Here is a 57,671-nt window from a genome sequence, read left to right as displayed (position 1 = left end):
TGCGCGGAAGCGGCGGCAGTCGGCACGGCGAGCAGGCCGAGCGCGAGACGGAGGCCCGTGCGCGTGACGCGGGAGTGCGACGACATGGAGACGGAATGGAGTGATGCGGGGTTCAAGCGTGCCGGATTCCGGTGCAGCGGCGCTGCACCACCCGGCGCCTCGTCCTCCCGTATCGGCCCGCCCGGAACGTTCCTGAACGCGCGAATGCGCGTTTCACGAAAGTGTCAGAAAGACGTATCCCATCTCGCGAGATCGACGATTCCGGATGACGGGAATCGCGGCCGACGCCATGAAGCCGCCGTCAGATCCGCGCGCGAGCGCCGCGACGCACGAGCGCCCGCCCCGCGACGTCGCGGAGCGGGCGCTCGAAGCTGCGGAAGGTGCGCTTACTTCAGGCTCAGGACCTTCACGCCGTCCGTGCCCGCCGCCGCGCTGACGTAGCCGATCGCGCCCGGCGTCGCCTTCACGAAGTCCAGCACGTCCTTGTCGGAGGCCTTCGTCGCCGGCGGCACGTCGCCGCCCGAGAAGATCTTCTGCTGCCAGTACTGCTGGACCGCGCCCACCGGACGGCCGACGACCTTCTTCGAGAAGGCCTCGCGGACCGCGGCGGCCGGAGCCTGGTCGACGGGCGTCACCGACGCGCCGCCGACCTTCGTGACCTGCTTCAGGAACACCTTCTGCGCCGTCGGGGCGTCGATCGCGTCGACGGCCAGCGAGGCGTTGGCGACGAGCTTGAACTCCTGCGCCGCGAGCGGGCGGGCCGCCGTGCCGAGCAGACAGACGGTGAGGACGGCGACGAGCCGCGCGAGAAACTTGGGGGTCATCTTCGGGTCCTCAGAAGGAAGCGGCGACGCTGGCCAGGATGTAGCGCGTCTTCGAAGCCGGCGCCATCACGACCGACGTGGGAGTCTGCGAGCGGATCACCGGCACCGACGTGTCGAACGCGTAGCCTTCGCGCCAGTGGTGCTCGAGCTTGAGCACCGTGCTGCCGGTGAGCGAGAACACGCCCGCGACGCCCGCGGTGCGCGTGTCCATGTACATGCGGTTCGCCGCCGGGTTGGTCGCGTACAGCTTGCGGATCGTGTAGGCGTGCTGCCCCGCGATCGCGAAGCGGTCGTGCAGGCGCGTCGTCAGCCACGTGTAGCCGCTACGGTTGTCGTTCACCGGGCCGTAGCCCGTGATGCGGCCGTGCTCCGTCTGCAGCTTGAAGATGCTCACGGTCGCCTCGGCGCTGCCCATCACGTTCGAGCGATAGCCGCGGCCGGTGGTCTGGATGAAGCCGTAGCGCGCGCCGTACAGGCCGAGCTTCGCGTTCGCGACCGGCAGCGTCAGGTAGCTCTGGCCGCCGAACATGTTCTCCGTGCGGGCGATGCGGAGCTGCTGGCCCTGCGCGGTGCTGGCCACCGTGCGGTTCTCGCTGCCGCCCGCGAAGGCGTGCTGCTCGAAGCCGATGCCGAAGGGCAGCTCGTGGCGGTAGCTGACGACCGCGCCGTCGATCGCGTCGAACGCCTCGAGCTGCAGCTCGGTGGGCGGACGGAAGAACGGGATCACCGTACCGATGTAGCGCACCTCGTTCAGCAGGCCGCGCGGCAGCGGGTTGCGGCCCACCTTCACGGTGAAGTCGCCTTCCTTGTGCTGCCAGTAGGCCCACTGCATCGTCACGTCCGCGATCGCGCCCGCCAGCGGGCTCGCGCCGAGGCGGCGGTTGAACACCTGCGCGACGATGTGGTCCTTTGGCGTCAGCGCGAAGCGCCCCTGCAGCGTGAAGACGCGGTAGTCGGACGTGCCCTTCTGCGGGATGCCGAAGACGCCGATGCTGTCCGCGCGGCCGTAGCCCGCGTTCAGGGCGCCGTGCAGCTCGAGGCGCTCGAGCACTTCCTGCGCGGAGACGCCGGACACCGGCGCCGCCATCAGTCCGAGCGCGAGCCCGAGGCCGGCGCGCGAGACGAGGCGATGATGCGACATGGGGGGAGGGAGAGGAGTGGAACGAGGCGTGTTGCAGGGGAGTGTCACAGTGCGAGATGTCGTGCATGCACTCGCGACTGCCGCTTCATATCGGCGGTGTCATCTCGATTCTTCAGCGAGGAACGCATGATTCACGAAAACGTCAGAAAGCCTTGTGGCACTTGGTGAAAATCGTGAATTCCTCGGTAAAGAAGGGAGCAGATCGGTCGACACTCTGACCCGTCCGGCCGCGGCGTCGTCGCCGGTGCGGCCGCGTGACCCAGCCTCACGTCACTCCTTCTACTGATGCTCCGTCTCCCCACGCTCACGGTTCGCGCGAAGATCGTCCTCCTGCCCACGCTCGCGGGTGTCAGCGCGGTGCTCGTCCTTGCCGCCACCTTCTTCTTCGGCCGCCGCACGCAGGCGGACTTCGTCACGCTGGAGCGCGGCCACTACGCGGCGCTCGACCAGAGCCGCGCCGCGGAGGCCGACCTCACGGTGCTGCAGCGCGTGATGCAGGACGCCGTCGCCGCCAGCGACGCCGGCGCGCTCACCGCCGCCGACTCGGTCGCGGGCGTGCTGAAGGGCCATCTGGAGTCGTCGAAGGCCAACCCCACCGTGCGCGCCGCGGAGCTGGACGCGCTGCAGGCGATGGCCGCCACCTACTACACGACCGCGCGCCCCGCCACCGAGCGCATGATCGCCGCCGCCGCGGGCGACACGACGGTCTCGCAGGACTCCGTGATGGCCGGCGTGCAGACGATGCGCGCCTCGTACAACGCGCTGAAGGACAGCCTCGCCGCGCGCACCAGGCGCCAGGAGGCCGCGGTGTCGGCCGCGTTCGCGACCGCGCGCGCCAACCAGGCGCAGACGGTGCCCGTCGTCTCGGCCGTGCTGGTGATCGGCATCCTCGTGCTGGCGCTGCTCTCGGCGTGGATCATCCGCAACGTGCTGGCCGCGCTGCGCGGCATGGCGCGCGCCGCGCAGGGCATCGCCCGCGGCGACGTGGACCAGGTGGTCGAGCACCGCTCGGCCGACGAGCTGGGGACGCTCGCGCAGTCGTTCCGCGAGACCATCGGCTACCTGAAGGACGTCGCCGGCGCCGCCGACTCGCTGGCCCGCGGCGACCTGTCGGTGAAGGTCGCGCCGCGCTCCGAGCAGGACGCGCTGGCGCGCAGCATGGCCCGCGCGACGGACACGCTGCGCCGCGTCTCCACCGAGACGCAGGCGCTCATCGACGCGGCGCGCGACGGCGACCTGCGGCGCCGCGGCGACGCCGCCGCGTTCGAGGGCGCGTACGCGGAGCTCGTGGGCGGCACCAACCGCATGCTCGACGCGATGACGGCCCCGCTCACCGAGGCCGCCGCGGTGCTGGTGCGCGTGGCCGAGCGCGACCTGAGCGCGCGCATGGACGGCGCGTATCGCGGCGACCACGCCGCGCTGGCGGCGTCGCTGAACCGCGCGCTCGACAACGTCCGCGACACGCTGGCGGACGTCGGCCACGCGGCCGCGCGCGTCGGCGACGCGGCGGCGCGCATCAGCACCGGCAGCGAGTCGCTGGCCGCGGGCACCAGCGAGCAGGCCAGCTCGCTGGAGGAGGTGTCGGCGTCGCTCGCGGAGCTGGGCGCCGAGGCGCGCCTGGCGGCGCAGAACAGCGAGGAGGTCAACCGCCTGACCGGCACGGCGCTGGAGCGCGCGGAGTCGGGGCGCGAGGGGATGCGCCGCCTCGCGGACGCGGTGCACCGCATCAAGTCGTCGGCCGACCAGACGGCGAAGATCGTGCGGACGATCGACGAGATCGCGTTCCAGACCAACCTGCTCGCGCTCAACGCCGCCGTGGAAGCCGCGCGCGCCGGCGATGCGGGCCGCGGCTTCGCGGTCGTCGCCGAGGAGGTGCGGGCGCTCGCGCTGCGGAGCGCGGGTGCGGCGCGCGACACGGCCGACCTCATCGAGGGCAGCGTGCGCACCGCCGACGAGGGCGTCACGCTCGGCGCCGACGCGCTGGCGCGCTTCGACGAGATCGCGGGCGAGATCGCGCGCGCGAGCGCGGTGATGGGCGAGATCGCGGCCGCGAGCGCGCGTCAGGCCGACGGCGTCGCGCAGATCACCGCCGCCACCGAGCAGATGAACCGCGTGACGCAGCACGCCGCGTCCAACGCCGAGGAGAGCGCGGCGACGGCGGTGGAGCTGTCGGACGAGGCCAGCGGGCTGCAGGCGGCGCTCGACGCCTTCACGCTGGGCGCGGGCGATGCGCGCCCGCAGCACGAGACGTTCGACGACGAGGCGGACGACGACGTCGTGATGCCGCCCGCCGTCGCGCAGCGGATGCGCGTGGGCGTGTGACGCGCGTGTGGTGACCGGGACCGGCCCGCGCGGTCAGTCCTGCCCGGCGAGGATCCTCGGCGCGCCCACGGCGCCCGGCGGGTTCTCGCCGTTCGCCTGGTAGGGGATGCACCACGCGCGTCCGTCGAGCGCGATCCCGCACGCCGTGTACGACTCGACGCGGAAGGTGCGGAAGCGCAGCCCCTGCGTGATCGGGATGGGCGCGCGGTTGTACGGCCAGCACCACCCCTCGCCGTCGGCCGTGAGCCCGCAGGCCGAGACCTCGCCGGCGGAGATGGTGACGAAGGTGCGACCCGGTGCGGCGGGCGCGGGGCGCGTGCCATACCACCAGCACCACGCCTCGCCCGCGCGCGTGAGGCCGCAGCCGCCGTTGGCCATGGAGATCGCCGCGAAGCGCATCCCGTTCGCGCCGCGAACCGGCTCGCGCACCGCCTCGGGCCCACGCACGCCGGCGGTGTCGTTGCCGAAGTAGTAGCGGTAGCCCCAGCACCACACCGCGTCGTCCGCGTCCAGGCCGCACGTCACGGCCGGTCCCATGGCGAGGTCGCGCAGCGGCGGCGCCGCGCGCACCGGCGTCGGCGCGGGGACGGTCGCGGGCGAGGGTGACGACTCGCCGGCGCCACCCGCGTTCCCCGCCCAGTCGTGGCCCCAGCACCAGGGAGCGCCGCCCGCCGCGAGGGCGCACGTGGTGCCGTTGACCAGCCACGCCCCGACGGCCAGCCGCGCCCACGGCAGCGGGGTCGGCTCCTCGCGCGGCGCGTAGTCGCACCGGCCGCGCGGCAGCGTGTCGGCGCACGGGACGATGCCGTTCGTCGTCGCGGCGAGCGCCCCCCAGCAGAACACGCGGCCGTCGGCGGTGAGGCCGCAGCGCCGCCCCCAGCCGACGGCCAGCGTCGTGAAGCGCGCGCGGGTGCGCACGAAGGTGGGCGCGTCGCTGGGCCATGACCCGCACCGGTAGCCCTGGCTCGGGCTGATCCAGGCGCACGACCGCAGCGTCTCGGCGCCGATCATCCCGTTGGAGTTCCCGCCCCAGCAGAGCGCCTCGCCGTCAGTCGTGAGGGCGCAGCCGTCGTCCCCGGCCGAGGGCCAGACGTCGCGGTAGCGCACCGTACGCACGACGACCGCGAGGCGGACGGTGCGGCCGGCGGCCGACCCCACGACCACCGTGCGGCCGGGGCGGCGTCCGGTGACCTGGCCCTTCTCGTCGACGGTGGCGACGGTCGTGTCGAGGACGGTGAAGCGGACCAGCGTGTCGGAGGGGGTGCCGAGCGAGTCGCGCGCGTCGCCGTGGAGCCAGAGGCGGCCGCCGGGGACGACCGGGAAGGCGAGCGAGTCGGGGACGACGGCGGGCGGCGGGGGCGGGGGCGGGGGCGGCGTCCCGTCCCCGTCCGGCCGCGCGGGATCGGAGCAGGCGGCGACCAGGGCGAGGAGCCCGAGCGCGGCGAGACGCGGGAGGCGGGGAGGGCGGGACGGCGACATCGAGGGCGGAGGCGGGCGACGTCGGAGCATACCGCCGGCGGCCGCCGCCGTCATCGTTTCGTTGCTGCTGTGCAATACCATTGACAATATCAATTCCCGCGGCGTACTATCGCGGCGCTGTCGGACCGCCCCCATCGCCCCCCGATGGAGACGCGTCCCGGCACCGGCGCACGCCCCTCCCGCGCCGGCGTCCCCTCCGCAGAGGCGCGTCGTGAGCAGCAGCATCGACCCCGGCTCGGCCACCCCGCTCTACCAGCAGGTCGCCGCCGACCTGCGGCAGCGCATCGTCGCCGGGGTGCTGCCCGTCGGGGCCCGCGTGCCGCCCCACCGCGAGCTCGCCCGCCACTACGACGTCTCGCTCATCACCATCAACAAGGCGCTGGCCGGCCTGGTGAGCGAGGGGGTGCTGCACAGCCGCGTGGGGCGCGGGACGTTCGTGGCGGTGCGCCCGGCGCCGCCCGCCCTGCCCGCCCCGGCGGGCGGCGGCGCCGACGCCCGCCCCCACACGGGCAGCGGCGCGCCCATGCTCGGCTTCGTGCTCCGCGACCTGAGCAGCCCGTTCTTCTCGCTCGTCGCCCACGCCGCGCTCCAGCGCGCCGACGCCGCGGGCTACGGGCTGCTCTTCTCGTCCAGCCTCAACCGGCTCGACCGCGAGGAGGAGCAGATCCGCCGCTTCCTCGACCTCGGCGTCCAGGGGCTGGTGATCGCGTCGATGAGCCGCACCTACCGGCTGAGCGAGCCGATGCAGGCGCTCCAGGACGCCGGCATCCCGTTCGTCATGGTCTCCTTCATCGAGGGGGAGGACGTCCCCTTCGTCGGCGGCGACCTGCACGACGCCGGCTACCTGGCCGGCCGTCACCTGATCGAGGTCGGGCGCCGGCGGCTGGGCTACGTCGGCGACCGGTTCGGCAGCACGATGTTCGAGCTCCGCTCGAGCGGCTACCGGAAGGCGGCGCGCGAGGCCGGCCTCTCGATCGACGACCGCTTCGTCTTCGAGTACCCGTACGAGGGCGAGTGGAACGACTACCGCTCGGGGCGGACGATCGGCGAGCACGTGGCGGCGATGGCGGAGCGGCCGGACGCCATCTACGTCCACAACGACCTGGGCGCGCTGGGGCTCATGGACGGGCTGCTGGCGCACGGCATCCGCGTCCCCGAGGACATCGCGGTCGTGGGGCTGGACGACATCGAGCTGGCGGCGCGCGCGAGCATCCCGCTCACCACCGTGCGCCAGCCGACGGACCGGATCGGCGCGCTGGCGGTGGAGACGGTCCTGGCCCGCCTGCGCGGCGAGCACCCGCCGACGCGGCAGCTGCTGGCGCCCGAGCTGATCGTGCGCCGGTCGTGCGGCGCGCCGGCCGCCGCCCGCACGGTCGACGCCCGCCCCGCGCCCCACTACCGCCGCCCCCGCTCGCTGGCCGAGCGCGCGGCGCTGGCGACTGCCGCGGAGGCGCCGTCATGACCCTGACGCTCAGATCCCAGCACCCGCCCTGACCCGCGCGTTGTATCCGCCGTACCCCGCGCGCCACCGGAATCGGGTTCGAAGTCCGGAGTGCCGCGGAGAATGTTCGTTCCGCGTACAAACCCCAGCCGGCGGCGACCGACCGCCGCCCGTCCTCCCTCCCGTTCGGAGAACCATCTCATGAAGTGGGCGAAAGGTCTCTGCTCGCTCGCCGCGCTCGCCGCTCCCGTCGCCGTGCATGCCCAGGTGCAGACGGGACGGATCACGGGCACGGTGACCATCGCGCCCGGCGGGCAGCCGCTCGCCGGCGCCAACGTGCTGGTCGTCGGCACCGAGGTCCGCGGCTCCACCGGCCCGGACGGCCGGTTCACGCTCGGCAACGTGCCGGCCGGGTCGCACCAGCTGCGCGTGCAGCGCATCGGCTACGCGCCGGTGACGCAGACGGTCGTCGTCACGCCCGGCCAGGCGGCCGTCGCCAACGCGACGCTGCAGCCGCAGGCCGTGCAGCTGGCCGAGATCGTCAGCATCGGCTACGGCACGCAGAGCCGCCGCGACGTCACCGGCTCGGTGGCGACCGTGACGACCGAGGCGCTCGACAAGGCGCCCGTGGCCACCATCGACCAGGTGCTGCAGGGCACCGCGCCGGGCGTGCAGGTCACGACGGCGTCGAGCGAGCCCGGTGGCGCGCTGTCGATCCGCATCCGCGGCACGTCCTCCATCACCGGCAGCGCCGAGCCGCTGTACGTGGTCGACGGCTTCCCGATCGAGAACGACATCGAGGGCTCGTCGGCCGGCAACGGCGGGCGCACGCGCACCACGCCGCCCAACCCGCTCTCGACGCTCAACCCGAGCGACATCGAGTCGATCAGCATCCTCAAGGACGCGGCATCGACGGCGATCTACGGCGCGCGCGGCGCCAACGGCGTCGTGATCATCACGACGCGCCAGGGCCGCGGCACGAAGCCGCAGTTCGGGCTGGAGACGTACGTCGGCGCGGCCAAGGTCGCCAAGACGTACGACCTGCTGAACGCGCAGCAGTACATGGACTACGCGAACACCTTCGCGGCCAACGCCAGCACGCCGTACACGCCGTTCCCGGACAGCGTGAAGGCGCGCATCCTGGCCGCGGGCACGGACACCGACTGGCAGGACGAGATCTTCCGCACCGCGGGCGTGCGCAACCTGCAGCTCTCGGTGCGCGGCGCCACCACGGCCGCGTCGCCGACGCGCTACAACCTCTCGGGCGGCGTGTTCGACCAGCAGGGCGTGGTCGTCGGCTCGGGGCTGCGGCGCCTGTCGTCGCGCCTCAACCTGAACCAGGCGTTCGGCTCGCGCGTGGAGCTGGGCGGCTCGTTCACCGCCAGCCAGGCGCGCAGCAAGGCGATCCCGTCGTCGGGCCAGCAGAACGCCGGCGCCGGCGCGATCTCGGGCGCGCTGCAGTACGTGCCGATCCTGCCGGTGCGCCGCGCCGACGGGACGTACTCGTACATCAACACGGACCTCAACGCCTTCGCGACGCAGCTCGACGCGCCGCAGACGCCCAACCCGGTGTCGCTGGCGCGCGAGGTCAAGGACTCCCTGAGCGACACGCGCCTCCTGGGCAACGTGTTCGGCCAGGTGGACATCCTCGAGGGCCTGCGCTTCCGCACCACGTTCGGCGCAGACAACGCGAACCGCTGGCGCTACACGTACTACCCGCGCACGACGCTCCGCGGCGAGCAGTCGCGCGGCGAGGCGATCCGCGCCAGCAGCAACACGACCTCGTGGCTGAACGAGAACACGCTGACCTACCAGCGCGAGTTCGGCGGGATCCACGACATCAACGTCCTCGGCGGCTACTCGCGCCAGCACACGGACGTCGATGGCGAGAACATGAACAACACGAACTTCGTCAGCGACATCACCGGCTACTACGACATCGGCGCCGGCACGCAGGAGGGCGGCCCCGGCATCTCGTCGCGCCGCACGGCGCAGGCGCTGGAGTCGTGGCTGAGCCGCGTGAACTACTCGCTGCTCGACCGCTACCTGTTCACGCTGACCTACCGCGCCGACGGCAACTCGCGCTTCGCCGAGGGCAAGAAGTGGGGCGCGTTCCCGTCCGCCGCGGTGGCGTGGCGCGCGTCGTCGGAGCCGTGGCTGCGCGGCATCGACCAGCTGGACGAGCTGAAGTTCCGCGCCTCGTACGGCCTCGCGGGCAACCCGTCCATCCGCCCGTACCAGTCGCTGTCGCGCCTCAACGACCAGGGCTACAGCTTCGGCGGCACGCCGTACGCCGGCTACTACCCGGTCGCCGTCGGCAACCCGGACCTGACCTGGGAGACGACGCGCCAGCTGGACCTCGGCGTCGACGTCGGCTTCCTCGACCGCTTCACGGTCACGGCCGACTACTACCGCAAGCGCACGAGCGACCTGCTGCTGCAGATCAGCCTCCCGCTGGAGACGGGCTTCGAGAGCGCGCTCGCCAACCGCGGCTCGGTCGAGAACCGCGGCTTCGAGTTCGGGATCGACGCGCAGATCTTCAACGCGAAGGACCGCGGCGCCTTCTCGTGGCGCGCGAACCTGAACTACGCGACGAACCGCAACGAGGTCCTCGACCTCGGCGGGCCGGACCGCATCTTCGCCGACCTGATCACGACCGACTACAACCTCCCCGGCTCGATGATCCAGAAGGGGAAGCCGATCGGCGTGTTCTACGGCTTCCGCAGCCTGGGCATCATCCGCGACTCGGCGCAGGCGGCGACGGTCACGTACAAGAACTTCAACAACTCCGCCTTCCGCGCCGGCGACATGCTGGTGCAGGACCTGGACGGCGACGGCGTCATCACGCTGAACGACCGCACGGACATCGGCGATCCGACGCCGAAGTTCACGCTCGGCCTCACCAACACCTTCGGGTGGAAGGGCCTCGAGCTGACCGGGCTGCTCCAGGGCTCGTACGGCGGCAAGGTGCTGAACGTCAACCGCATCCGCACCGAGAGCTCGCCGCGCGTGAACGTGTCGCGCGAGCGCTTCCTCGACGCGTGGACGCCGACGAACCAGGACGCGAAGTACCCGCGCATCGGCGAGAACCCGAACCAGGTCGGGACGAACAACTTCACGTCCAACCTGCTCGAGGACGGCTCGTACCTGCGCCTCCGCACGCTGACGCTGTCGTACGGGATTCCGCGCTCGCTGCTGCGCGGCGCCAACGTCACGGGCGCTCGCGTCTACGTGACCGGCACGAACCTGTTCACGATCTCCGACTACACGGGCTTCGATCCCGACGTGAGCGGCCAGTCGGTCGGCAACACGAACCGCGGCATCGACATCGGCGCCTATCCGCTGGCGCGGACGGTGACCGCCGGCCTGAACTTCTCCTACTGACCGGCCGAGGACCGACATGAAGCATACCAAGCGAGTCGCCGCCCTCCTCGCCGCCCTGACGGCGGTCTCGGGGTGCTCGGACGACTTCCTGACCGAGGTGCCGTCCGACTTCGTCGCGCCGGTGACCTTCTACAACAACGCCGGCGACGCGCTCGCCGCCGTCAACGCCGCCTACGCGACGTTCGTCAACCTCCAGTCGCCGCTCGGCAGCAGCGACTACGTCGGGCGCAACCTGTACATGCTGGTCGAGTACCCAACGGAGACCGTGACCAGCCGCCTCAGCGCCGCCAACGAGCGGTCGCTGATCGGCAACTTCAACGCCCAGTTCACGTCGTCGCACCCGTACCTGGAGTCGGTGTGGCAGGCGGCCTACGCGGGGATCAACCGCGCCAACTCGGTGATCGGCCGCGTGCCCGACGTCCCGATGGACGAGACGCGCAAGGCGCAGATCATCGGCGAGGCGAAGTTCCTGCGCGCGGTGCACTACTACTGGCTCGCGGGGCTGTTCGGCGGCGTGCCGCTCAAGCTCACCGAGACCACGAGCATCGACGGCGGCAACCTGGCCCGCGCGACGACGGCCGAGACGTACGCGCAGATCGCCAAGGACCTCACCGAGGCCGCGGCCGTCCTGCCGGCGAGCTGGCCCACGGGCGACTTCGGCCGCGCCACCAAGGGCGCCGCGCTCACCCTGCTGGGCAAGGCGTACCTGCAGCACGCCGGCGCGTACGGCGTGACGGGCGACTACCAGAAGGCGCTCGACGCGCTGCGCCAGGTGACGGGCTACTCGCTCGACGCCAACTACGCGAGCCTGTTCGACGGCAGCAACGAGCGCAGCCCCGAGATCATCTGGTCGATCCAGAACACGCGCGTCGACGGCTACGGCGGCACGCTCACCGAGTGGTTCTCGCCGATCACCAGCCCGCAGATCTTCCAGGGCGGCGCGCAGAACCAGTTCCAGGCCGAGCGTCCGTTCTACGACTCGTATGCGGCCACGGACGTGCGCAAGAACGGCACGTGGCTGACGTCGATCACGTACAACGGGAAGACGGTGAACTGGGCGTGGACGTCGGGCATCCAGACGGCGACCAACTACGGCTCCACCGGCCCCGGCGTGCGGAAGTACGTGGACTTCGCGGCCGCCGACGGCGGCGCCGAGGGCCCGGACTACGTGATGCTGCGCTACGCCGACGTGCTGCTGTCGACGGCGGAGGCGATCAACGAGATCTCCGGCCCGACCGCGGAGGCGTACACCCTGGTGAACCGCGTGCGCACGCGCGCGGGCATCCCGAACCTGACCGCCGGCCTCGCGAAGGCGGCGTTCAAGGACAGCCTGTTCGCCGAGCGCCGCCTGGAGCTGGCGATGGAGATGCACGGCGTGTTCGACAGCCGGCGCAACTGGGCGTGGGCGAAGTCGCGCCTGCAGGCCAACGTCGCCAACCTCGCGACGCTCAACCGCAGCCCGTTCACCAGCAGCACCGAGAAGTTCGTGGCCGGGCAGGTGATCGACGACAAGTGGAAGCTGTACCCGATCCCGGCGCGCGCCTGCGAGCTGAACGACCAGCTGGCCCAGAACCCGGGCTGGACGGACGTGATCTGCAAGTGAGCACCCTCGCCATGAGGGCGCTGGCCTTCCCCGTCGCCCTCGTGGCGACCGCGGCGTGCGCGGGTGCGCACGCCGCGGCCCCGCGGGCCGTGACCGCCGCCGCCCAGGCGCCGGCGGCCGCCACGGCCTCCCGCACCGACGCGCCGCGCACGATCGTGCTGCGTGCCGAGGCGCTGGCCGAGACGCGGCGCCGTGTGGCCGCGGGCGACGCGTCGGTGATGCCGGCGCTGCGCAAGCTGGTGCAGGACGCGGACAAGGCGCTGCGCGCGCCGCTGGTCGCGGTGACCGACAAGCGCTCGGGCCTCGCGCCCAGCAACGACCCGCACGACTACTTCAGCCTCTCGCCGTACTGGTGGCCCGACACCACCAAGGCGAACGGGCTCCCCTACGTCCGGCGCGACGGGGTCACGAACCCCGAGAGCAAGCGCGACCTCGACCAGCCGCGCGTCGCGGCGCTCGGCGCCAACACGCTGACGCTCGCGCTGGCGTACCACCTCACCGGCAACGAGGCGTACTCGCGCCGCGCGGCCGAGCAGGTGCGCCGCTGGTTCCTCGACCCGGCGACGCGCATGAACCCGCACCTGCGCTTCGCGCAGCTGGTGCGCGGCAACCCCGCGGAGCGCGGCAGCGGCATCATCGACACGCGCTGGTTCATCGAGACCGTGGACGCGGTCGCGCTGCTGCGCGGCTCGCCCGCCTGGAGCGCCGAGGACCAGCGCGGCATGGAGCAGTGGTGCGCGGCCTACGCGACGTGGCTGCGCGAGAGCCCCAACGGGAAGCACGAGCAGGCGGCGCGCAACAACCACGGCTCGTGGTACGCCGCGCAGACCGCGGCGCTGGCGCTGTTCGCGGGCGACACGGCCGGGGCGCGCGCCATCATCGAGGGCGCGAAGCCGCGCATCGGCTGGCAGATCACGCCCGCCGGCGACCAGCCGATCGAGCTGGAGCGCACGCGCTCGTACCACTACAGCAACTTCAACGTCGAGGCGCTGACGCGCCTGGCCGAGATGGGCCGCCACGTCGGCGTGGACCTGTGGCGCTACCAGGCGCCCGAGGGCGGCTCGCTGCGGAAGGCCGTCGACCACCTCGCGCGCCACGCCGCCGATCCCAAGACGTGGCCCGGCCAGCAGATCGACGCGGTCGACCTCGACCTGCTCGTGCTGACCTTCCGCCGCGCGCAGCACGCGTGGAGCGACGCGCCCTACGCCGACGTGCTGCGGAAGCTGCCGGCGAAGCTGGTGCAGGAAGACCGCAGCGCGCTGCTCTACCCCGACGCGCGCGCGCGCTGACGTATCACCCGATCGTCGTCCCGATGCTGGTCCTGATCCTGATCCCGAGCGTAGCGAAGGAGCAGGAGCACGAGACGGCGAGGGACCCCGGTTGCGCACGACTCACTCGGCCGGCCGCGCAGGTTCCTCGCTGCGCTCGGAACGACAGCACCAATTGAGTAGCCGAATGCCCGTATCGATCCGTCGTCTCGTCCTCGGCGCGATGACCGCCGCCGCGCTGCCCGCGGCCGCCAGCGCCCAGCAGAACCAGCACCCCAGCATCTTCATCACGCGGCAGGAGGCGACCGAGATCCGCGCGTCCGCCGGGAAGTACCCGCTGCTCGACCGGTCGATCGCCGCGGCGCGCGCGATGGTCGCGCGCGCGATGGCCAACCCCACCGACGTCCCGCAGCCCGGCGAGGCCGGCGGCTACGCGCACGAGCGCCACAAGCAGAACTACCGCGAGATGCAGGCGGCCGGCCTGCTGTTCGCGATCACCGGCGACGAGAAGTACGCGCGCTTCGTGCGCGACATGCTCGAGAAGTACGCCGTGCTGTACCCCACGCTCGGCGCGCACCCGCTGAACAAGAACCAGTCGGCCGGGAAGCTCTTCCACCAGAGCCTCAACGACGCGACGTGGCTGGTGGCGACGTCGATCGCCTACGACTGCATCCACGACTGGCTCAAGCCGGCCGAGCGCGCGCGCTTCGAGAAGAACGTCTTCCGCCCGATGGCGGAGTGGCTCTCGACCGAGCACGCGCAGGAGTTCGACCGCATCCACAACCACGGCACCTGGGCCGCGGCCTCGGTGGGGATGCTCGGCTACGTCATCGGCGACACGTCGTACGTGAACCGCGCGCTGTACGGCACCAAGCGCGACAAGACCGGCGGCTTCCTGCGCCAGCTCGACCTGCTGTTCTCGCCCGACGGCTACTACATGGAGGGCCCGTACTACATCCGGTACGCGCTGATGCCCTTCTTCTACTTCGCCGAGGCGGTGGAGCGGAAGCAGCCGTCGGTCGGCATCTACGCCTACCGCGACAGCATCCTCAAGAAGGGGCTCTACTCGGCGGTGCAGACGGCGTATCCGAACGGGATCTTCCCGCCCATCAACGACGCGTCGCGCACGATGGCGGTGGACGCGCCCGAGGTGACGCTGGCGGTGGACCTCGCGTACCGCCGCTACGGCGCCAACCAGAACCTCCTCGGCATCGCCAACCTGCAGAACGCCGTCGTGCTGAACGGCGCGGGGCTGGGCGTCGCGCGGGCGATGGCGGCGCGCAGCACGCCGCCGGCGGTGGGCTTCGGCTCGGTCGAGTTCACCGACGGCCACGACGGCCAGCGCGGTGGGCTCGGGATCCTGCGCTCGGGCACCGGCCGCGACGCGTCGATGCTGCTGATGAAGTACGGCGTGCACGGCCAGGGGCACGGCCACTTCGACAAGCTGCACTTCACCTTCTTCGACGGCGGCCGCGAGGTCGTGCCGGACTACGGCTTCAGCCGCTGGATCAACATCGAGCCGAAGTTCGGCGGGCGGTACCTGCCGGAGAACGACACGTACGCGATGCAGACCGTCGCGCACAACACGGTCGTCGTGGACCAGACGACGCAGGCCGCCGGGAAGGAGTCGGCCAGCGAGGCCGCGTGGGGCGAGCGCCACTGGTTCGACGCGCGCAACCCGAATGCGCAGGGGATGAGCGCCCGCGCCGACAAGTTCTACCCGGGCGTCGGGATGCAGCGCACGATGCTGCTGCTGCGCGACGCGCGGCTGCCGTACCCGGTGGTGGTGGACCTCTACCGCCTCGCGAGCGGCGCCGAGCACACGTACGACTATCCCGTGCACTTCCGCGGGCCGCTGATCGCCACGAGCGTGAAGTACCAGGCGAACACCACGCGCCTGGAGCCCGTCGGCCAGAAGTTCGGCTACGAGCACCTGTGGAAGGAGGCGTCGGGCACGTCCGACTCGACGGTGCGGCTGACGTGGCTGGACGGGAGCCGCTACTACACGATCACGACCGCCGCCGCGCCGGGCACCGAGGTGCTGTTCGCGCGCACGGGCGCCGCGGACCCGAACTTCAACCTGATCGCCGAGCCGCTGATGCTCGTGCGGCGCCGCGCGGCGGACCACACGTTCGCGTCGGTGATCGAGCCGCACGGCTACTTCAACGAGGCGCAGGAGCGCAGCGAGCAGGCGCGCCCGCGCATCCAGCAGGTGCGGCTGGTCGGCAGCGACGCGCAGGCGACCGTCGTCGAGGTCACCGGCGAGGGCGGGCTGCGCTGGACGGTGATGGCCACCAACGGCGCCGCGAACGCGACCGCGCAGCACAGCGCGACGTTCGGCGGCCGGACGTACACGTGGACCGGCAACTTCGCGGTCGAGGGGCTGCAGGCGCCGCGCTGATCTCACATGAAGTCGTCCCGAGCGCAGCGAGGGACCTGGTGTGCGTGACTCCCGGCGAGTCTGACGGGATAAACGCTCCCGAAGAGCAGCTCACCAGTGCCGCATCGTAGGTCCCTCGCTCCGCTCGGGACGACATCTGAACGAGCACATATATCCCACTGACATGCATACGGATCTGCAGGGCAAGGTCGCCGTCGTCACCGGCGGCGCGCGCGACATCGGCGCGGCCGTCGTCCGCGCGCTCGCGGCGCGCGGCGCCTCGGTGGTCGTCAACTACCACGGCAGCGCCGACCGCGCCGCCGCGCTGGTGGCCGAGGTCACCGCGGCGGGCGGGAAGGCGATCGCGGTGAAGGCCGACGTCACGAGCCCGGCCGACGTGCGCCGCCTGGTGGACGAGACGCGCGCCGCCTTCGGCGACCGCATCGACATCCTCGTCAACAACGCCGGCGGCCTGGTGGCGCGGAAGACGATGGGCGACATGGACGTCGACTTCTGGCGCCACGTGATGGACCTCAACCTCACGAGCGTCTTCCTCGTCACGCAGGCGGTGCTGCCGCAGATGGGCGAGGGCGGCGCGATCGTGAACCTCTCGTCGCTGGCCGCGCGCGACGGCGGCGGCGGCGGCGCGCTCGCCTACTCGGCCGCCAAGGGCGCCGTGCTGACGCTCACGCGCGGCCTGTCGAAGGAGCTGGCGCCGCGCCGCATCCGCGTGAACGCCGTCTCGCCGGGGATGATCGCGACCACGTTCCACGACACGTTCACCAAGCCCGAGGTGCGCCAGGCCGTCGCGGCGCGCACGTCCGTCGGGCGCGAGGGCTCCGCCGACGACGTCGCCAACGCGGTGCTCTTCCTCGCCTCCGACGCCTCCGCCTACATCACGGGCGAGTCGGTCGAGATCAACGGTGGCCTCTACTTCGTCTGACCCCATGTCGTCCTCCACCTCCCTCCCCGCCACCGCGCCCGCCGACACGGCGTTCGTCGGCACCGCCGACGTCGCGTGGACGACCGTCGCCGCCGGCGTGCGCCGCCAGATCCTCGGCCACGGGCCGGACCTGATGCTCGTGCGCGTCGAGTTCGAGCGCGACGCCGTGGGCGCCGTGCACCACCATCCGCACCGCCAGGTCACGTACGTCGCCGCCGGCCGCTTCGCCGTGCAGGTGGGCGACGCGCGCCGCGAGCTCGGCCCCGGCGACACGTTCTTCGCCGTCGCCGACGTCCCCCACGGCGTCGTCGCGCTGGAGCCGGGCACGCTGATCGACGTCTTCACGCCGGCGCGCGAGGACTTCCTCGCGGCCAGCCGCTGATGTCCCGAGCGTAGCGAGGGAACTCGCGTGCGTGGGGGCTGGACTGCCACTCCCCACGGACGGTAGATCCCTCGCTGCGCTCGGGATGACCACCAACCCGTACGCGCATGACCGAGACAACGAGCACCCAGGTCCGCGTCGACGCGGCGGTGGGCCCCCGCCCCATCCGCGGGCTGCGCTGGTGGATCGTCGGCATGATCTGCATGCTGACGGTCATCAACTACGTCGACCGGATGACGCTGTCGGTGCTCGCGCCGACCATCCGCGAGGAGTTCGGGATGTCGAACGCCGCGTACTCGCGCGTCGTCACGACCTTCCTCCTCGGCTACACCATCTCGCAGGCGCTCAGCGGCAAGGTGCTCGACCGCATCGGCACGCGCGTCGGGTTCATGCTGTTCGTCGGCATCTGGACCGCGGCGTCGATGCTGCACGCCACCGCGCGCTCCGTGTTCCAGCTCTCGGCCTTCCGCTTCGTGCTCGGCATCGGCGAGGCGGGCAACTGGCCCGGCGCCGCGAAGGCGGTGGCCGAGTGGTTCCCCATCAAGGAACGCGCGTTCGCGATGGCGATCTTCAACAGCGGCTCGGCGCTCGGCGCCGTGGTCGCGCCGCCGCTCATCGCCTGGGTCGCGCTCACCTTCGGGTGGCGCAGCGCGTTCTTCGTCGGCGCCATCATGTCGGCGGTGCTGATGACGGCGTGGTTCCTCTTCTTCCGCACGCCGGCCGAGCATCCGCGCCTGTCGGCCGAGGAGCGCGAGTACATCGCGGCCGGGCAGGCGGAGGCGGACGTCGTCGCGTCGGGCACCGCGTCGCGCCGCCCGTGGCTCAGCCTCTTCAGGCACCGCCAGGTGTGGGCGCTGATCGCCGCGCGCTTCTTCACCGACCCGATCTGGTGGTTCCTGATCTCCTGGCTGCCGAACTACCTGAAGAGCGAGCGCGGGTTCAGCCTCGCGACCATCGGCATGCTGGCGTGGATCCCGTTCCTGTGGGCGGACGTCGGCAACCTCGCGGGCGGCGGCGCGTCGAGCCTCCTCATCAAGCGCGGCTGGAGCGTGGACCGCGCGCGCAAGACCGTGCTCGTCGGCAGCGCGCTCCTCATCCCGCTCGGCGTCGCGGTCGTCATCAACGCGAAGAGCGACGCGCTGGTGATCGCGGCGGTGAGCGTGATCGCGTTCGCGTTCCAGAGCTGGATCGTGAACGTGCACACGATCCCGTCGGACACCTTCCCGAAGCAGGACGTCGGCTCGGTGTTCGGGATCGGTGGCACGGCGGCGGGCATCGCCAGCATGGGCTTCACGCTGCTGGTGGGCCAGATCGTCGACCGCTTCGGTTACCGGCCGGTGTACGTGATGGTGGGCCTCATGGCGCCGCTGGCGGCCGCGCTCTTCCTGGTCATCATGCGGCGCATCGAGCGCGTGCCCGCGCTGGTGGAGCCGGCCGCATGACCGCGCGCGCGGCGCTGCTGCTGCTCGCGACCGTCGCCGCCGCGGCGACCGCCCGCGCGCAGGCGCCGTCACGGCCCTCACGGTGGAGCGCGGTGGTGGACGCGCGCTTCACCGGCACCGAGGGCGACACCGTGGCCGGCGCGCCGACGTACCGTACGCTCGGGCACGCGCTCGACGGGCTGCCGGCCAACGGCGCGCAGCGGGCGACGATCCTGATCCGCAAGGGCCGCTACCGCGAGAAGCTGACGATCGACCGCCCGCGCGTGACGCTCGTGGGCGAGCACCGCGACTCGACGGTTCTGACGTACGACGCGGCCGCCGGCCAGCCGACGCCCACCGGCGGCACGTGGGGGACGCGCGGCAGCTACACGCTGCGCATCATCGCGCCCGACTTCCGCGCCGAGCGGCTGACGATCGAGAACGCGTTCGACTATCCGACGAACGCGGCGAAGCCCGCCACCGATCCGACCAAGCTGCGCGACGCGCAGGCGGTGGCGCTGATGCTCGACCTCGGGAGCGACCGCGCGGCGTTCGTGGACGTGCGGATCCTCGGCCACCAGGACACGCTCTTCCCCAACGCGGGGCGCGCGTGGTTCCACCGCTGCGTGGTCGCGGGCAGCGTCGACTTCATCTTCGGCGCGGGCCAGGCGGTGTTCGACGAGTGCGAGATCGTGAGCCGCGACCGCGGCAGCCGCACGAACAACGGCTACGTCACCGCGCCCAGCACGCCCACCGACCAGCCGTACGGCTTCCTGTTCTGGCGCAGCCGGCTGACGAAGGAGCGTGCGGCGATGGCGCCGGCGACGGTGGTGCTGGGCCGGCCATGGCATCCGTTCGCCGATCCCGACGCGAACGGCAGCGCGGTGTTCGTGGACTGCTGGATGGACGACCACCTCGGGGCGAAGGGGTGGGACCGGATGTCGATGACCGACTCGACCGGCGCCCGCTCGTGGTGGGAGCCGGAGAGCGCGCGATTCTTCGAATCCGGGTCGCGCGGGCCGGGCGCGGTGGCGAGCCCCACGCGCCGCACGCTGACGCGCGAGCAGCGGGCGCGCTTCACCCCGGCGGCGGTGCTGCGCGGCTGGACGCCGTCGCGCACGGTGACGCCCCTGTGACACCGGTCCGTCCCTGACGGCGGGCTGACGGCGGGCGCCCGGGCCACTATGGCGGGAAGGCGTGCCGCGGCCGTATGCTGCGGGTGGACGTCCACCAGAGGGTTCCGCACATGCGTGCACCACATGCGGGCGCGGTCGCGCTCGTCCTGCTCGCCGCCGGCACCGCGGCCTGCGCCAGTGGCCGGGGCAAGGCCGGCGACTCGCCCCGCACCGCCTCCGACTCCACCGCCAGCGCCGCCGGCCCGCGTGCGGGCCAGGTCGCCACGGCGAAGGACTGGGAGAACCGCAGCACCGGGCGCGTCGAGGAGCTGTTCGTCGGCCGCTTCCCGGGCGTGCAGGTCTACCAGGCCGCGGGCGGCATCCAGGTCCGCATCCGCGGCGCGACGTCGCTGCGCGGCAACAACGAGCCGCTCTACATCGTCGACGGCTTCCCGTTCGCGCCGGGCACCGACGGGCTGATCACGCTCAACCCGAGCGACATCGCCAAGATCGAGGTGCTGAAGGACGCCGGGCAGATCGCGGAGTACGGCTCGCGCGGCGCGAACGGCGTGGTGCGCATCACGACCAAGCGCGGCGGGAAGTAGCCGTCTCGCGCCGGCCCCGAACGACAACGGCAGCAAGGATGAACGTCTGAGAAGATCGGATAACGACGGATGGCTCCGGTGCAGTGCGAGGAACCTCGCGCCACGCGGAGCCATCCGCTCCTATCAGATCTTATCCGATCTTCATCCTTGCAATGCCGTTCGCCGTTCGGGTCCGCGGCGCCATGCAGGTCACCGGAACACGTCGGTCCCCGGTCCGGTCGGAAACGCGGGGATGAGCGCGATCACGCCGTTCCACGCGCGCGCGGTGGCCGGCGCGACGCGCGCCGCGGCCTCCGCGGTGATCTGCGTCCGGTGGCAGGCCATCGAGCGCATCGCCGCCTCCAGGTCCTCGGGCGCGAACGGCACGCGCACCGTGAAGTACCGGTCCGCCGGGATCAGCAGCGGCGGCGCGCCACGCTGCGGGTTCATCGCGCGGATCGCCTCGGCCGGCAGGTTCATGTAGTACAGCCGCTCCGGCACGCCGGGCGCGCCGGCGCGCACGAGCTGCGTCACGAGCGCGCTGACGATCCGGTGGTCGGGATGCCCGACGCCACCATCCGGTCCCCACGTCACGATCGCGTCCGGCCGCAGGCGCTGCAGCTCCTCGGCGAGGCGCGGCGTCAGGCGATACAGCAGCGAGCGGTCGCCGACGTAGTCGCCCAGCCTCCCGTCGGGGAAGCCGAGCAGGATCGGCGGCTGGAGGCCGAGCGCGCGCGCGGCGCACCGCGCCTCCTCGGCCCGCACGCGGACCAGCTCCTCGCCACGCGGTCCCGAGTCCGGGCGCGCCAGGGTGCCCTGCTGCCCGGCGCCCTGCCCGCCGTCGCTCACGATCAGCAGGTGGACGCGCGCGCCCTCGCGGGCGTAGCGCGCGAGGATCGGCGCGACCGGCGCCTCGTCGTCGGCATGGGCGAGCACCGCGACGAGCGTGCGCGGCGTGGCGGTCGATGGTGCACGGACCTGCGCGCGCGCGGCGCACGGCGCGAGGAGCAGCAGCGTCCCGAGGACGGCACGAGCGCACGCGTGCATGGCACCCTCCGATGCGGCCTGCGTGCGACGATACCGATCGCCGCCGCGGCTGCAAGCGACCCCGTGTGCCATCTCGGGGCCCGAACTTCAACTGCAGCAAGGATGACGATCGGATACCGTCTGATGACGACGAATGGCTAGCGTGGTGGCGAGGACCGTCGCTCGACGCGGAGCCATCCGTGGTCATCCGATCTCGTCAGATCCTCTCCCTGCTGCAGCTCGCAGCTCAGGGTCCGGTGCGCCCGCCCGTAAGCGAAACGAGCTCCACGTTCGCGCCGCGCTAGTCGACGCCGCGCACGTGCGCCGCGAGCGGCCCGCCCAGCCGCCGCAGCTCGCGCGCGGCCAGCCGCGCGACGGAATCGGCACCCGCCGGCGACAGGTGCGTGTCGTCGCGCCGCTCGCCGACCCAGACGTAGAGCGCCTTCGAGCGCTCGGGCCCCGCGCGCTGCACCAGCTCCTCGGTCAGCAGCTGCAGGTCCACGAAGCCCACGCCCGCCTCGCGCGCGACGGTGCGCGCCACCCACGGATACGCGCCGTGCGTGTCCTGCAGCGCACCGCCCGTGCTGAAGCTGCGCCGCACGATCGAGCTGAGCACGATCGGCGTGGCGCCCCTCGCCCGCGACTCGGCCACGAAGCGCTCGAGGTTGCGGCGGTACGCCGTGTACGGGTTCGTGTAGCGCGTCGAGTCCTCGACCTTCTGGTCGTTGTGCCCGAATTGGATCAGCACGTAGTCACCGGGCTTCAGGCGCGTGACCACCGAGTCCCAGCGCCCCTCGCCGATGACGCTGCGCGTGCTGCGCCCGTTGCGCGCGTGGTTCTCGACCGCGACGGCGCCGTCCAGGAAGCGCGGCAGCGCCTGGCCCCACCCGCGCTCCGGGTTGCTCGCGTCGGGCCGGTCCGCCATCGTCGAGTCGCCGATCAGGAAGAGCGTCAGCCGCGCCGGCGGCGCGAAGCCGGCCGAGAGCGCGGCCGCGGCGAGCAGCACGAGCGTGCGCGGGAATCGCATGCGATCAGATCAGGGTGAGCACGACGACGACCGCGATCAGCACCAGCAGCGCGGCCCCGATGACGATCAGGCGCTGCCGCATGACCGCCGGCGTGGCCATGAGGCCCGGCGCGAGGCCGGGCGCGAGGCCGGGCGCGAGGCCGGGCGCGAGGCCGGGCGCGAGGCCGGGCGCGACGCTCCCCGGCACCTGCCACGCCTGGATCGTCTGCGCGAACGCAGCGCCGAACGCGGTGGCCGTGGGCCAGCGCTGCGTGCGGTCGAGCGCGAGCGCGCGGTCGATCACCTGCTGCAGCCCCGGCGGCCATGCGACGTCCGGGCGGTGCTCGGCCAGCTTGGGCGGCTCGGCCACCATGCGCCGCGTCGCCTCGCCGAAGGTGCGCGCGGGAAAGGCGCGCGCGCCGGTCAGCAGCTCGAACGCGATGAGGCCGAGCGCGTACTGGTCGCTGCGGCCATCCAGATCGCTCTCGCCGGCCAGCTGCTCGGGGCTCATGAACGCCGGCGTGCCGATGACGACGCCCGTGCGCGTGATGCGCTGCCCCTCCACGCGCGTCGCCTTCGCGATGCCGAAGTCCACGACCTTCGCGAGGTCGCTGCCGTCGCGGCGCGGCACCAGCAGCACGTTGTCGGGCTTGAGGTCGCGATGCACCACGCCATGCTCGTCGGCCACCGCGAGCGCGTCGGCCACCTGCCGCACGATGCTCGCCGCGCGCAGCGGCGCCAGCGCGCCCTCGCGCGCCACCAGCGTCGTCAGCGTCTCGCCCTCCACGAGCTCCATCGCGAGGTAGAACAGCCCGTCGCTCGTCTCGCCGAAGTCGTACAGCGCGGCGATGTTCGGGTGGAAGAGCTGCGACGAGTTGCTCGCCTCGCGGCGGAAGCGCGCGACCGTGCTGGAGTCGCTGGCGACGTCGCGCCGCAGGACCTTGAGCGCGCACGGGCGCGCCATGCGCACCTGCACCGCGCGATAGACGGCGCCCATCCCGCCCTCGCCCAGCCGCGCCTCGACGAGGAACTGGCCGGCCACCAGCGTGCCGGTGAGCGTCTGCGCGGCGCGGTCGGAGAGCAGCGCGGTGCCGTCGTGGATGCAGAAGACGGCGTCCGCGGCGAAGCCCGTGCCGCAGCGCGGGCAGCGGCGCGCGGCGGGCGTCGCGGCGGCCGACGGCGGAGCGGCCAGCGGGATGCCGGCGAACGGCTCGTTGGACGGGAGGTGCATCGGCTCGTGACCCCCGGACAGGCGTGACGCGGCGCGGAGCGGCGCCCTACTATAGCGCGGCCGGCCCCGTCCCACACGCCGCGGCCCCGCCGAGGTCGGTGCCCTCACCAGCCGGGGTTCTGCTCGAGCTGCGGGTTGAGGTCGCGCGCCTGCGTGGGGATCGGCAGCAGCCGGTACTTGTCCGTCAGCACCGGCACCGCCGTCGTGCCGGTCGCGAACTTCGGCCAGCGGCTCTGGCGCACGCGCTGCGCGGCGGGGAGCGTCAGCCACTGCACGCCGCGCGCGAAGTTGGCCTCGATGCGCGCCTTCGCCCACGCCCAGTTGCGCTGGCTGTCGAAGTAGCCGTGCGGCCCCTCCATCGACAGCTCCAGGCGGCGCTGCGCGAACACCGAGTCCTTGAACGCGGCCTTCGCGAGGCCGGCCGTCAGGTCCGCCAGGCCGGCGCGCGTGCGCACCGCGTTGATCGCCGCGTACGCCGCCGCCGTCGGGCCCTGCAGCTCGTTGATCGCCTCCGCCTCCATCAGGAGGTTGTCGGCGTAGCGCAGGATGATGTAGTTCGGCTCGTCGTTGCCGGCCGTCACCGACAGCCGGTCGAGGAACTTCGCCATGTACGGCGTATCCGCGCCGTACGCGCCGTTGGCCGTGTTGGTCGTCGGCCCGTAGGTGATCGTCGCGCCGGCCTTGTTGGTGAACGAGAGCTGCCAGGTGGTCGCGAGCCGCCGGTCGTTGGCCGCGAACTCCAGGAAGAACGGCTCCTCGGCCGTGAACGAGCCGTTCTGGCCGCTGCCGTAGTTCGACATGCGGGGCGCGACCTGGTTCGACAGGCGGCAGCCGACGCCGTTGGAGCGCGAGCACTGCACGTCGAAGATGACCTCGGAGTTCACCTCGTTGGTCATGTCGAACAGGCTGGCGTAGTTGGCCACCAGCGCGTAGCCCTCGGTCGCCTTCACGTCCTGCAGCAGCGCGAGCGCCGAGTCGACGCCGACGTTGGGCGTGACGCCCGTGCCGGCGCGCTGCAGGTAGGCCTTCGCCAGCAGCGTCTTCGCGGCGCCGCGCGACGCGCGGCCGATGTCCGGGCCCGTGTACGTGCGCTGCGCGGGGAGCACGCGGATCGCGTCCTTCAGGTCGGTGACGATCTGCGCATAGACCGCCTGCGCGCTGGCGCGCGGCTGCTGGAGGCTGTCCAGCGTGGTCGTCTCCTTCGTGCGCAGCGGCACGCCGCCGAACATCCGCACCAGGTTGAAGTAGTGCAGCGCGCGCAGGAACTTCGCCTCCGCCACGAGGCGGCTGCGGAGCGTCGTGTCCATCGGGATCGCCGGCACGCGGTCGATCACCGAGTTCGCGCGGTTGATCGCCTGGTAGGCGCTCTGCCAGGTCGAGTAGATGTAGCTGTGCGCCGGCGTGAACGTGTAGTTGTCCACCAGGCTGCGCTCGTTCGTCGCGCTCAGGTAGGGCGTCTGCATCTCCGTCAGGAACTCGACGAGCATGACGAAGTTGCGCCCGTAGTAGTTGTCGCCCGTCGAGCTGACCGACGTCGCGTACACGCCGGCGAGCGCCGCCCGCGCGTCGTCGGCGGTGGCGTAGAAGTTCTCGGGGCCGACGAAGTCGTAGGGGACCTCGGTCAGGAAGGCCTCGTCGTTGCAGGCCGCGGCGCCGAGCAGCGCGGCGGCGGCGCCGAGCAGGGTGATGGCTCGCTTCAGCATGGACGTCCTCTCGGGATGCGGATCAGTAGGTGACGTTCACGCCGAACGTGTACGTCCGGGCAAGCGGGTACGAGCCGACGTCCACGCCGCGGTTCAGGTTCCCCACGCCGAGCGAGCTGACGTCGGGGTTGAAGCCGGAGTAGTCGGTGCGCGTGAAGAGGTTCTGCCCCGTGACGTAGAGGCGGGCGCCGAAGCCGCGGCCGCGCAGCAGCGACGCGGGCAGCTCGCGCGAGAGCGTCACCGTGCGCAGGCGCCAGTACGACCCGTCCTCCAGCAGCTCCTGCGTGATGTCCTGGCCCTGCTGGCCCGTGCCCGCGCCGATGCGCTGCCACCTGCCGTCCGGGTTCTCGGGGCTCCACGCGTCCACGACGCGCTCGCGCAGCACGTTGGTGCTCGGGCTCGCGCCGCCGAGGCGGATGTTGTTGAGGTTCAGCACCTGGTTGCCGAACGCGCCGTCGATCAGCGCCGCCAGCTCGAAGCCGAACAGGCTGAACGAGTTCTGCCAGCCGACCGTGTAGTCGGGGTTCGGATCGCCGATGATCGTGCGGTCGAGCGCGTTGATCACGCCGTCGCCGTTGACGTCCACGTACTGCACGTTGCCCAGCCCCGGCGTGCCGGTCTCGAGGCGCGTCTTCGCGCGCCACGCGAGCAGCGTCGTCGAGTCGCGGAAGAGGCCCGCGGTCCGGTAGCCGTAGAAGGCGCCGATCGGCTGGCCCACCTCGACGACGCTCGACGTCGCGCCGATGTCGGAGAGCGTCTGCGACGCCGCGAAGATGCGCATCACGCCGGGGCCGAGGTCGAGCACGCGGTTGCGGTTGCGCGCGTAGTTGACGGTGCTCGTCCAGCCGAAGCCGCGGCCCGGCTGCGCGGGCTCGAAGACGCGCAGCGTCAGCCCCAGCTCGATGCCCTTGTTCTCCACCGAGCCCGCGTTGACGAACGCGCTCGAGTAGCCGACCTCGGACGGCAGCGCCGTCTGCAGCAGCAGGTCGTCGGTGCGCTTGCGATACCGGTCGGCGACCAGCTCCACGCGCCCGTCGAACAGCCCGAGGTCGAGGCCGACGTCGAGCTGCCTGGTGGACTCCCAGCTCAGCTCCGGGTTGCCGATGGCGAACGGCTGGTAGCCCGGCGCCAGCGTGCCGTTGAACGTGTACTGCTGCGGCGCGAGGCGCGTGAGCGACTGGTACGGCGAGATGGAGGGATTGCCGACGACGCCGTACGACGCGCGCAGCTTCAGGTTGCTGAGGCGCGGGATGTCGCGCACGAACGGCTCCTCCGACAGCCGCCAGCCCACCGCGGCCGCCGGGAAGAAGCCCCAGCGGTTCTCGGCCCCGAAGCGCGACGAGCCGTCGCGGCGGCCCGTGACCGAGAACAGGTAGCGGTCGAGCAGCGTGTAGTTCACGCGGCCCAGGTACGACGCGAGCGTCCAGCGCGTGCGCCCCGAGGCGACCGTCGGGCCGCCCGCCTGGGAGCCGGCGCCGATGCTCTCGAAGCCCGTGATGTCGCTGACGAAGTTGCTGTTGCGCGCGTCGCCGCGGACCGAGTTGAGGCTCTGGCGCGTGTAGCCCACGACCGTCGACAGCGCGTGCGCCTCGCCGAACGTGCGGTCGAAGCTGAGCGTGTTCTCGTTCAGGAAGCTCGTGTTGTCGACGCGCGAGCGGATCGCGCGGCCGCCCTGCGAGAAGCCCTGCAGCGTGTTGCGCGGGTAGTACGTGTCGCGCCCGCGGTACGAGAGGTCCGTGCCGACGGTGGTCCGGAAGCGGAGCCCCTGCAGCAGCGTGTACTCGCCGCTCGCGTTGGCGAGGATGCGCGTGTCGTAGAGCGCGTCCTGCACCGCGAGCGCGGTCGCCACCGGGTTGGGCACGTTGCTGAGCGGGATCCCGACGGCCTGCAGCTCGGACGGGAAGTCGGTCGACATCAGCGTGTACGAGCCGTCGGCGCGCGTGACGCTCATGAGCGGCGCGTACTGCAGCGCGGCGCCCACGGCGCCGGCGCCCGCGTTCAGCGACCCGTCGGTCGGCACCTGGCTGCTGTTCACGCGGCTCAGCAGCACGTTGCTGCCGAGGCGGAGGCGCGAGCCCACGGCCTGGTCGACGTTGCCGCGCAGCGAGAGGCGCCGGAAGTCGGAGCCCTTCACCACGCCCTCCTGCTGGAAGACGCCGCCCGAGAGCGCGTAGCGGGTGGCGTTCTGGCCGCTGCCGCCGCCGGTGACGCCGAGCTGCGCGTTGTAGATGGGCGCCGTGCGGAAGATCAGGTCCTGCCAGTCGGTGCCGACGCCGAACGACGCGGGGTTCGCGTACGGCGCGGCGAGTCCCTGGTTGGTGGCCCACGTGTTGGCGAACTGCGCGAACTCGGTGGCGTTCAGCAGCTCGTAGCGCTTGGCGACGGCCTGCGAGCCCGTGTACGTGTCGAGGTTGATGCGCGGGCGGCTGTCGCGGCCGCGCTTCGTGGTGATGAGCACCACGCCGTTGGCCCCGCGCGCGCCGTAGATCGCGGTCGCCGAGGCGTCCTTGAGGATCTCGATCGACGCGATGTCGTTCGGGTTGATCGCGGCCAGCGGGTTGGCGGGCGCGGTGGCGGAGCGGCCGCCGTCGCCGGGGCTCGCCGTGTTGGCGTCGTTCTCGACCGGGAAGCCGTCGATGACGTAGAGCGGCTCGTTGCTGCCGTTGACCGAGGAGCCGCCGCGGATGCGGATCGACATGCCGCCGCCCGGGGCGGCCGAGGCCTGGGTGACCTGGACGCCGGGTGCCGTGCCCTGGAGCGTCTGCTCGACCGAGGTGACGGGCTGGCGCTCGACGTTGGGCTGCACCGTGGTGACGGCGCCCGTGAGGTCGGAGCGGCGCTGCGTGCCGTAGCCGACGACGACCACCTGGTCGAGCGTGACCGAGGTCTGGGCGAGCGCGAAGTTGGCCGTGGCGGCCTGGCCGGCGGTGACGACGACCGTGTCCTGGCGGGCGCCGAAGCCGATGAGCTGCGCGCGGACGACGTAGCGCCCGGGGGCGACGTTGCCGATGACGTAGCGGCCGGCGCTGTCGGTGCGGGCGCCCCCCGGCTGGCCGACGAGGCCGACGCCGACGTTGGCGAGGGGCACGGCGCGGGCGGCGTCGGTGACGGTGCCGACGATGCGGCCGGCCCCGGGCTGGGCGTGCGCCGCGTGGGGCGTCAGCCAGGCGACGGCGATGCCGGCGACCGTGCCGGCGACGCCGGCGACGGTGCCGAGGGACACGAGCGGGAGCCACGGACGGCGCATCGGACGTCTCCTGACGGGAGCGGTGGGGCGGAGGACGGAGCGGCGGAGTGCGGTGAAGCGGAGAACGGGAGTGCGTGAGCCGGTGGAGCGGACGGGTGCATTGTTCGTCTGCCGAACAAATCAACCACACAGCGAGCCCGATCCGGCGGATCGGCGAACGGCGCCCCCAGACGTGGTGCGCCCTTCCCTGGGGACGACCTGGTGGCCGAGTTGTGCGGGCCGCGTCCAGGCGCCCGGTCCGGCCCGCCTTTGTTCGTCTGACGAACTAAGACCGGCCAGAAAGTACACCCGGGCGCGAATCGCGCAATATCGAACTTTCCACCGCCCTCCCCGAGGCGGCCCCGGCCGCGATCTGCGCGCGCCGCCTTGCTTCGGCCGTGCTCGCGGTGTGACGTTTGCCAGACGTTTGCCGCGAGCCGTTCCCGTCCGCGTGCCCGCGATCGCGCCCCCGGTGCGACCGCCCGCCAGCGTCGTGTGCGCCCCCGCACCGCCCCCGCCCCGCCCCCGCCCCGCTCTCGCCCCCACATGACCGCCTCGCGCATCGCCGCCATCCTCGAGCAGCACGACGCCCAGATCCTCAGCGAGTGGCTGCGCGAGCAGGCGAGCGCCGGGGGCCGTGGCGCCGCCCTCATCGGCGAGGGGGAGCGCCAGGCGCAGAGCCGCGAGCTCCTCGAGGCCATCCGCCAGGGCCTCCCGGCCGGCGTCGAGGCGATCGACCACGCGCCCGCGTGGGCCGCCGCCCGCGACTTCGTCGCCGGCATCTCGCGCTCGCGCGCCGCGCAGGGCTTCACCCCCAGCGAGACGGCGACCTTCATCTTCTCGCTCAAGCGCCCGCTGTTCGACCAGCTGCGCACCGCCCACGCCGGCGACGCGCAGGCGCTGGCCGACGACGTGTGGCGCATCAGCGCGATGCTCGACCGCCTGGGCCTCCTCTCGATGGAGCACTTCCAGCGCGGCCGCGAGGACGTCATCCAGCGCCAGCAGGCCGACATGCTGGAGCTCTCGACGCCGGTCGTGAAGCTGTGGGACGGCATCCTCGCCCTGCCGATGATCGGCACCCTCGACAGCCACCGCACGCAGATCGTCATGGAGACGCTGCTGCAGCGCATCGTCGAGACGGGGGCCGAGATCGCGATCATCGACATCACCGGCGTGCCGACCGTGGACACGCTGACCGCGCAGCACCTGCTGAAGACCGTCACCGCCGCCCGTCTCATGGGCGCCGACTGCATCATCAGCGGCATCCGCCCGCAGATCGCGCAGACGATCGTGCACCTCGGCGTCGACCTGCAGGACGTCAGCACCAAGGCATCGCTCGCCGACGCCTTCCGCGTGGCGCTCGACCGCTCGGGGCTGACGATCAAGCGCGTCGCGCGCTGAGCGGGGGCGGCATGGAGCGGATCCCGATCCTCCGGATGGGCGAGTTCCTCCTGGTCACCATCCAGGTGGACATGCACGACCGCACGGCGCTCGCGCTGCAGGACGACCTCACCTCGCGCATCGCCGACAGCGGCGCGCGCGGCGTGCTGATCGACATCTCGTCGCTCGACATCGTCGACTCGTTCATCGGCCGCATGCTGGCGAACATCGCGGCGATGGCGCGCGTGCTCGACGCGGCGACCGTGGTCACGGGCATGCGCCCCGCCGTCGCCATCACGCTCGTCGAGCTGGGGCTCGAGCTGCCGGGCGTGCGCACGGCGCTCAACGTCGAGAAGGGGATGGCGCTGCTGCGCCGCGCGCTGCCGCCGGCCGAGGTCGAGCTGGACGAGGACGACGCCCCCGGCGCCGCGCACGCGCCGGACGCCGCGCCGCCGCCGGGCGGCACGAAGGGGGCGCATGCGCGTCGTGAAGACTGAGACGTACGCGGTGCGCACGGACGCCGACGTGGTGCAGGTGCGGCAGGCCGTGCGGAGCTGGTCGGCGGAGCTGCGCTTCACGCTGGTGGACCAGACGAAGATGGTGACCGCGGCGAGCGAGCTGGCGCGCAACGCGGTCGTCTACGGCGGCGGCGGCATCGCGCGGCTGGAGACGCTCGACGACGGCGCGCGGCGCGGGCTGCGCGTGGTCTTCGAGGACCAGGGCCCCGGCATCCCCGACATCGAGCTCGCGCTGCGCGACGGCTTCACCAGCGGCAACGGCCTCGGGCTCGGGCTCGGCGGCGCGCGGCGGCTGGTGAACGACTTCGACGTGCGCAGCACGCCCGGCCAGGGCACCTCCGTGACGATCACCCGATGGGCATGACCGGGAGCGCGACGCACGGCGGCAGCCGGTGAGCCCCGCGACCGTCGTGCTGGAGTCGCGCACGGGCGTACTCGCGCCCGTGCTGGTGCCCATCGACCACGCGTCGCGCGTCGGCGAGGCGCGGCGCGCGGTGGCGGCGCTCGCCGCCGCGCTCGGCCTCGACGAGGTCGCGCAGGGGCGCGCCGCGCTGATTGCCACCGAGGCCGCCGGCAACCTCGCCAAGCACGCGCGCGACGGCGTGCTGCTGGCGCAGGCCGTCGGCCCGGCCGACGCGCCGCTGCTGGAGCTGCTGGCGATCGACCGCGGCCCGGGCATGGCCGACCCCGCGCGCTGCCTGCGCGACGGCTTCTCGACCGCGGGCACGCCGGGCACGGGGCTGGGCGCGATCCAGCGCACGGCCGACCTGTTCGACCTCGACTCGCACCCGGGGCGCGGCACCGTGCTGCTGGCGCACGTGCGCAACGGCGGCGGTGGCCGGCCCGCGCCGCCGTCGAACACGCTGCTGCAGGTCGGCGCGATCTGTCTGCCGATCGCCGGCGAGCGCGCCTGCGGCGACGCCTGGATGGTGCTCGACGACGGCGGGCGCGCGGTGGTGCTGGTGGTGGACGGACTGGGCCACGGCGAGCACGCCGCGGTGGCGGCCGGCGCGGCGCTGGACGCGACGCGCGCCGCCGGCCTGCCGCGCGACGGCGTGGCGGCCTACGGACCGGCCGCCACGCTCGCGCTGCTGCACGCCGCGCTGCGCCCCACCCGCGGCGCGGCCGTCGGCCTGGGCCTCGTCGACGGCACGAGCGGCACGGTCCGCTTCGGCGGCGTGGGCAACGTCGCCGCGGCCGTCATGCCGGACGTGAGCGCGCCCGACCGCACGCGCGGGCTGGTGTCGCAGAACGGCATCGTCGGGCACCAGGCGCGCACAGCCAGCGAGGTGGCCGAGCGGTGCCCGCCGGGCGCGCTGCTGATGCTGGCGTCCGACGGCGTGCGGCCGCAGTGGCGGCTGGACGCGCTGCCGGGCCTCGCGCGCCGCCACCCGTCCGTCATCGCGGCGACGTTGTGGCGCGACCTTGCGCGCGGCCGCGACGACGCCACCGTTCTCGTGACGCGCGTCGTCGGCACCGCCGGCGCCCCTCCGGCCGCGCCGCCGTTCGCCTGACCCGCCTCATGGCCTCCGACTTCCGCGACGACGACGTCGCGCCCCTCCTGAGCCTCGAGCTGCGCCACGACGCCGACGTCGTGCTGGCGCGGCAGCGTGCCCGCGAGGCCGCGGCGCTCCTCGGCTTCGACGCCCAGGAGCAGACCCGGGTCGCGACCGCGGTGAGCGAGATCGCGCGCAACGCGTTCCGCCACGCCGGCGGCGGGCGCGTGGAGCTCGCGCTCGACGGGCTGCCACGGCCGGACGGTGGCAGCGCGGCGCACGGGCCGCGGCTGCGCGCGCGCGTGATCGACGCGGGGCCCGGCATCGCCGACGTCGACGCGGTGCTGGCCGGTCGCACCGCGACAGCGGGCGCGCCACCCGGCCTCGGCATCCTCTCCGCGCGGCGCCTGAGCGACGCGTTCGAGATCACGAGCGCGCCGGGCGCCGGCACGCGCGTCACGCTGGCGCGCGCGCTCCCCGCCCGCGCGGCGGCCGGCCTCACGCGCGCGCGCGCCGCCGCGGTGGCCGCGGACCTCGCGCGCCGCGGCGCCGACGACCCGCTGCAGGAGCTCGCGCGCCAGAACGCCGAGCTGCTGCGGCTGATGGACGCGATGCGCCGGCGCGAGGACGAGGTCGAGCGGCTGAACCGCGAGCTGGAGGAGACCAACCGCGGCGTGCTCGCGCTGTACGCGGAGCTGGACGAGCGGGCGAAGGAGCTGAAGCGCGCGTCGGAGCTGAAGTCGCGCTTCCTCTCCAACGTCAGCCACGAGCTGCGCACACCGCTGACGTCGATCCTGAACATCTCGCGGCTGATGCTCGACCACACGCCCGGCGGGCTGCCCGAGGAGCAGCGGCGCCAGCTGGGCTTCGTGCGCACCGCGGCGCAGTCGCTGGGCGAGATCGTCAACGACCTGCTCGACCTGGCGAAGATCGAGGCCGGCCGCGTGGACGTGCGCCCCGCGCGCGTGGACGTCGCGGAGTTCCTCGGCACGCTGCGCGGGATGTTCCGCGCGATGGTCGCGAGCGAGGCCGTGACGCTGACGTTCGACGAGGCGCCGCGCCTGACGCTGATCGCCGACGAGGGGAAGCTCGCGCAGGTGCTGCGCAACCTCATATCGAACGCGCTCAAGTACACGGAGCGCGGCGAGGTGCGCGTCTCGGTCGTCGCGGGGCCGTCCGACACGGTGGCGTTCCGCGTCGCGGACACGGGCATCGGCATCGCGCCCGAGCACCAGGAGCGCGTGTTCGAGGAGTTCTCGCAGGTCGAGGGCCCGCACCAGCGCCGCGTGAAGGGCACGGGCCTCGGCCTCTCGCTGTCGCGGCAGCTCGCGCGGCTGCTCGGCGGCACGCTGACGCTGGAGAGCGCGCTCGGCGTCGGGTCGACGTTCACGCTCACCATCCCGCGTGAGGACACGCGGCCGGGCGCGCCGGCCGACGCGCTGCCGGGGCTGCCCGTCGTCGGCGTGGAGCCGGTGCTGAGCACCGGCGAGGTCGCGCGATGACGACGCCGGCGCAGGACTCCGCGCAGACTTCGGCGCCGGCGCCGGCGCGCCGCACGGTGCTCGTGGTCGACGACAACGAGGCGAACCGCTACGCCGTCACGTACTGGCTGCGCGACGCGGGCTACGAGACGATGGAGGCGGGATCGGGCGCGGAGGCGCTGAGCGCCGCCGAGCGCCGGCCCGATCTCGTGGTGCTCGACATCCGCCTGCCCGACACGACGGGCTTCGAGGTCGCGCGCCGGCTGCGCGAGGACCCGCAGACGGCGTCGATCCCGATCCTGCACCTGTCGGCGAGCTTCACCACCAGCGAGTGGCGCACGCACGGCCTGGAGCAGGGCGCGGAGGCGTACCTCACGCATCCGGTGGAGCCGCGCGAGTTCGTCGCCACCGTGCGCTCGATCCTGCGCGTGCGCGACGCCGAGGAGCGGCTGCGCGCGGCGGCCGCGGAGGCGCAGCGCGCGCGACGCGACGCGGAGACGGCCGCGGCGCGCGCGAACGCCCTGCAGGCGACCACCGCGGCGGTCGCGGCCGCGCTGTCGACGGTCGAGGTGGCGGCGGCGGCGGTCGCGCAGGCGCGCCTGCACACGGGCGCCGCGGCCGCGCTGCTGGCCACCGATCCCGGAGCGACCGACGGCGCGGCGACGGACGCCGTGCCCGCGGCGCCGCTGCTGCAGGCGACCAGCGGCTGGAGCAGCACGACGCGCTGGCTGTCGGACGTGGCGGCGCTGCTGCGCGGCGAGCCGCTGGTGCTGGAGCGGCCCGACGCGATCGCGGCGCGCCTGCCGCATGCCGCCGGGATGCTCGCGGCGGCCCGCGTGCAGGCGCTCGTCGCCGTCCCCATGGGCGCGGCCGACGCGCCCACGCACGCCACGCCCGCCGCGCAGCAGATCCCGTCCGACCTCGCGCCGGCCGCGCACCTGCTGGTGCTGCTGTGGACCGAGCCGTCGCAGTGCGACGTCGCGCTGGTGTCGGCGATGGCGGGCCCGATCGCGCAGGCGCTGGAGCGCGCGCGCCTGTACGAGGTGGCGACGCAGGCGCGCGCCGCCGCCGAGTCGGCGAACCGCACGAAGGCGCAGTTCCTCGCCACGATGTCGCACGAGCTGCGCACGCCGCTCAACGCGATCCTCGGCTACGGCGACCTGATGATGCTCGGCGTGGACGGTCCGGTGACCGAGGCGCAGCAGGGCCGCCTGCAGCGCATCCGCACGGCGACGCACCACCTGCTGGCGCTCATCAACGACGTGCTCGACCTGAGCAAGGTGGAGAGCGGGCGGCTGCTGCTGGTGCGCGAGCGCGCCGACGCGCACGAGGCGATCGCCGCGGCGGTGGCGCTGGTGGAGCCGCAGGCGGCCGCGCGCCAGCTGCGCCTGGAGACCGCGCCGGCGGGCCCCGTCGCGTTCATCGGCGACGTGCATCGCGTCGGGCAGATCCTCGCCAACGTGCTGGCGAACGCGGTGCGCTTCACGGAGCCGGGCGGCGTCATCTCGCTCGCGTGCGAGGCCGACGCGGCGCCGCCGGAGTCGCTGGCGCTCCTGAGCACGAGCGGCGAGCATCGCGCGTCGGGTGGACGGGCGTGGACCGCGATCCGCGTGCACGACACGGGCATCGGCATCGCGCCGGAGCACCTGGAGCGGATCTTCGAGGACTACGTGCAGGTGGACGCCGGCCACACGCGCCGCGCGGGCGGCACGGGGCTGGGGCTCGCGATCAGCCGCCGGCTGGCGCGGCTGATGGACGGCGACCTGACGGTGGAGAGCACGCCGGGCGAGGGCTCGACGTTCACGCTCTGGCTGCCCGCCGACGGGCCGCCGGGCGATCGCCCCGAGCTGCCGCCGCCCGATCCGGCGCGCACGGTGCGCGGGCTGATCGAGGTCAGCGACGTGCTGCTGCGCGCGCTGCCCGAGATCGCGCGCCGCTACGCCGCCCGCATGCGCGACGATCCGGCGATGCCGATGGCGCGCACCGTCAGCGCCGAGGAGCTGATGGACCACACCAGCACCCTGCTCACCGACATCGCGCAGTCGCTCGGCGCGATCGAGGACGCGGGCGGCCGGCCGTCGGCGCTGGAGGCGATCGGGAGCGACATCCAGCGGGTGATCGCCGAGCAGCACGCGCTGCGGCGCGCGCAGCTCGGGTGGACGCCGGCCGCGTTCGCGCGCGAGTGGGTGATCCTCGACGAGGAGGTCGAGCGCGCGGTGCGCGCCGCGGTGCCGCCGGACACCGGGCTGCCGATCGACGCCGGGCTGCGGCTCGTGCGCGAGCGCGTCGAGCGGGCGCGGGACATCGGGCACGCGGTGCTGGCGGCGGGCTGACGACGATTGCGGGCTGCGGATCTGAACGACGACTGCAAGACAGGATGACCGGATGACCAGGAGGCTCCGTGTGCCGCATGGTTCTGAGCGCCGGTGCGGAGCCTCTTCGTCATCCTGTCTCACGCCGTTCCGGTTCGCGCGCGCCGGACCCGAACGACAACTACAGACAGGATTGACAGGATTGAACGGACAAGATCTGATGTACGCTCCTCGCGGCGCATGGAGCCACCCGCGGTGAGGACCTCACATCAGATCTTGTCCGTTCAATCCGTTGAATCCTGTCCAAGCCGTTCGCTCTTCAGAGCCCGACGCGCCGGTCCCCTTGTAGCCTTTGGGAGGGATACGGATGCTCCGGATGAAGCGGATCTGACGGATCGCCCCACATGGCGGCGACGTCCCATGCGCCACATGGAGCGATCCGCATGATCCGGCTCATCCGGAGCATCCGCATCCTCACCGAAGGCCAACAGTCCGGGCGCGACGTCGGCCGCCGAGCGCGCGGAGCTGAAGGTTCCGCATCCCGCAGCCGTCAGCGGTTCCCGCTCCACCCCGGCCCCCGCACCACCCGCCCCGGCGTCGCGCCCGTGTGCCGCCCGTCGCGCCAGACCGCGACGCCGTTGACCCACACGTGCCGCACGCCGACGGCCAGCTGGTGCGGCCGCTCGAAGGTCGCGGGATCGCTCACCGTCGCGGGATCGAACACGACCAGGTCCGCGAGCATGCCCTCGCGCACCAGCCCGCGGTCGCGCAGGCCGAGCGCCTGCGCCGTCGCGCCGGACATGCGGCGCACCGCGTCCTCCAGCGTCAGCACCGAGTCCTGGCGCACGTACTTCCCCAGCACGCGCGCGTAGGTGCCGTACGCGCGCGGATGCGTGAGCCCGCGCGCGCTGTCCGGGTTCTGGCCGCCGGCGTCGGAGCCGATCACGACCCACGGCCGCCGCAGCTGCATCGCGACGTTCGCCTCGTCCATGCTGAACGTGATCTTGCTCAGGCGGTTCTCCTCGCCCAGCACGACGTCGATGACGGCGTCCGGCCACGGCTTGCCGAGCGCCTCGGCCATCGCGGGGATGCGCAGGCCGTTGAGGCGCTGCCACTCCGCCTTCCGGAAGCCCTGCACCATCACGGCGCCGGGATCGCGCTGGCAGTAGTCGGGCGCGCCGGGCGCCGTGTCCGTCATCGCGGCGCGGATGCGCGCGCGCATCGCGGCATCGGCGAGGTTCGCGAGCAGCTTGCCGTCGGCGGCGGCCCAGTCGGGGAAGCACGACGCGAGCGTGTTCCCCGACGCGGCGTACGGATACATGGTCGCGATGACGTCCTGTCCCGCCGCGCGCGCCGAGTCGATCTTCGCGACCATGCGCGGCGCCTTGGGCCAGTTGCGCCGCCCGGCCGCCTTCAGGTGGTAGATGATGACCGGCACGCCGCCCTCGCGCCCGATGCGGAACGCCTCGTCCATCGCCTCGAACAGCGAGTCGTCCTCGCTGCGCATGTGCGTGATGTACGTGCCGTGGTACGGCGCCATCGCCTGCGCCTGCGCGATCAGCTCCGCGGTGCCGGCGAAGCTGCCGGGCGGGTAGATCAGCGCGCTCGAGACGCCGAACGCGCCGTCGCGCATCGCGTCCGCGACCACGCGGCGCATCGTGTCCAGCGCCGCCGCGTCGGCCGCGCCCTGCCGCTGCCCCATCGCGTACGCGCGCACGGTGGTCGCGCCCAGGTACGAGCCGACGTTGACGCTGTTGGGGTGGCGGCCCAGCGCGTCGAGCCAGGCGCCGAAGCCGCGCGCGCCGCCGAAGCCCTCGCGCAGCCGGCGCGGGATGGCGGCCGCGTCGCCCGGCGGATCGTCGTCGCCCAGCAGCGCGCGCACCGCGGCGTTCACCGGCGCCGGCGTCGTGGCCTCGCCGAGGATCTCGGTCGTGACGCCCTGCGCCACCTTGCCCACCACGCGGCCGTCGCGCCACAGCAGCGCGTCCCACGAGTGGCTCTGGATGTCGATGAACCCCGGCGCGACGACCTGCCCGCGCGCGTCCACGCGCTGCGCGGCGGGCGCGTTGGCGAGGGCGCCGCGCGGCGCGACGCGCACGATGCGGTCGCCCCGCACGCCGACGTCGGCGTACGTCCACGGGTTGCCGGTGCCGTCCACCAGCCGGCCGCCGGTGATGACCACGTCGTACGCGGCGCCGGGCGCGGGAGCGCCGGTGGCGGTCGTGCGGCGCGCGCAGGCGCCCAGCGCGGCGCTCGCGAGGACGCAGGCGAGCAGGGTGTGGAGTCGGGTCGTCATGCGCGCGACGTTAGCGGCAGTGCGGCGGACCGGGAAGGCCGCGGCCGGGCCCAGGGCGTGCAGACTTCGGCTGCGGGCTTCGTGCTGCGTGCACGGCCTCGGGACGCGCCGGCGCGCCGGAGCCTCTCGCCTATTGGAGAGGTTACGGATGCTCCGGATCACGACGGAGGCTTCGGATCGTCCCGCGTGGCGGCGACGCTCCCCGCACCCGAGAGGAGCGATCCGCACGATCCGTTCAGATCCGAAGCATCCGTACTCCCCCAGTAGTCAAAGAGCCTGGCGCGACGGTGCCGGACACACCGCACGCAGCAGCCCTCCGACCCCCATCGCATGCACCTCGACCCGATCGCGCACAACGCCCGCGTGCGCCTTCCCGACAAGCTGGCCCACCCGCCGCGCGGCGTGCCCGAGGGCCTGGAGCTGGAGGAGGCGACCGCGCGCGCCCTCGACCGCGTGGGCGACCTGCAGCAGCGGCTGTACGCCGACGGCCGGTACGGCATGCTGGTCGTGCTGCAGGGGCGCGACGCCTCCGGGAAGGACGGCACGATCCGCAAGGTCTTCGGCGCGTGCAGCCCGCTCGGCCTCCACATCGCGGCGTTCGGCGTGCCGAGCACCATCGAGCGAGGCCACGACTTCCTGTGGCGCGTGCACCAGCAGGTGCCCGGGCTGCGCTACCTGGGTGTCTTCAACCGCTCGCACTACGAGGACGTGCTGGTGGCGCGCGTGCGCGGGCTCGTGCCGAAGAAGGTGTGGAAGGCGCGCTACGACCAGATCAACGCGTTCGAGGCGACGCTCACGGCCGCGGGCATCTCGGTGCTCAAGTTCTTCCTGCACGTCTCACGCGAGGAGCAGGGGCGACGGCTGCTGGAGCGGCTGGACGAGCCCGAGAAGCGGTGGAAGTTCGATCCCGGAGACCTGGACGACCGCGATCGCTGGGACGACTACACCGAGGCCTACGAGGACGCGCTGTCGCGCTGCAGCACGCCCGACGCGCCCTGGTTCCTCGTGCCCGCCGACGACAAGCGGGTCCGCGACTACCTGATCGCGCGCACGCTGCAGCGCGCGCTGAAGGGGCTCGACCTGCGCTACCCCGAGCCCGACTACGACGTCGCCGAGTGCCGCGCGCGGCTGCTCGCCGGCAAGGGCGCGCCCCCCGAGCCGGCCGACGTGGCGCCCTGAGGTCCGGCCGACGCCGCATTGACCGCGGCTGCGCGCGGGCGCACCGTCCCGGGACGGCTCGGGACCGGGGGCGCTCAACAGCCCCCGCCCCGCGCGCGTACAGTCCGCGTCGGCCGGCCCCAGGCCCGGGTGCCGCCGAGAGCCGCCCACGCGGGCGGCGCGTCCCCATCCCACCCCTCCGCGCATGCGAGCACCCCGCCTCGCTCCCGCGCTCGCCGGCCTCGCGCTGGCGGGCGTCCCTTCCCTTGGCGCCCAACCGGTCACCAAGGACGCCCCGGCGACGCGCGCGACGTCGACCAGCGCGACGTCCGGCGCGCCCCGCAGCGCCGCCATGATCGACTCGGCGATGCTCGGCGCGCTGCGCTGGCGCCCGATCGGCCCCGCCAACATGGGCGGCCGCGTCGCCGACGTGGAGGGCATCCCGTCGCCCTCCAAGACGTTCTACGTCGCGGCGGCCGGCGGCGGCATCTGGAAGACGACGAACAACGGCACGACGTTCCGGCCGATCTTCGACGACCAGCGGTGCATCTCGATGGGCGATCTCGCGATCGCGCCGAGCGACACCAACGTGATCTACGCCGGCACGGGCGAGCCCAACTCGCGCAACTCGATCTCGCCGGGCTGCGGCATCTTCAAGTCGACCAACGGCGGCCGCAGCTGGACGTTCATCGGGCTGCCGAAGTCCGAGCACATCGGGCGCATCGTCGTCGACCCGCGCGACGCCAACGTCGCCTACGTCGCGGCGCTCGGCCCGGCGTGGCGCAGCGGCGGCGAGCGTGGCCTGTACAAGACGACCGACGGCGGCGCGACGTGGACGCTCGCCAAGAGCGTCGGCGAGAAGGCCGGCTTCGTGGACGTCGAGCTCGACCCGTCGAATCCCGACGTGGTGTGGGCGGCGAGCTACGAGCGCGTGCGCGGCCCGTACTTCCTGCAGTCGGGCGGCCCGGGCTCGGGCCTCTGGAAGTCGACCGACGCCGGCAAGTCGTGGACGGCGGTGAAGGGCGGCGGGCTGCCGACGAGCATGCTCGGACGCATCGAGATCGCCATCGCGGCGAGCGATCCGAAGACCATGTACCTCATGGTCGAGGCGGACACGATGCCGAACGCCGAGAAGGGGAAGAAGGCGCAGACGAAGCCGAGCGGACTGTATCGCTCGCAGGACGGCGGCGCGACGTGGGAGCGCACGAACAACGAGAACGTGCGCCCCTTCTACTACTCGCAGGTGCGCGTCGACCCGAAGAACCCGAGCCGCGTCTACTGGTCGTCGACGCCGGTGAAGGTCTCCGACGAGGGCGGCAAGAACGCGCGCAACGCGACGGTCGGCATCCACGTCGACCATCACGCGATGTGGATCGATCCCGTGGACCCGCAGCGCATGATCGTCGGCAACGACGGCGGCGTCGCGATCAGCTACGACCGGGGCGGAAGCTACAACTTCCTGAACCACATCCCGATCGGGCAGTTCTACAACATCAGCTACGACATGGCCACGCCGTACCGCGTGTGCGGCGGCCTGCAGGACAACGGCTCGTGGTGCGGCCCGTCGCGGCGCCGCAACGGCCCGGTGACGAACGCGATGTGGGCGACGGTCGCCGGCGGCGACGGCTTCGTCACCGCGCAGGACCCGACCGACCAGAACACCGTGTACGCGGAGTCGCAGGGCGGCAACATGTCGCGCGTCGACCTGCTGACCGGTGAGCGCACCGCGCTCGTGAAGCCGCAGTGGCGCAGCCGCTACATGCAGTGGGAGGACTCGATCCTCACCGAGCGGCCGGACACGACGCAGCCGCTGACGGCGGACCAGCGCCGCCGCCTCGCCGACTTCCGCGCGCGCCAGCGCGCCGACTCGGCGGACCTCGACATCCGGTGGAACTGGAACACGCCGTTCTTCCTGTCGTGGCACAACCCGCGGGTGTTCTACACGGGCGCCAACCGCGTGCTGAAGAGCACGGACCGCGGCAACAACCTGTACTTCATCTCGCCCGACCTGACGACGAAGGACGCGGAGAAGATCCGCGTCTCGACGCGCACGACGGGCGGCATCACGGTCGACGCGACGGGCGCCGAGACGTTCAGCACGATCGTGTCGCTGAACGAGTCGCCGGTGCAGGCGGGCCGCCTGTACGCGGGCACCGACGACGGGAAGGTCTGGCTGACGCGCAACGACGGCGCGACGTGGGACGACCTCACGGGCCGCTTCCCGGGCGTGCCGGCGGGCACGTACGTCAGCCGCATCGAGCCGAGCTGGAAGGACACGGCGGTCTTCTACGTGACGTTCGACAACCACCGCCGCGGCGACTTCACGCCGTACGTCTACATGACGCGCGACGGCGGCCGCAGCTTCCGCTCGATCGCCGCGAACCTGCCGACGGGCGGGCCGAACTTCGTGCACGTGATCCGCGAGGATCCGGTGAACCCGGACCTGCTGTACCTCGGCACGGACGTCGGCGTGTACACGTCGCTCGACCGCGGCGGCAGCTGGCAGCCGTTCATGACCGGGCTGCCGACGGTGCCGGTGCACGACCTGCGCATCCACCCGCGCGAGCGCGAGCTGATCGCGGGCACGCACGGGCGCGCGATCTGGATCGTGGACGTGGCGCCGCTGCAGGAGATGAGCACGGCGACGCTGGCGAAGGCGACGCACGTGTTCGCGCCGAAGACGGCGTTCCAGTACGGCGAGGTGCCGATGGAGGGCCAGAGCGCGGGCCACCAGTACTGGGCCGCGCCGAGCCCGGCGTACGGCGCGCTGGTGTCGTACCGCATCGCCCCGGGCGCGAACGTCAGCGGTCCGGTGCGCGTCGCGATCCTCGGCCCGATGGGCGACACGCTGCGCGCGTTCCCGAACGCGCCCAGCACGCCGGGCGTGCACACGCTGCTGTGGGACATGCGCGGCCGTCCGGCGGCGCGCACGCTGTCGCCGGCCGAGCGCCGCGACTCGATCGACCAAGCGCGCCGCGCGATCGCGGTGGTGGACTCGCTGGTGAACGAGAAGATCGTCCCGGCGCAGATGGCCGGGCAGATCAAGGACGCGCTGAACGGCGGCCCGCAGGCGCTGCAGCAGCTGGCGGCGCGGTTCGGCGCGGGCGGCGGCGGTGGCGGCGGCGGCTTCGGCGGCGGTGGTGGCGCGGGCGCCCGCGGGACGATCCAGCCGGTGGGCTATCCGCGCTGGACGGAGCGTCCGGGCGAGACCACGGGCGGCGGCGGCGCGGGCGCGCGCGGCGAGGGCGCGTCCGAGGCGGCGGGTGAGGGTGGCGCGCCGGCCGGCGGCATGGACCAGGGCGCGATGTCGCAGGTGTTCCAGGCCATCCAGGCGGCCTCGCGCGGCCGCGGCCAGGGCGGCTTCGGCGGCCGTGGCGGCGGCGCGCCGCTCGTCCCGACCGGGACGTACCAGGTCGCCGTGACGATCAACGGCCAGACGACGAAGGTGCCGCTGCGCGTCGAGCGCGTGAGCGGGACCGACGCGTCGGGTCCGGCGTTCGAGGAGGAGGACGAGGAGGGGCACGAGCCCTGACCGACGGCGCGATCACGCGATCGCGCTGCGGACCGCGGGCTGCGGGCTCGACCTCCGGGTCGGCTCGCAGCCCGCGGTGCGTTCGGGGCCTGCCTGGTTTCCCACGCGGCTTCGCGCTGGACCCGAACGGCAAACAGCAGCAAGGATCAAAGTCTGAGAAGATCTGATAACGACGGATGGCTCCACGTGGTGGCGAGGGATCTCGCACTCCACCGGAGCCATCCGTCGTTATCAGATCTGTTCAGATCTTCATCCTTGCAATGCCGTTCGGGTCCGGCGCACCGCAGCAGGCCTACCGGTCCCCCAACGGCGGCCGGTCCATCAGCGCCAGCAGCGCGGCGGCCGGCAGCGACTGCCAGTCGGCGGGATAGTGCCACACGCGGCGCACGATCCCCTCGCCGTCGAAGAAGAGGCAGCGGGCCCCGCGGCTGCCCGGGATGCGGCGCGTGTCGCGCTCGAACACGCGCCACTCGTCGCCCGTGCGCTCGTCGAAGACGCGGCGCACCACCTCGCGCTCGTGCTCGGGATCGCCGGACGAACCGTTGTGGGGGCCCGTGTCCTCCCGCGGCAGCGCGGCGCGGACCGGCGCCGGCCGGTCGGCACTCCCCGGATCGCCGCGCGGCGCGCGATCGCCCGCACTGCGCTCGCCCGCACTGCGCTCGCCCGCGGCGTCGGCGGCGACGGTGCGCGGCACCAGGCGATCGACGTACGCCTCGCGGGGCGGCAGGGTGGTCGGCTCGCGGTGGGCGGCGGACGACGCACGGTCGTGCGCGGACTGCTCTAGATGGAATCGGCCACCGCGCGCACGGGGCGAGCGGTCGTCCGGTGATTCAGACTGCGCCATGACTCGACGGCTCCAGCCGGCACGGCGCCCCAGTGGTCGCCGAGTCCGGGCCGGTCGCTCCCGAAGCCCGGCAGATTGCATACCGTGCGGCGTGACGGAGGTCGCACGCCCCGCCTCCCACGGTTCTCCCACGGTTCTCCCACGTTGCCGGCCAGCCCCGGCCGCCCGACCCCCGCGGTCCGTCCCCCGTCGGTGGCGCGCGGCGTCCCCCTCGTCGGTCAGGACCCGAGCGCGCTTGGGCCCAGCCGCCGCTCGTCTCGATACGGGAGCGTCTCCACCAGCTCGCCCTGGCGCAGCCGCGCCTGCGTCGCCTCCCACCAGCCGGGGTCGAGCAGGTCGGCGTGGCGCGAGAGGAAGGCGTCGCGCAGCGGGCCGGTCGGCAGCGTGAAGCGCGCGAACTCCTCCGGGAAGACGTCGTGCTCGCCCACCGCGGGCGTCTCGCCGCCCCAGCCGTCGTCGTCCGGCAGCGGGAGGAAGCGGCACTCCTGCAGGTCGGCCAGCTCGTCGTAGTCGTAGAAGATGACGCGGCCGTGGCGGCTGACCCCGAAGTTCTTGAGCAGCAGGTCGCCGGCGAAGATGCCCGCCAGCGCCAGCTCGCGGATCGCCTGCCCGTAGTCGAGCGCCGCCGCGGCGGCCGCGTCGATCGGCGCGGTGCGGACGTACACGTCGAGCGGGATCAGCCGCCGCTCCGTGTAGCAGTGCCGCAGGAGCACGCGCTCCCCGTCCCCCTCCCCCTCCACCCGCAGCACGCTGGGCGCCGCCTCCAGCAGCTCGGCCAGCAGCGGCTCGGGGAAGGTGCGCCGCCGGAAGACGAGCCCCTCGAACTCCTGCGCGTCGGCCAGCCGCCCCACGCGGTCGCGCACGAAGACGAAGTGGTAGCGCTCCATGACCTCGCGCCGGGTGGTGCGCTTGGGCGCGCCGAAGCGGTCGCGGATCAGCTTGAAGACGACGTCCAGCGACGGGAGGGTGAAGACCTCCATCACGAGCCCCTGCACTCCCTCCGCGCGGGCGAAGCGGGCCCGGCGCCGCGCCAGGTGCGACCGGAGCGTCCGGAACAGCTCCGTCTTGGCGTGGCGGTGGTAGCCGATCGCGGTGTACAGCTCGTCCACGCGCTTGCGCGGCAGCACCGACGTGAGGAAGGCGACCAGCGCGCGCGGCCGGTCGGTCTCGACGTGGAAGTACGACCACGCGAAGCCGAAGACGATCGACGCCTCGTCCTCCGTGCAGAGCACCGCGTCGGCCGCCACGCCCTCGGGCGGGTGCCGCAGCGCGACGATCAGCGGGCAGGTCGTGCCGCCGCGCGACAGCCGGCCGACGAGGTAGGCCCCGTGCCCGCGGAAGAACGGCTCCGCCACGATCTCGCCAGCGTCGGGCCAGCCACCGAGCACTTCATGCGCCCGCGCGTCGAGCGCGTCGGCGAGGCGGCGCACGTCGCGCGCGTGGTCCGCCCACCGCGGCCCCGCCGGCCCCTCCAGCGGCGCCGGGCCGGCCCACCGCGCGAGGATCGCGTCCGCCACCGCCGCCGGCCCGTCCTCGACCGGCAGCCGCCGCGCGACCGCCGCGATCTCCTCCGCCGTCGGCCCGGCCGCCGCCCCGCGCACGAAGTGCAGCTCCGCGTCCAGGCCCACCGTCGGCAGCCCGCGGCGCGCCAGCGAGTTGTAGAACGACTCGGCGACGTCCTGGTCGGGGCGCCCCGCGACCTCCGCGGCGTAGGCGTCGCGCACCGCCCGCCAGAGCGCCCGGTCCCCCTTCCCCGCGCCGAGCATGCGGCGCGCGTCGGCCGCCGCCTGGTCGATCCACCGGTACCACAGGGCGAGTCGCGCCTCGGCGTCGGCCTGCGCCCCGCTCCAGTCGCGCGTCGCGAACCGGACGCCGGCCCGGCGGGTGGACCACCGGAAGTCCTGCGACCAGGCGTCGTACGCGGCGCGAACGAGGCGGGCGAGGGCGAGCGCGGTGGACGATCTGATCGACACCGGAAGACGGAGAGGCGGAGGACGGAACGGCGGAAGACGGGACCGCGTGATACGATAGTGCGGACGACATGCACGCCGGGTGCTTGTAGCTTGCGGCAGAGAGGCACGAAGGTCCGACCCACCGTCTCACGCCCCATCGTCCTCCGCGTCATCGTTTTCCGCCGTTCCGTCCTCCGCCCCTCTGCAAAGTGACGTTCAGGGTATTGGTGACAGACGACATCGACCGCGACGGCATCGCGCTCCTCGAGGCCGAGCCCGCGCTCCGCGTGGACGAGGTGCCGACGCTCCCGGTGCCGGCGCTGATGGAGCGCATCGGCGACTACGACGCGATCATCGGCCGCAGCGCCACGCGCATCTCGGCCGAGCTGCTGCGGCACGCGCCGCGGCTGCGGGTGGTGGGGCGCGCGGGCGTCGGCGTCGACAACGTCGCCATGGACGTCGCCACGGAGCTCGGCGTCGCGGTCATCAACGCACCCGCGGGCAACACCGTCGCCGTCGCGGAGCTGTTCTTCGGCACCGTGCTCGGGCTGCTGCGGCAGCTGCCGCGCGCCTGGGAGACGATGCGCGAGGGGAAGTGGGACCGCGCGTCGCTCATGGGCGCGGAGCTCAAGGGGCGCACGCTCGGCATCGTGGGGCTGGGGCGGATCGGCGGCGAGGTGGCCACGCGCGCGCACGCGTTCGGGATGGAGCTCGTCGCGTTCGACCCGTACGTCGCCGACGCGCGCTTCGCGGCGCTGCGCGTGCGGCGCGCGCCCACGCTCGACGCGCTGCTGGACGACGCCGACATCCTCACCGTCCACACGCCGCTGAACGACGAGACGACGGGGCTCATCGGCCGTCGCGAGCTGGCGCGGCTGCGCGCGGGCGCGATCGTCGCCAACCTGGCGCGCGGCGGCATCGTCGACGACGTGGCGCTGCAGGCCGCGCTGGAGAGCGGGCACCTGAAGGGCGCGGTGCTCGACGTCTACGCACGCGAGCCGCTGTCGCCCGACCATCCGCTGCGCCAGGCGCCCAACGTCGTGCTGACGCCGCACATCGGCGCCAACACGGCGGAGGCCCAGCGCAACGTCGCGGTGGACGTGTGCGCGGCGGTGCGCGACGCGCTGCTGCGCGGCGAGCTGTCGCGCTCGATGAACGTCGCCGCCGTCGCCGGCGAGTGGAAGGAGCTGCAGCCCGCGATGCTCGTCGCGCGCCGCGCCGCCGCCGTCGCGCGCGCCATCCTCGCCGACATGGGCGTGCGCGCGGTGCAGCGGCTCACCGTGCGCTGCGGCAGCGCGATCGCGGGCGGCCGCGAGCTGCTGCTGAGCGCCGCGGCGCTGGGCGCGGTCGAGGGCGTGATCGAGCACGACCGCCTGAACCTCATCAACGCGCGCGCGCTGGCCGAGGGGCGCGGGCTGGAGCTGACCGCGGGCGAGAGCGGCATGCTGCCGCCGAACGCGCTCGAGGTGTCGCTGCGCGGCGCGATGCAGGAGCTCACCGTCGCGGGCAACGCGCCCGCCGACGGCGGCCCGCGCCTCACGCGAATCGGCGCCTTCCACGTCGACGTGAACCCGCGCCAGACGCTCATCGTGCTCACCAACCGCGACGTGCCCGGCGTCATCGGGCGCGTCGGCACGCTGCTGGGCGACGCGCAGGTGAACATCGCCGAATACCACCAGGCGCGCATGGCGCAGGGCGGCGAGGCGCTGGCCGTGATCTCCGTGGACGGGCACGTGGACGCGAGCGTGCGGCAGCGGCTGTGCGAGCTGCCCGACGTGCAGGGCGCGTCGGTCGTGCAGTTCCGCGGCGCGTGAGGAGCGAGTGAGCGCGGCCCTCGTCACCGATCCCGCGATCCGCGCGGGCTTCGCGCAGGACGCGTCGGGGCTGCACCTGGTGCCCGACGCGGTGGCGCGCCCTGCGTCCGCCGAGGAGGTGGTGGACGTCCTGCGCGCGGCGCACGCGGCGCGCACGCCCGTCACCGCCGCCGGCGCGCAGACGAGCTACGTCGGCGGCTCGATCGCCGACCGCGGCGTCGTGCTGTCGCTGCGCGCGCTGGACCGCGTCGTCGACCTCGACCCGGCCGCGCGCACGATGCGCGTGCAGCCCGGCGCGCTGCTGGGCGACGTGAAGCGCGCGGCCGCGGCGCACGGCCTCCTCTTCGCCCCCGATCCCACGAGCGAGGAGGAGTCCACGCTCGGCGGCGCGATCGCGTGCGACTCCAGCGGCGCGCGGTCGCTCAAGTACGGCGCGACGGGGCCGCACCTGCGCGCGCTCACCGTGGCGCTCGCGGACGGCCGCGTGATCGAGGTGCGGCGCCCCGCGATGGAGAAGAACGTCGCCGGCTACGGTCCCGTGCACGACATGCTCGACTGGTTCGTCGGCAGCGAGGGCACGCTCGGCGTCGTGCTGGAGGCCGAGCTGCAGCTGCTGGCACTGCCGACCGCGGTGACGGGGCTCGGCATCCCGTTCCGCGCGGCGGCGGACGCGCTGGCGTTCATCGCCGCGGCGCGCACGGCGCGCGACGCCGGAGCGGAAGGCGTGAACCCGCGCTGCCTCGAGTACCTGGACGAGAAGGCGTTCGCGATCGCGCGCGACTTCGTCGGTGGCTCGTGGGCGACCGACGCGCGCGCGTACGTCTACACGGAGGAGGAGGCGTTCGGCGAGGCCGAGCCGCCGCTCGATGCGTGGCTGGCGCTCGCCGAGGCGCATGGCGCGCTGACCGACGACATCCAGGTGTTCGAGGGCGAGGCCACGCTGCGCGACGCGCGGCGCATGCGGCACGCGGTTCCCGCGACGCTCAACGAGCGCGCCGCGCGCTACCGCGCCGAGGGTGGGCGCAAGGTCTCGACCGACTGGGCGGTGCCGTACCGCCGCCTGCACGAGGCGCTGCAGGCCGCCGACGCGATCGCCGCGACGTTCGGCGTGGCGCCCGTGGCGACCTTCGGCCACGCGGGCAACGGCCATCCGCACCAGCACTTCCTCGCCCGCGACGCCCACGAGCTGGAGACCATCGAGCGCGCCGTGGACGCGACGCTGCGCCACGTGCTGTCGATGGGCGGCACCGTCGCGGCGGAGCACGGGATCGGGAAGCTCAAGCGCCGTTGGCTGCCGCTACAGCTCTCGCCCGCGCAGCTCGCCGTCATGCGGGCGGTGAAGCGCGAGCTGGATCCGCTCGGGCTCCTCGCGCCAGGGAACGTCTTCGAATGAATGCTGCGTGCTGCGCGGCCTGCACTGACGCGCCGGACCCCATTTGCCGCTTGGGAGGATGCGGATGCTCCGGATGAGAACGGATCCTTCGGATCGTCCCGCGTGGCGGCGACGTCCCATGCGCCGAGGCGGAGCGATCCGTCTCATCCGTTCCGATCCGGAGCATCCGCATCCTCCCCAATAGGCCACAAGTCCGGCGCACCGCCGCGTCTCGAGCGGCCGTGCACGCAGCACGCAGCCAGCCACCGAAAGCACCATCGCGATGACCCGATTCAGGTCCGTCTTTCTCGACGTCGACTCGACGCTCTGCGGCGTCGAGGGCATCGACTTCCTCGCGCAGCGCCGCGGCCCCGACGTGGCGGCGCGCGTCGCCGAGGCGACCGATCGGGCGATGCGCGGCGAGATCGCGCTCGACGCCGTCTACGGCGAGCGCATCGCGCTCGTGCGTCCCGGCCGTGAGGACCTGATCGCGCTCGCGCGCGCGTACGCCGACGCGCTGGCGCCCGACGCCGTCGAGGCGATCGCCTTCCTGCGCCGCGTGGGCGTGCACGTGGCGCTGGTGAGCGGCGGCATCCGGCAGGCGATCCTTCCCGTGGCGCGCGAGCTGGGCTTCGCGCTCGACGACGTGCACGCCGTGGACGTCGTGCTCGACGGCGGCGGCAGCTACTGGTCGTACGACGCGGGCTCGCCGCTGACGCGGCAGGACGGCAAGCGCGACGTCGTCGCCGCGGCGCTCGCCGGTGGCGTCGCCCGCCCCGCGCTCGCCGTCGGCGACGGCTCCACCGACGTCGCCATGCGCGACGCGTGCGACGCGCTCGCCGCATTCACCGGATTCGCGCGCCGCGACGTCGTCGTGCGCGCCGCCGACCACGAGGTGGCCTCGTTCGAGGACCTCGTCGCGCTCATCATGGACGAGGAGACCACCGCATGACGACCACCACGATGCCCGACACCACCTTCGGCACCTTCTTCCTCCCCGGCCCCACCGAGGTGCGGCCCGAGGTGCTGCAGGCGATGACGCGGCCGATGATCGCGCACCGCGGCCGCGAGTTCGAGGCGATGTTCGCGCGCATCCAGGAGGGGCTGCGCGAGGTGTTCGGCACCGCGCGTCCCGTGTTCGTCAGCTCGTCGTCGGCGACGGGGCTGATGGAGGCCGCGGTGCGCGGCGTGCCGCAGGGGCCGATCCTCTCGGTGGTCAACGGCGCCTTCAGCGAGCGCTTCGCGCAGATCGTGCGGCAGACCGACCGCGAGCTCGACGTCCTCGACGTCGAGCCGGGCCAGGTCGCGACGCCCGACGAGGTGGCCGCGCGGCTGCGCGCGCGCCGCTACACCGCGATGACGGTCGTGCACTCGGAGACGTCCACCGGCGCGCTGCACGACGTGCGCGCGATCCGCGCCGTCGCCGCCGAGGCGGGCGTGCCGTGCCTGGTGGACAGCGTCACCGGCGTCGGCGGCGCGGAGCTGCGCTTCGACGACTGGTCGCTGGACCTCGCGCTCACCGGCTCGCAGAAGGCGCTGGCGATGCCGCCGGGGCTCGCGTTCGCGGTCGCGTCGGAGGGCTACATGGCGAACGTGACGCGGGCGTCGGCGCGCGGGCTCTACTTCGACCTCGCCGAGTTCGAGGAGTACGTGAAGAAGAACCAGACGCCCAACACGCCCGCGACCTCGCTGCTCTACGCGGCGGAGGTGCAGCTCGCGCACCTGCGGGCGGAGACGATGCCCGCGCGCTGGGCGCGCCACGCGGCGATGGCCGCGCAGACGCACCGCTGGGTGGACGAGCGCGCGGCGCGCTTCGGGATCGGGATCCTCGCGCCCGCGGGCCATCGCTCGCCGACGGTGACCGCGGTGACGGTGCCGGACGGCATCACCGGCGACGACATCGTGCGCGCCGTGAAGGCGCGCGGCTTCACCCTCGGCAGCGGCTACGGCACGGTGAAGACGCGCACCTTCCGCGTGGGCCACATGGGCGACCACACGCCCGACCGGCTGGCGGCGTGCCTCGACGCGACCGAGGACGCGCTGGCCGAGCTGCTGGGGCGCTAGTCCCCGCTAGACCAGCGCCTCCTCGCGGACCACGCGGAGCGGCGGGTTCTCGGGCCACTCGACGCGGGCGTACAGCTCGCGCAGCGCGATCGACGCGCCGATCGTCGGCAGGTCGAGCGTCGCGTCGAGGCCCGAGACCTCGTGAAGGATCCAGCGTTCCCCGTCACGCTCGAACACCTCGACGCGCGGATGGTCCTGCGAGACGAGCACGTAGGTGCGCAGCGACTCGAGCTCGCGGTAGAGCGCGAACTTCTCGCCCCGGTCGTAGGCAGCCGTCGACGGGGAGAGCACCTCGGCGATCAGCGTCGCGTCGAGCAGCGTGTCCCGGCGCTCGTCGTCGTAGCGCGCCGGCCCGCACTGCACGAACACGTCGGGGTACGTGTAGAGTCCGTTCGCCAGGACCTTAAGGCGCAGGATCGTGATGAACGCCTCGCAGTCGCGCCCGACCTGCGCATTGAGCGCCGCCCCCAAGTCGAGCACCAGGCGGGCGTGATTCGGCGAACCGCCGCTCATCGCGTAGATCCGCCCACGGTAGTACTCGCTCCGCGTCTCCGCCGCCCGCTCGCGGCGGAGGTACTCCTCGGGCGTGATGTACGGCTCGGGCGTCCTCATGGCCCCACCATACGCTCGGCCAGGCCCGCTCGGCAACTCGGCCGGGGCATCAGCGATACGCGGGCGGCGCGGGCGCGACGACGACCGTGTCCCCGCTCAGCCGGAACCGCCCCTCGAGCGTCGCGGCCGAGCTGCCGCCCGCCCACACGGTGAACGAGCCCGGCTCCACGACGCGCCTGAGATCGAGCGCCGTGAACGCCAGGTGTGCCGGCCGCAGCGTGAAGCGCACCGTGCGCCGCTCGCCGGCGCCGAGCGTCACGCGCTGGAACCCCTTCAGCTCGCGCACCGGGCGCGTGACGCTCGCCGCGTCGTCGCGCACGTACAGCTGCACCACCTCGTCGCCCGCGCGCTGCGACGTGTTGGCGACCGTCACGCTCACCACCAGCGAGTCGGCGGTGCGACCTTCCGCCGGCAGCTGCAGGTCCGAGTACGCGAACGTCGCGTAGCTCCGCCCGAAGCCGAACGGATACAGCGGCGTCCACGGCAGGTCGATGTACTTGCTCGTGTAGTGGTTGCTCTCGGCGGCGGGGCGGCCGGTGTTCTTGTGGTTGTAGTAGATCGGCACCTGTCCCGTCGCGCGCGGCACCGTCACCGGCAGGCGCCCGCCCGGGTCGGCGTCGCCGAGCAGCACGTCGGCCAGCGCGTTCCCGTGCTCGACGCCGAGGAACCAGCTCTCGACGAGCGCGGGCATGCTGTCGGCGAGCCACTGCACCGCCAGCGGGCGCCCGTTCAGCAGCACCGTCACCACGGGCTTGGACGGATTTGCCGCGCGCGCGGCGCGCAGCACCGCGCGCGCGAGCGCCAGCTGCGCCCCCGGCAGCTCGATGGACGCGCGGCTGGACGCCTCCGCGCTCATGTCCTGCCGCTCGCCGAGCACCAGCACCACCGCGTCGGCCGTGCGGGCGGTGGCGCGCGCGGCGGCGAAGCCGGTCGTGTCCATCGTGTCCGCCGGCGCGCCGCGGACGTGCGTGATGCGCGCGTTCGGGAGCGCGCGCCGCAGACCCGCGAGCGGGCTCACGACGTCCTCGGGCTTCCCGGCGCCCCACCAGTTGCCGAGCGCCGACTTGGGATCGTCGGCGAGCGGGCCGATGACGGCGAGCGAGCGCAGCGTCCTGCGCAGCGGGAGCGTCGGCGCGGCGCCGCTGGCGCGGTTCTCGAGCAGGACGATCGCGTTCCGCGCGATCTCCCGCGCCGCGCGGCGGTGCTCCGCGGTGAGCAGCACGCGCCGCTCGCGCGCGCTGTCGCTGAAGCGGTACGGATCGTCGAACAGCCCGAGCGCGTGCTTGGCGCGCAGCACGCGCACGACCGCCGAATCCACGGCCGCCTGCGGCACACGCCCCGCGCGGATCTCGGCCGCGAGCGTGTTGCGGTAGAGGGTGCTCGACATCTCGATGTCGACGCCCGCGCGGATGGCGCGCGCGGCGACGGTGGCGGAGTCGCCCAGCCCGTGCGGGATCAGCTCCGCCACGCCCGTCCAGTCACTCACCACCAGCCCGCCGAAGCGCCAGCGGTCGCGCAGCACGTCCTGCAGCAGCCAGCGGCTGCCGTGCGCCGGCGTGCCGCCGATCTCGTTGAACGACGCCATGATCGTCGCCGCGCCGGCGCGGATCGCCGCCTCGAACGGCGGCAGCACGACGTCCCACAGCGTGCGCTCGGTCAGCTCGACGGTGTTGTAGTCGCGCCCCGCCTCCGCGAAGCCGTAGCCGGCGAAATGCTTGGGCGTGGCGAGCAGCACGTCGGTGGACGGCGGCGCGGCGCCACCGAGCATCGCCGGCTCGCCCTGGAAGCCGCGCACCTGCGCCGCGGCCATGACGCTGCCGAGGAACGGGTCCTCGCCCGCGCCCTCGACGATGCGCCCCCAGCGCGGGTCGCGCGCGATGTCGACCATCGGCGCGAACGTCCAGTGCACGCCCGCCGCCGACGCCTCCACCGCCGCGATGCGCGCCGCGCGCGCCGCCGCCGCCGAGTCGAACGTCGCCGCCATCCCGAGCGGCACCGGGAACACCGTGCGCCAGCCGTGGATGACGTCGAACGCGAACAGCAGCGGGATCTTCAGCCGCGACTGCATCGCGATCTCCTGCAGCCGCCGCGTGTCGCGCACCGAGTAGATGCTGAGGAACGAGCCGATGGCGCCGGCGCGCACCGCGGAATCGGCGGCCGGTGGCACCGCGGGCCCCGTCTGCCCGGACGCGCCCGGGAACATCGTGAGCTGGCCGAGCTTCTCCTCGGGCGTCATCAGCGCGAGCAGCGAGTCGGCGACGCGCTGGGCGCGGGGGGAGGTCAGGCGGGCGGCAGTCTGCGCCCCGGCAGCTGACGTCGCGACGCAGCCCGCGATCAGCAGGCAGCCCAGCGTCGAGCGTCGAGCGTCGAGGGATCGGGGTCTCTCGACGCTCGACGCTCGACGCTCGACGCTCGCCCTCTCAGCACTTGCCATCGAGCCATCCTCCAGAGAAGCCCGCGCGACAGAGTCCGCGGATCACGTACGGGTTCTTCCGCATCAGTCGCCACACCAGCTCCGACCGCTGGTTCTCGAGCATCGCGAGGATCGGCCCCTGGTCGATGCCGAGGTAGTCGCCGTCGAACCATCCCTTCCCGGGCACGATGCGTCCGTGCTGCAGCCGCGGCCCCGGCTCGCGCAGCGTCGGGTTGAACGCGTCGAGAAAGCCGTAGCGCTGGAACAGGTCGTCGCCGTAGCGGCGGCGCATGGCCAGCAGCGACGGGATCACCACCTCGGGCGCGAAGGCGATCGAGCCGCCCGCGGCCGTGGGGACGATCGTCCCGTCGTCGCTGATCTCGTCCTTCCCCGCTCCGCGCGCCCAGTACGTGTGGAAGCGGCGTGCCCGTCCGTCGATGGTGAGCGTCGAGTCGAGCGGGCCGTCGCTCGCCGTCAGCCCCCACACGTCGGCGGAGTAGTCGCGCCATCCGTTCGGGTTGTCGATCGCGTACTGCCGCTGCGACAGCGTGGCGCGGCGCGAGTTCTCGTGGTAGTCGATGCCGCGTCCACGCATGTACGCGTCGCGGATGCCGCGGAAGTCGATCCAGACGTGCGAGTACTGGTGGCCGAACAGCGGCGCGAACTGGATGAACTCCTGCCCGTGGAACGTGTCCCACTGGTACGTCGCGGCCCACCGCTCCCACGCGCCGTCGGGCAGCGGGTGCGTCGGGGAGCCCAGCGCGAGCACGTAGAGGAGCATCGCCTCCATGTAGCCGCGCCAGTTGTCGAGGATGAAGCCGTTCGCGTCGTGGCGCGGCAGCCCCTGCTCCGGGTGCCACCCCATGCTCACGAGCGGGCGTCCCGCCTGCGCCCACGCCCAGTCGACGCGCCGGTAGATGCTGTCCGCGAGCGCGCGCACCTCGACGTCGCCCGCGTCCGCGCGGTCGAAGTACTCGCGGCAGGTGAGCGCGCCCGCGAGCAGCAGCGCCGTGTCGATCGTGGAGAGCTCGACCTGCCGGAAGCGCAGGCCGGTCTCCATGTCGAGGAAGTGGTAGAAGAAGCCGCGATGGCCGGTGACGCCGGTGGATGCAGGCCCCTGCGGCGCGTCGCGGAAGAAGCGGAGCGTCGTCAGCACGCGGTCGCGCGCCTGCTCGCGCGTGACCCAGCCGCGCTCCACGCCCACCGGATACGCGGTGAGCGCGAAGCCGACCGCGGCGACGCTCGAGAAGGACTTCGTCGGCCAGCGGTCGGGGGTCAGCCCGTTGCGCGCGTTGGTGGTCTCCCAGAACCAGTCGAACGTCCGCCGGCCGAGCGTGTCGAGGAACGCCTGCTGCTCGGCCGTCGGCTGATGGCGGGGCGCGGGCGCCGTCGCCGGCGGGGGCGCCGGCCGGCACGCCCCCACCGCGATCACGAGGCCCGCGACCCGCGCGAGCGCGCGGCTCACCGTCCCCCGGTCTCGGCGCCGCGATAGGCGTAGCGGAGCCCCAGTTGGAGCCGCGTGCCGAGCCCCGCGCACCCCGGCGTGCCGTAGTTCGGGTTCGCCTGCCCGGCCGGCGGGATGGTGGTGTTGAAGCAGCCGTAGTTCGCGTTGTTGAACGCGTTGAACAGGTCGGCGACGACGCTCACGCGGTTGCCGCCGGCGAGCGAGAGCGCCTTCTCGAGGCGCGCGTCGACCTGCTGGAAGGCGAACACGTGCCCGAGGCCGAGGAACGGGCGCCCCGGCGGCGTGAAGGTGTACGTCACCGCCTGGAACTGCCCCGTGCCGAGCGTCTGGTCGCTGGCGTTGACCGTGATGCCGCTGGCGAGGTTGACGATCGTCGAGAAGGTGATGTCGGCCGGCAGCCGGAACACGCCGTTCATCACGATCTTGTGCCGCTGGTCGCCGGGCGCGCGGCGGCGCGGACGGTCGGCCACCGTCGGGTACTTCTCGTCGAAGCCCCAGAACAGGTCCGTGCTCTGCCCCTGCTCCTCCGCCCTGCCGAGCGTGTAGGCGACCGAGCCGCCCCACCGCTCGGTGCCGCGGATCGGCTTGTCGACCTGCAGCTGCACGGCGTCGTACCACGTCTTCACGCGGTCGTCGGTGATGAACACCGCCGCGTAGTTCTGCCGCGCCGCGCCCGGCGTGCCGATGGTGTACGCCGCGCGGATGAAGTTCATGAAGTTGCGCCCGCGCACGCCGTTGTACGTCAGCGTCACGAGCGTCGGCCCGACCGACTGCCGCACACCGGTGCTGAACTGCTGCGTGCTCGGCGGGACGAGGTCGTTCTTGACGAGGAAGACCTCGGGGATGCCGACCGAGCCGGCGAGCGTGCGGAGCTGCGCCGGATCGTAGAAGCGGTCGTTCCACGCCACGCACCGGTTGCGGATGGCGGCATCGGTCTCCGCGGCGCACGCGGCCTGCGTCGCGCGGAAGCTCACCGTGTACACGCCGAACTGCCGCCGGAACTGCTCGTCCAGCAGGTTGTTCCAGACGGTGCGGTCGTAGTACAGGCCGTAGCCGCCGAAGAGCACCGTCCGCGTGTCGCCGAAGACGTCGAACGAGGCGCCCAGGCGCGGCTGCCACGCCTTCTTGTACATCGGGCGGTTGTCGCCCGTCGAGATGAAGTTGTCGATGCCCCCCAGCAGGTCGATCGTGCGCACCTGCTGCGTCGAGCTGCCGGCCGGGTTGGTCGGGTTCGGGATCGTCTGCCGCACGAACAGCTGCGAGTTGAGCGGCCCGCGCAGCGAGTCGGCCAGCGCCTGCGGCGTGACGTAGTCGTTGTTGATCATGTTCGTCTCGGCGTCCCAGCGGAGGCCGAGGTTCAGCACCAGCCGGCGGCCGATCGTCCAGTCGTCCTGCGCGTAGACGCCGAACTGGGTGTTGTCGTTCTTCACGTCCGGGTCGCCGAAGCCGAAGCCGGCCTCGAACGGGTAGGCGTACTGCTCGTCGCGCCGGTAGCGGAAGACCGGGTTCTGCGTGAAGGCCTTCTCGGCGCGGTACGTCAGGAAGTCGACGTTGCCGCCCAGCTTGAACACGTGGTCGCCCGCGAACTGCACGGCGCTGCGCGTGACGTCGTCGCGCAGCGAGATGCGGTTCTGGTCGAAGTCCTGCTGCGAGTCCTTGCCGCCGATGCGGAGGATGTTGTTGTACTGGCGCCCGACCAGGTCCCCGTTAATCCACGTCGGCTTCCACTGGTAGAGCTGCGTGGACACCTGCGCCTCGTTCAGCCAGCGGTCGCCGGCCAGCCGCCAGTTCGCGATGCCCGTGTAGACGTCGATGTCGAGGTTCTCGCGCGCCTCGTACGACGTCTGGCCGCCGAAGCCGCGGAAGTCGCGGTCCTTGCGCACGCTCAGGCTGGCGTCGATGGTGCTGTTGGCGCCCGCGTTCCAGGTCAGCTTGCCGAAGCCGAGGTGCGACAGGAACTCCTGCGCGAAGCCGCCGGTGTACGGCCGCAGCTGGGCGAGCAGAGCCGCCGGCGCGAAGGTGCTGTCGCCGCCGAACAGCACGTTCGCGGGCTCGCGTCGCTGATTCAGCTCGTAGGTGCCGAAGAAGAACAGCTTGTCGCGCACGATCGGGCCGCCGAGGCTCCCGCCCGCCTGCCAGCGCTTGTACTGCGGCCGCGGCCCGTTGCGCCCCGCCGTGAACGCGTCGCGCGACACGAGCGCGTTGTTGACGTTGAACCCGAACGCGCTCGCCTCGAGGGTGTTCGAGCCGCTGCGCGTGGTGGCGGTGATGATCGCGCTCCCGGCGCGCTGGTACTCCGCCTTGTAGTTCTGCGTGATGACGCGGAACTCCTGCACCGCGTCCTGCGGGAACGGGTTCCCCTTGCTCGCGTTCTGCCCGGCGACGCCGCCGGTCAGCACGTCGCTCTTGTACGTCGCGCCGTCGATGAAGACGTTCACCGCGTCGGCGGGCTGGCCGCTGGCCGCGAACGTCTTGTCGGTGCT

General features: G+C 73.1%; 39 protein-coding genes (2 of these 39 cut by a window edge). 23 read left to right on the top strand and 16 right to left on the bottom strand.

The genetic code is table 11. The features are described 5' to 3' along the window. From rosag_RS01190 to rosag_RS01180, 3 genes are all read right to left on the bottom strand, one after another. Window positions 1-86: the 5' portion of a hypothetical protein gene (locus rosag_RS01190; protein WP_284348172.1), read on the bottom strand. The gene continues 1,045 nt to the left of window position 1, outside the view; only the first 86 of its 1,131 coding nucleotides appear in the window; its start codon is at window positions 84-86; its stop codon lies off the left edge, out of view. 300 nt (window positions 87-386) lie between these two features. Beyond that, window positions 387-824, bottom strand: a complete 438-nt coding sequence (locus rosag_RS01185; RefSeq protein ID WP_284348171.1) for a type 2 periplasmic-binding domain-containing protein — start codon at window positions 822-824, stop codon at window positions 387-389. Between the two features lie 10 nt (window positions 825-834). After that, the gene (locus rosag_RS01180; RefSeq protein ID WP_284348170.1) at window positions 835-1,965 is read right to left on the bottom strand and encodes a hypothetical protein; all 1,131 of its coding nucleotides are present in this window, start codon (window positions 1,963-1,965) and stop codon (window positions 835-837) included. 285 nt (window positions 1,966-2,250) lie between these two features. On the opposite strand from rosag_RS01180, the gene rosag_RS01175 reads away from it, so the two are divergent. Further along, window positions 2,251-4,287 carry a methyl-accepting chemotaxis protein gene (locus tag rosag_RS01175; protein ID WP_284348169.1) on the top strand — a complete coding sequence of 679 codons (2,037 nt, stop codon included), beginning with the start codon at window positions 2,251-2,253 and terminating at the stop codon, window positions 4,285-4,287. Between the two features lie 33 nt (window positions 4,288-4,320). On the opposite strand, the gene rosag_RS01170 is transcribed toward rosag_RS01175, so the two are convergent. After that, entirely contained in the window at window positions 4,321-5,766 is a 1,446-nt protein-coding gene (locus tag rosag_RS01170) for a hypothetical protein (RefSeq protein WP_284348168.1), read from the bottom strand. A 211-nt stretch (window positions 5,767-5,977) separates the two neighbouring features. On the opposite strand from rosag_RS01170, the gene rosag_RS01165 reads away from it, so the two are divergent. From rosag_RS01165 to rosag_RS01120, 10 genes are all read left to right on the top strand, one after another. After that, the gene (locus rosag_RS01165) at window positions 5,978-7,228 is read left to right on the top strand and encodes a GntR family transcriptional regulator (RefSeq protein WP_284348166.1); all 1,251 of its coding nucleotides are present in this window, start codon (window positions 5,978-5,980) and stop codon (window positions 7,226-7,228) included. Window positions 7,229-7,408: 180 nt separating this feature from the next. After that, entirely contained in the window at window positions 7,409-10,591 is a 3,183-nt protein-coding gene (locus tag rosag_RS01160; protein WP_284348165.1) for a SusC/RagA family TonB-linked outer membrane protein, read from the top strand. A gap of 16 nt (window positions 10,592-10,607) precedes the next feature. Next, on the top strand, window positions 10,608-12,194 hold the full coding sequence (locus rosag_RS01155; protein ID WP_284348164.1) for a RagB/SusD family nutrient uptake outer membrane protein: 1,587 nt from the start codon (window positions 10,608-10,610) through the stop codon (window positions 12,192-12,194). After that, window positions 12,191-13,483, top strand: coding sequence for an alginate lyase family protein (locus rosag_RS01150; protein ID WP_284348163.1), 1,293 nt, complete (start codon window positions 12,191-12,193; stop codon window positions 13,481-13,483). Before rosag_RS01155 ends, rosag_RS01150 begins: the two co-directional genes overlap by 4 nt. A gap of 166 nt (window positions 13,484-13,649) precedes the next feature. Next, window positions 13,650-15,863, top strand: a complete 2,214-nt coding sequence (locus tag rosag_RS01145) for a heparinase II/III domain-containing protein (RefSeq protein WP_284348162.1) — start codon at window positions 13,650-13,652, stop codon at window positions 15,861-15,863. A 163-nt stretch (window positions 15,864-16,026) separates the two neighbouring features. After that, window positions 16,027-16,785 carry an SDR family NAD(P)-dependent oxidoreductase gene (locus rosag_RS01140; RefSeq protein ID WP_284348161.1) on the top strand — a complete coding sequence of 253 codons (759 nt, stop codon included), beginning with the start codon at window positions 16,027-16,029 and terminating at the stop codon, window positions 16,783-16,785. 4 nt (window positions 16,786-16,789) lie between these two features. Beyond that, window positions 16,790-17,167, top strand: coding sequence for a cupin domain-containing protein (locus rosag_RS01135; protein WP_284348160.1), 378 nt, complete (start codon window positions 16,790-16,792; stop codon window positions 17,165-17,167). A 107-nt stretch (window positions 17,168-17,274) separates the two neighbouring features. Beyond that, a complete protein-coding gene (locus rosag_RS01130) occupies window positions 17,275-18,609 on the top strand; it encodes an MFS transporter (protein ID WP_284348159.1) in 1,335 nt (444 codons plus the stop codon). Then, window positions 18,606-19,724: a pectinesterase family protein gene (locus tag rosag_RS01125; protein WP_284348158.1), complete on the top strand. Its 1,119-nt coding sequence runs from the start codon at window positions 18,606-18,608 to the stop codon at window positions 19,722-19,724. The genes rosag_RS01130 and rosag_RS01125 overlap by 4 nt, the downstream gene beginning before the upstream one ends. A gap of 110 nt (window positions 19,725-19,834) precedes the next feature. After that, window positions 19,835-20,308, top strand: a complete 474-nt coding sequence (locus rosag_RS01120; RefSeq protein ID WP_284348157.1) for a TonB-dependent receptor plug domain-containing protein — start codon at window positions 19,835-19,837, stop codon at window positions 20,306-20,308. Window positions 20,309-20,497: 189 nt separating this feature from the next. On the opposite strand, the gene rosag_RS01115 is transcribed toward rosag_RS01120, so the two are convergent. From rosag_RS01115 to rosag_RS01095, 5 genes are all read right to left on the bottom strand, one after another. Then, window positions 20,498-21,334, bottom strand: a complete 837-nt coding sequence (locus tag rosag_RS01115) for a PIG-L deacetylase family protein (protein ID WP_284348156.1) — start codon at window positions 21,332-21,334, stop codon at window positions 20,498-20,500. Window positions 21,335-21,614: 280 nt separating this feature from the next. Then, a complete protein-coding gene (locus rosag_RS01110) occupies window positions 21,615-22,340 on the bottom strand; it encodes a rhamnogalacturonan acetylesterase (protein ID WP_284348155.1) in 726 nt (241 codons plus the stop codon). Window positions 22,341-22,344: 4 nt separating this feature from the next. Then, a complete protein-coding gene (locus tag rosag_RS01105; protein WP_284348154.1) occupies window positions 22,345-23,550 on the bottom strand; it encodes a serine/threonine-protein kinase in 1,206 nt (401 codons plus the stop codon). A 104-nt stretch (window positions 23,551-23,654) separates the two neighbouring features. Continuing rightward, window positions 23,655-25,253 carry a RagB/SusD family nutrient uptake outer membrane protein gene (locus tag rosag_RS01100; RefSeq protein WP_284348153.1) on the bottom strand — a complete coding sequence of 533 codons (1,599 nt, stop codon included), beginning with the start codon at window positions 25,251-25,253 and terminating at the stop codon, window positions 23,655-23,657. Window positions 25,254-25,275: 22 nt separating this feature from the next. Then, on the bottom strand, window positions 25,276-28,500 hold the full coding sequence (locus rosag_RS01095) for a SusC/RagA family TonB-linked outer membrane protein (protein WP_284348152.1): 3,225 nt from the start codon (window positions 28,498-28,500) through the stop codon (window positions 25,276-25,278). Window positions 28,501-29,025: 525 nt separating this feature from the next. On the opposite strand from rosag_RS01095, the gene rosag_RS01090 reads away from it, so the two are divergent. The 6 genes from rosag_RS01090 to rosag_RS01065 are packed head-to-tail and all read left to right on the top strand — an operon-like array spanning window position 29,026 to window position 35,687. Next, window positions 29,026-29,880, top strand: coding sequence for an STAS domain-containing protein (locus rosag_RS01090; RefSeq protein ID WP_284348151.1), 855 nt, complete (start codon window positions 29,026-29,028; stop codon window positions 29,878-29,880). Between the two features lie 11 nt (window positions 29,881-29,891). Next, window positions 29,892-30,356: an STAS domain-containing protein gene (locus rosag_RS01085; RefSeq protein WP_345784805.1), complete on the top strand. Its 465-nt coding sequence runs from the start codon at window positions 29,892-29,894 to the stop codon at window positions 30,354-30,356. Then, entirely contained in the window at window positions 30,337-30,741 is a 405-nt protein-coding gene (locus tag rosag_RS01080) for an anti-sigma regulatory factor (protein WP_345784804.1), read from the top strand. Before rosag_RS01085 ends, rosag_RS01080 begins: the two co-directional genes overlap by 20 nt. Before the next feature lie 28 nt (window positions 30,742-30,769). Then, window positions 30,770-31,891 carry an ATP-binding protein gene (locus rosag_RS01075; RefSeq protein ID WP_284348148.1) on the top strand — a complete coding sequence of 374 codons (1,122 nt, stop codon included), beginning with the start codon at window positions 30,770-30,772 and terminating at the stop codon, window positions 31,889-31,891. Between the two features lie 8 nt (window positions 31,892-31,899). After that, entirely contained in the window at window positions 31,900-33,375 is a 1,476-nt protein-coding gene (locus rosag_RS01070; protein WP_284348147.1) for an ATP-binding protein, read from the top strand. Then, window positions 33,372-35,687: an ATP-binding response regulator gene (locus rosag_RS01065; protein WP_284348146.1), complete on the top strand. Its 2,316-nt coding sequence runs from the start codon at window positions 33,372-33,374 to the stop codon at window positions 35,685-35,687. Before rosag_RS01070 ends, rosag_RS01065 begins: the two co-directional genes overlap by 4 nt. A gap of 529 nt (window positions 35,688-36,216) precedes the next feature. On the opposite strand, the gene rosag_RS01060 is transcribed toward rosag_RS01065, so the two are convergent. Further along, the gene (locus tag rosag_RS01060; RefSeq protein WP_284348145.1) at window positions 36,217-37,962 is read right to left on the bottom strand and encodes an N-acyl-D-amino-acid deacylase family protein; all 1,746 of its coding nucleotides are present in this window, start codon (window positions 37,960-37,962) and stop codon (window positions 36,217-36,219) included. A 330-nt stretch (window positions 37,963-38,292) separates the two neighbouring features. On the opposite strand from rosag_RS01060, the gene rosag_RS01055 reads away from it, so the two are divergent. Then, complete coding sequence (locus rosag_RS01055) at window positions 38,293-39,141, top strand: PPK2 family polyphosphate kinase (RefSeq protein ID WP_284348144.1); 849 nt, start codon at window positions 38,293-38,295, stop codon at window positions 39,139-39,141. 184 nt (window positions 39,142-39,325) lie between these two features. Further along, window positions 39,326-42,652: a WD40/YVTN/BNR-like repeat-containing protein gene (locus rosag_RS01050; protein ID WP_284348143.1), complete on the top strand. Its 3,327-nt coding sequence runs from the start codon at window positions 39,326-39,328 to the stop codon at window positions 42,650-42,652. A gap of 292 nt (window positions 42,653-42,944) precedes the next feature. Here rosag_RS01050 and rosag_RS01045 read toward each other — a convergent pair whose 3' ends face one another. Next, complete coding sequence (locus rosag_RS01045) at window positions 42,945-43,346, bottom strand: hypothetical protein (protein ID WP_284348142.1); 402 nt, start codon at window positions 43,344-43,346, stop codon at window positions 42,945-42,947. A gap of 368 nt (window positions 43,347-43,714) precedes the next feature. Further along, window positions 43,715-45,469, bottom strand: coding sequence for a bifunctional isocitrate dehydrogenase kinase/phosphatase (aceK, locus tag rosag_RS01040; RefSeq protein WP_284348141.1), 1,755 nt, complete (start codon window positions 45,467-45,469; stop codon window positions 43,715-43,717). A 206-nt stretch (window positions 45,470-45,675) separates the two neighbouring features. Between aceK and serA the strand changes: the two genes are divergently transcribed. The 4 genes from serA (at window position 45,676) to rosag_RS01020 (ending at window position 50,698) form a co-directional block, all read left to right on the top strand. After that, window positions 45,676-47,262 (top strand): phosphoglycerate dehydrogenase, encoded by a 1,587-nt coding sequence (gene serA, locus rosag_RS01035; RefSeq protein ID WP_284348140.1) that lies wholly within the window; start codon window positions 45,676-45,678, stop codon window positions 47,260-47,262. Window positions 47,263-47,269: 7 nt separating this feature from the next. After that, the gene (locus rosag_RS01030) at window positions 47,270-48,655 is read left to right on the top strand and encodes an FAD-binding oxidoreductase (protein ID WP_284348139.1); all 1,386 of its coding nucleotides are present in this window, start codon (window positions 47,270-47,272) and stop codon (window positions 48,653-48,655) included. A 262-nt stretch (window positions 48,656-48,917) separates the two neighbouring features. Further along, window positions 48,918-49,586: an HAD-IB family phosphatase gene (locus tag rosag_RS01025; RefSeq protein WP_284348138.1), complete on the top strand. Its 669-nt coding sequence runs from the start codon at window positions 48,918-48,920 to the stop codon at window positions 49,584-49,586. Further along, complete coding sequence (locus rosag_RS01020) at window positions 49,583-50,698, top strand: pyridoxal-phosphate-dependent aminotransferase family protein (RefSeq protein ID WP_284348137.1); 1,116 nt, start codon at window positions 49,583-49,585, stop codon at window positions 50,696-50,698. The genes rosag_RS01025 and rosag_RS01020 overlap by 4 nt, the downstream gene beginning before the upstream one ends. Before the next feature lie 6 nt (window positions 50,699-50,704). Here the strand turns inward: rosag_RS01020 and rosag_RS01015 are convergent, their stop codons facing one another. From rosag_RS01015 to rosag_RS01000, 4 genes are all read right to left on the bottom strand, one after another. Further along, a complete protein-coding gene (locus rosag_RS01015) occupies window positions 50,705-51,310 on the bottom strand; it encodes a Uma2 family endonuclease (protein WP_284348136.1) in 606 nt (201 codons plus the stop codon). A gap of 49 nt (window positions 51,311-51,359) precedes the next feature. Then, window positions 51,360-53,546, bottom strand: coding sequence for a beta-glucosidase BglX (gene bglX / locus rosag_RS01010; RefSeq protein WP_284348135.1), 2,187 nt, complete (start codon window positions 53,544-53,546; stop codon window positions 51,360-51,362). Between the two features lie 184 nt (window positions 53,547-53,730). Further along, on the bottom strand, window positions 53,731-55,188 hold the full coding sequence (locus rosag_RS01005) for a glucoamylase family protein (protein WP_284348134.1): 1,458 nt from the start codon (window positions 55,186-55,188) through the stop codon (window positions 53,731-53,733). Next, window positions 55,185-57,671, bottom strand: partial view of a TonB-dependent receptor gene (locus rosag_RS01000; RefSeq protein WP_284348133.1) — the 3' portion only. It continues 486 nt past the right edge of the window; only the last 2,487 of its 2,973 coding nucleotides appear in the window; the start codon falls outside the window, past its right edge; its stop codon occupies window positions 55,185-55,187. Before rosag_RS01000 ends, rosag_RS01005 begins: the two co-directional genes overlap by 4 nt.

The organism is Roseisolibacter agri (assembly GCF_030159095.1).
GTDB lineage: Bacteria > Gemmatimonadota > Gemmatimonadetes > Gemmatimonadales > Gemmatimonadaceae > Roseisolibacter > Roseisolibacter agri.
The sequence above is the reverse complement of the archived record's forward strand: the minus strand, read 5'-3'. Positions and strand labels throughout refer to the sequence as shown.

Coding starts and splice junctions, on each gene's coding strand:
- rosag_RS01110 (WP_284348155.1), bottom strand. CDS start 22,340: ATGCGATTCCCGCGCACGCTCGTGCTGCTCGCCGCGGCCGCGCTCTCG.
- rosag_RS01155 (WP_284348164.1), top strand. CDS start 10,608: ATGAAGCATACCAAGCGAGTCGCCGCCCTCCTCGCCGCCCTGACGGCG.
- rosag_RS01185 (WP_284348171.1), bottom strand. CDS start 824: ATGACCCCCAAGTTTCTCGCGCGGCTCGTCGCCGTCCTCACCGTCTGT.
- rosag_RS01140 (WP_284348161.1), top strand. CDS start 16,027: ATGCATACGGATCTGCAGGGCAAGGTCGCCGTCGTCACCGGCGGCGCG.
- rosag_RS01170 (WP_284348168.1), bottom strand. CDS start 5,766: ATGTCGCCGTCCCGCCCTCCCCGCCTCCCGCGTCTCGCCGCGCTCGGG.
- rosag_RS01100 (WP_284348153.1), bottom strand. CDS start 25,253: ATGCTGAAGCGAGCCATCACCCTGCTCGGCGCCGCCGCCGCGCTGCTC.
- rosag_RS01145 (WP_284348162.1), top strand. CDS start 13,650: ATGCCCGTATCGATCCGTCGTCTCGTCCTCGGCGCGATGACCGCCGCC.
- rosag_RS01055 (WP_284348144.1), top strand. CDS start 38,293: ATGCACCTCGACCCGATCGCGCACAACGCCCGCGTGCGCCTTCCCGAC.
- rosag_RS01065 (WP_284348146.1), top strand. CDS start 33,372: ATGACGACGCCGGCGCAGGACTCCGCGCAGACTTCGGCGCCGGCGCCG.
- bglX (WP_284348135.1), bottom strand. CDS start 53,546: ATGACGCCCGAGGAGAAGCTCGGCCAGCTCACGATGTTCCCGGGCGCG.
- rosag_RS01105 (WP_284348154.1), bottom strand. CDS start 23,550: ATGCACCTCCCGTCCAACGAGCCGTTCGCCGGCATCCCGCTGGCCGCT.
- rosag_RS01025 (WP_284348138.1), top strand. CDS start 48,918: ATGACCCGATTCAGGTCCGTCTTTCTCGACGTCGACTCGACGCTCTGC.
- rosag_RS01160 (WP_284348165.1), top strand. CDS start 7,409: ATGAAGTGGGCGAAAGGTCTCTGCTCGCTCGCCGCGCTCGCCGCTCCC.
- rosag_RS01130 (WP_284348159.1), top strand. CDS start 17,275: ATGACCGAGACAACGAGCACCCAGGTCCGCGTCGACGCGGCGGTGGGC.
- rosag_RS01115 (WP_284348156.1), bottom strand. CDS start 21,334: ATGCACGCGTGCGCTCGTGCCGTCCTCGGGACGCTGCTGCTCCTCGCG.
- rosag_RS01080 (WP_345784804.1), top strand. CDS start 30,337: ATGCGCGTCGTGAAGACTGAGACGTACGCGGTGCGCACGGACGCCGAC.
- rosag_RS01180 (WP_284348170.1), bottom strand. CDS start 1,965: ATGTCGCATCATCGCCTCGTCTCGCGCGCCGGCCTCGGGCTCGCGCTC.
- rosag_RS01015 (WP_284348136.1), bottom strand. CDS start 51,310: ATGAGGACGCCCGAGCCGTACATCACGCCCGAGGAGTACCTCCGCCGC.
- rosag_RS01085 (WP_345784805.1), top strand. CDS start 29,892: ATGGAGCGGATCCCGATCCTCCGGATGGGCGAGTTCCTCCTGGTCACC.
- rosag_RS01090 (WP_284348151.1), top strand. CDS start 29,026: ATGACCGCCTCGCGCATCGCCGCCATCCTCGAGCAGCACGACGCCCAG.
- rosag_RS01125 (WP_284348158.1), top strand. CDS start 18,606: ATGACCGCGCGCGCGGCGCTGCTGCTGCTCGCGACCGTCGCCGCCGCG.
- rosag_RS01135 (WP_284348160.1), top strand. CDS start 16,790: ATGTCGTCCTCCACCTCCCTCCCCGCCACCGCGCCCGCCGACACGGCG.
- rosag_RS01175 (WP_284348169.1), top strand. CDS start 2,251: ATGCTCCGTCTCCCCACGCTCACGGTTCGCGCGAAGATCGTCCTCCTG.
- rosag_RS01060 (WP_284348145.1), bottom strand. CDS start 37,962: ATGACGACCCGACTCCACACCCTGCTCGCCTGCGTCCTCGCGAGCGCC.
- rosag_RS01050 (WP_284348143.1), top strand. CDS start 39,326: ATGCGAGCACCCCGCCTCGCTCCCGCGCTCGCCGGCCTCGCGCTGGCG.
- rosag_RS01070 (WP_284348147.1), top strand. CDS start 31,900: ATGGCCTCCGACTTCCGCGACGACGACGTCGCGCCCCTCCTGAGCCTC.
- rosag_RS01095 (WP_284348152.1), bottom strand. CDS start 28,500: ATGCGCCGTCCGTGGCTCCCGCTCGTGTCCCTCGGCACCGTCGCCGGC.
- rosag_RS01020 (WP_284348137.1), top strand. CDS start 49,583: ATGACGACCACCACGATGCCCGACACCACCTTCGGCACCTTCTTCCTC.
- rosag_RS01120 (WP_284348157.1), top strand. CDS start 19,835: ATGCGTGCACCACATGCGGGCGCGGTCGCGCTCGTCCTGCTCGCCGCC.